Here is a 56,300-nt window from a genome sequence, read left to right on the forward strand (position 1 = left end):
TCGTAGGCGTCGTCGCCCCCGGGGGCGGCGGGCTCGTGGACGCTCGAGCCGCCGCCCGACTCGTCGCCCGAGCCGGCGCCGGAGCAGGCGGCGAGCACCGCGGCGGCCGCGAGGGTGGCTCCGGCCAGCGCCGAGCGCGTGCGGGTGCGCGTGCGGCTGCGAGCCGCGCGGCGTCCGGGCGGCGCAGGGGCGTGGGGATCGGTGTGCGGGGTGTCGGCCGGGGGTGCCGACGGCGTCGTGGTGTCCATGGCTGAACGGTCGCACCGCGGCGGTCGGCCCTCGAGGTCGGCAACCGTTTCGGGACCGCGCGGTGACCTCGTCGTCACCGAAGTTCTCCCCGGTCAGAACTCCCCGGCCGTGTGACCTGCACGTTCGCCGGCTGCGCGGAGTCAGCCGAAGCGGCGGGCGAAGGCGGCGAGGATGCCGTGCGCGTCGTCGACCCGGGCCCGGGAGATCACCTCGACGATCCGGTCGAACTCGTCGGCGGGGAAGTAGCCGGAGTGCAGGTAGTCGGTCATGCGCCGCACGAGTCCGGCGGTGTCGAGCTCGGGGTGGAACTGGGTGACGTACTGGCGCGTCCCGAACCGCAGCATCTGCACCGGGGTGGGCTCCGACGTCGCCAGCACGACCGACCCGGGCGGGGGAACGGTGACCGCCTCGTGGTGACCGACGTACGCCTCGAAGGCGGGCGGCACCTCGGCGAGCAGCGGGTCGGCGCGGCCCTCGGCGGTCAGCTCGATGCGCACCGCCGACGTTCCCCGGCCGTAGGTGTGGTCGACGACGGCGCCGCGGCGCCTGGCGAGCGTGCCCACCGCGTAGCAGAGCCCCATGAACGGGACGTCCCGCGCGAGGACCTCGTCCAGGATCTCGCCGAGCCGCTCCTCGGTGCGGCGCTGGAGGGCGGATTGCTCCGCGAGCGGAGTAGAACCGGTGAAGGGGGAACCGCCCTGCACGACGCCGGCGAAGGCGTCCAGGTCGGGGCGGACGTAGGCGTCGTCGGTCGTCTGCAGGCGGACGATGTGCTCGGGGGCGATCCCCATGTGCCGGGCGACGGCCGTGTGCTCGTCGTCCGAGGCGCGCTGCTCGGGGCGCGAGGAGAGCAGGAGGAACGGGGCGTGCACCGGACGATCCTGCCGCAGCGGGACGGCGCCCGCGCGCCGGCGGGCCGGGGTCCCACGGGTCGGACACGGGGGCGCGTGCGGATCCCCGTGCCGCGGCTCGGGCTGCGACCTGCGCCCAGGTGGACCGAACTCGCTCGAGGTGGACGCCGGCACGGTCGGTCTGGGACGGGTGCGGTCCATCTCGACGACGAGGTCGGGGGAGCGGAGCGCGCCCATGCGGTGCCCGCAGGACGACCCGGTGCGTTTCGCATGATGACGGTCCGGCCCCCGGGGGCTCCGGGCGGCCTACGGTGCACGTATGCGCACGAGGCGGCGTGCGCTCTGAACAGAAGGACGGACAATGGCGACGTACGTGTACCGGTTCACCGAGGGTGACAAGGACCAGAAGGACCTCCTGGGCGGCAAGGGGGCGAACCTCGCCGAGATGACCAGGCTCGGCCTGCCGGTGCCCCCGGGCTTCACCATCACCACCGAGGCCTGCCGGGCCTACCTGCGCGACGGCACGGTGCCGCCGGACCTGCGCGTCGAGGTCACCCTCGCCCTGCGCGAGATGGAGGACGCGGCGGGGCGCTCGCTGGGCGACTTCCACGACCCGCTGCTCGTCTCGGTGCGCTCGGGCGCGAAGTTCTCCATGCCCGGGATGATGGACACCGTCCTCAACATCGGGCTCAACGACGCCTCCGTCCAGGGGCTCACCGAGCTCGCCGGGGACGCCCGCTTCGCGTGGGACTCCTACCGGCGGCTCGTGCAGATGTTCGGCAAGACGGTCCTCGACGTCGACGGCGAGCTCTTCGCGGACGCCCTCGAGCGCAAGAAGGAGCAGCGCGGGGCGGCGGCCGACGTCGACCTCACCGAGGAGGACCTGCGCGAGCTGGTCGACGAGTACAAGCAGATCGTCCGCGAGCACTCCGGGCGCGAGTTCCCGCAGCACCCGCGCGAGCAGCTCGACCTCGCCGTCGAGGCCGTCTTCCGCTCCTGGAACACCGAGCGCGCGCGGCTCTACCGCCGTCGGGAGCGCATCCCGGACGATCTGGGCACCGCCGTCAACGTGGTGACCATGGTCTTCGGTAACCTCGGCGACACCTCCGGCACCGGCGTGTGCTTCACCCGGGACCCCTCCACCGGCCAGTCGGGAATGTACGGCGACTACCTGGTCAACGCCCAGGGCGAGGACGTCGTCGCCGGCATCCGCAACACCCTGCACCTCACCGACCTCGAGGAGCTCGACCCGCGTTCCTACGCCGAGCTCCGGCAGGCGATGCGCCGCCTCGAGACGCACTACCGCGACCTGTGCGACATCGAGTTCACCATCGAGCAGGGCAAGCTCTGGCTGCTGCAGACCCGCGTCGGCAAGCGCACGGCCGGATCGGCGTTCCGGGTGGCGACCCAGCTCGTCGACGAGAACCTCATCACGATGGACGAGGCCCTGGGCCGGGTGACCGGCGCCCAGCTCAGCCAGCTGATGTTCCCGCAGTTCGACCCGGCCGCCGACAAGGAGCTGCTGACAAGGGGCCTGTCCGCCTCGCCGGGCGCCGCCGTCGGGGAGATCGTGCTCGACAGCGCCCAGGCCGAGGAGCGCGCCGCCGCAGGTGCCGACGTCATCCTTGTGCGCCGCGAGACCAACCCCGACGACCTGGGCGGCATGATCGTCGCCAAGGGCGTGCTCACCTCCCGCGGCGGGAAGACCTCCCACGCGGCGGTCGTCGCCCGCGGCATGGGCACCTGCGCCGTGGTCGGCGCCGAGGAGATCGAGGTCGACGTCGAGGCCGGCACCGTGACGGTGGCCGGTCGGGTCCTCCGAGCCGGCGACGTCGTGGCCATCGACGGCACCACCGGCGAGGTCTACCTCGGTGACGTGCCGGTCGCCGACTCCCCGGTGATGGCCTACATCGCCGGCGGGCTCGAGGCCGGCCTGGCGGCCGCCGGGGACGACGTCGACACCCGCGAGCTCGTCGAGGCCGTGCACCGCCTCATCAGCCACGCCGACGCCCGACGCCGGATGGAGGTGCGCACCAACGCGGACAACGCCGCCGACGCGACGCGGGCCCGGGAGCGCGGCGCGCAGGGCATCGGCCTGTGCCGCACCGAGCACATGTTCCTCGGCGAGCGGCGCACGCTCGTCGAGCGGCTCATCCTCGCCGAGGACGCCGCCGGCCGTGACGCCGCCCTCGAGGCGCTCCTCGAGCCGCAGCGCTCCGACTTCGAGGCGTTGCTGGAGGCGATGGACGGGCTGCCGGCCACCATCCGGCTCATCGACCCGCCGCTGCACGAGTTCCTGCCCGACCGCACCGAGCTCGCCGTCGAGGTGGCGCTCGCCGAGGAGCGCGGGGAGAGCGGGCCCGAGGTCGACCGCCGTCGGGCCCTGCTGGCCGCCGTGTCGCGGATGCACGAGCAGAACCCCATGCTCGGTCTGCGCGGGGTACGGCTCGGCCTGAAGATCCCGGGGCTGTTCGCCCTGCAGATCCGGGCGGTCGCCGAGGCCGCGGCCAGGCGCCGCGGCGCCGGCGGGAGGCCGCTGCCGGAGATCATGGTGCCGCTGGTCGGCTCGCGCCGGGAGCTGCAGATCGTGCGCGACGAGGCCGAGCAGATCATCGCCGACGTCGCCGCCGAGCACGGGGTCACCCTCGACATCCCCATCGGCTGCATGGTCGAGCTGCCGCGGGCGGCGCTGACCGCCGAGCGCATCGCCGAGGAGGCCGACTTCTTCTCCTTCGGCACCAACGACCTCACGCAGACTGCCTGGGGCTTCTCCCGCGACGACGTCGAGGGCGCGTTCTTCGCCGACTACCTGGCCAACGGCGTGCTGACGATCTCCCCGTTCGAGACCCTCGACGCCGACGGCGTGGGCGCGCTCGTGCGCATCGGCGCCGAGAAGGGGCGTTCCACCAGGCCCGGCCTGAAGATCGGCGTGTGCGGGGAGCACGGCGGCGACCCGGAGTCGATCCACTTCTTCGAGCAGGTCGGCCTCGACTACGTCTCGTGCTCCCCGTTCCGCGTGCCGGTGGCGCGGCTCGAGGCGGGGCGCGCTGCCGTGAGGGGTGAGGACGCCACGCGCTGACCGGCGCTTCTCCTGATCCCATCGCCGAGACATCGGGTTGTGTCTCGAGACCATGTGCACGGGGCATCGTCTCGAGACACGACTCATCGTCTCGATGAAGGGACGGGCCGGGCGGCGCTGTCCCGGCGCACGGTCGGCGGGGGCGGCCACCCGCGGTCAGGGGAGAGACTGTCCCCATGACGACGACGGCTGAGCGCACCACCGGCCCGGCGGACCCGCGCACCGCGGACCTCGTCGCGGCCCTGCGCGCGGCGGTCGACGGCGAGGTCTCCGACTCCACGCGTCGCCGCGCCGAGTACTCCACCGACGCCTCGAACTACCGGGTGGTGCCGCAGGTCGTCGTCGTACCCCGCGACGTCGACGACACGCTCGCGGCGCTCGACGCCGCCCGCACCGCCGGCGCCCCGGTCACCCTGCGCGGCGGCGGCACCTCGACGGCGGGCAACTCCGTGGGCCCCGGCGTCGTCCTCGACGTCTCCCGCCACCTGACGACCATCGGCGAGATCGACCCGGAGGCGCGCACCGCCGTCGTGCAGCCGGGGGTGGTCCTCTCCGACCTCCAGCGCGCCGCCGCCTCCCACGGCCTGCGCTTCGGCCCCGACCCCTCGACCCAGAACCGCGCCACCATCGGCGGGATGATCGGCACCAACGCCTGCGGCCCGCACGCGCTGGCCTGGGGGCGGACGGCGGACAACGTCACGGCCCTCGACGTCGTCGACGGGCTCGGCCGCCGCTTCACCGCGGGGGCGGGCGCCGGGGCGCTGGCCGCCGTCGACGGGCTCGAGGCGCTCGTCGCCCGCTCGCTGGCCCCGATCCGCGCCGAGCTGGGGCGGTTCGGCCGGCAGGTCTCGGGCTACTCGCTCGAGCACCTGCTGCCCGAGAAGGGCCGCGACCTGGCCAAGATGCTCGTCGGCACCGAGGGCACGCTCGTGACGATGCTCGGCGGGACCGTCGATCTCGTGCCGGTCGCCGCCCGCCCGGTGCTCGTCGTGCTCGGCTACCCGGACATGATCGCCGCCGCCGACGCCGTGCCCGCCCTCCTCGAGCACTCCCCGCTGGCCGTCGAGGGGCTCGACGCCCGACTCGTCGACGTCGTGAGGCGGGCCAAGGGCCCCGGCGCGGTCCCCGAGCTGCCGGCCGGGCAGGGCTGGCTCATGGTCGAGGTCGGCGCCGAGGCGCACGAGAGCGAGGCCGACGTCCTGGCCCGTGCACGGGCGCTCGCCGCGGCCGGTGGGACCGACGCGGCCGTCGTCGTCCCCGCCGGTCCCGAGGCCGAGGCCCTGTGGCGGATCCGGGCCGACGGCGCCGGGCTCGGCGGCCGCACGCCCGCCGGGATGCCGGCCTGGCCCGGCTGGGAGGACGCCGCCGTCCCCCCGGAGAACCTGGGCGCCTACCTCCGCGACTTCATGGGCATGCTTGACCGCCGCGGGCTCGACGGTCTGCTCTACGGGCACTTCGGTGACGGCTGCGTGCACGTGCGGGTGGACTTCCCGCTCGACGACGGCGAGCGCGGCGCCCGGGACTTCGCCTCGACGGTGGCCGAGGCGGCGGACATCGCCGTCGCGCACGGCGGGTCGCTCTCCGGCGAGCACGGCGACGGCCGGGCACGCTCCGAGCTCCTCGACAGGATGTACGGCCCCGAGGTCATGGGGCTGTTCTCCCAGGTCAAGGGGTTGTTTGATCCGAAGGGGCTGCTCAATCCCGGCGTGCTGGTCGACCCCGACCCGGTCGGCGCCCACCTGCGCCGGCCGGCGGCGAAGCCCCTGCCGGTCGCTCCGGGCGGCGGCTTCGCCTTCAGCGAGGACGGCGGGGACGTCACGCGCGCCGCGCACCGCTGCACCGGCGTGGGCAAGTGCCGGGCGGACAGCTCGGCGTCGGGCGGTTTCATGTGCCCCAGCTATCTCGCCACCAAGGACGAGAAGGACGTCACCCGCGGCCGGGCCCGCGTCCTGCAGGAGGTGACCAACGGCGAACTGGTCGCGCGCTGGGACGACCCCGCGCTGCTGGAGTCCCTCGACCTGTGCCTGTCCTGCAAGGCCTGCTCGGCGGACTGCCCGGCGGGGATGGACGTGGCCCGGCTCAAGTCCGAGACCCTGCACCGCGCCTACCGAGGCAGGCTGCGGCCGCGCACGCACTACACGCTGGGCCGGCTGCCCGTGCTGGCGAACCTCGTCACCGCAGTTCCCGGACTCGCCCGCCTGGTCAACGCCGTGCTCACGGTGGGTCCGCTGCGGCGCCTGGCCTTCGCCGTCGCGGGGGTGGACACCTCCCGGGGGATGCCCGGGTTCGCCACCGAGCGCCTCTCGCGCTGGTGGCGGCGTCGCTCCGGCGGCCGCACCGCGGTGCGCGAGGCGGCCGGGGCCGCGCGCGCCGACGCCGGGGGCACGACGGCGAACCGCACCCCCGCCGAGCACGGACCGCACGCCGGGCGAGACGGCCGGGAATCCGGGGAGCGGCCGCGGTACGTCGTGCTGTTCGCCGACTCGTTCTCCGAGACCCTCGACGGCGCCGGCGCCCGCGCCACAGTCGAGCTGCTCGAGGACGCCGGCTACACCGTGGTCCTGCCCGAGGACAAGGTCTGCTGCGGCCTGACCTGGATCTCCACCGGCCAGCTCGACGGCGCCCGACGCCGCATGCGGGACCTGCTCGACGTCCTGGCGCCCTTCGCGGCCAACGGGATCCCGGTGGTCGGCGTCGAGCCGTCGTGCACCGCCGCGCTGCGCGACGACATGCCCGAGCTGCTGCCCGAGGACCCGCGCGCCCGCCTGCTCGCCGAGGGCACCTACACGCTCGCCGAGCTGCTCACCGCGCCGGCGCCGGTGGGCCCGGGGGAGCGCTGGGCGGCGCCCGACCTCACCGGTCGCGAGATCGTCGCCCAGCCGCACTGCCACCAGCACTCGGTGATGGGCTGGGAGGCCGACCGCGCACTGCTGGTGAGCACCGGGGCGACGATGATCACGCTGGCGGGCTGCTGCGGCCTGGCCGGCAACTTCGGCATGGAGAAGGGGCACGCGGAGGTCAGCGCGGCCGTCGCGGAGAACGCGCTGCTGCCGGCGCTGCGTGAGCACCCCGACGCCATGTTCCTCGCCGACGGGTTCTCCTGCCGCACCCAGGCCGACCAGCTCGCGTCCCGCGGCGGCGTGCACCTGGCCGAGCTGCTGCTGGGGCAGCGCGACCGCTGACCGGGCGGGTCGGCCGGCTCGTGCCCTGCGGGACCGGGTCCGTCCGGGGTGCGTCCGCCTGAGGTGCGTCCAGCTCGGGTTCGTCCATCGTCGTTCCGCGGCTGCGCTGCGCGGTTGACATGTAGGAAAAAGCCTACGTAGCGTGTGGGGCATGTCAGTGATCGCGCGACGTCCCGTGTCGGTGCCCGACCTCGACCGGGTGCGAAGTCAGGCGGACCCCCGCCCGGTACATGACGGTGCGCGGTAGTGCCACGCCGGCTGAGGTCCAGCCCTCTGGACGAGGTGTGCGGCGCGCTCGCGAACCCCACCCGACGCGACCTCCTCGACGCCCTGCTCGGCGGCGAGCTCAGCGCCGGTGAGCTCGCCGCGCGGTTCGACATGACACGCCCCAGCGTGTCCGAGCACCTGCGCGCACTGCGCACGTCCGGCCTCGTCGAGGAACGACGGGAGGGCCGCCACCGCCTGTACCGCCTCACCGGCGCACCGCTGGCCGAGCTGGTCGACTGGCTCACACCGTACGAACGATTCTGGCGCGAACGGATGGACGCACTCGGTGGCGTGCTCGACCGGATGGAGGAGCGATGAACGGCGATGAGGACCTCACGAGGATCGAGGTCGACCAGTACTTCCCGCACCCGCCCACCACGGTGTGGCGGGCACTGACCGATCCCGATCTGCTCGCGCAGTGGCTGATGCCGAACGACTTCGCACCCGTCGTCGGCCACCGGTTCACCTTCCAGGCCCGACCGGTGGCCGCCACGGACTTCTCCGGGTCGGTCGCCTGTCAGGTGCTCGATCTGGTGCCGCAGGAGCTCCTCCGCATCAGCTGGGCCGACTCCCAGCGGCCCGACGGTCCGACCACCACCGTGACCTGGACCCTGCGGAGCGAGGGGCACGGCACCCGGCTGTTCACCGACCACGCCGGCTTCGACCCGGACGACGCCGCGCAGCAGCTCGCCCGACGGATCATGAACGGTGGCTGGCGGAGCCACGTCATGCGCTCGCTGGAGAAGGCGCTGGATGGAACCCCTGCCTGACGGATCGAGAAGGAGAGCACGTGCATGGCACGCACGACCGCTGAGAAGCTCCAGATCAAGCCCGGATCGGAGCTGCTGCTCGGGGACGCCGATTCCGAGGTGAGGGCATTGCTGGACCCGCTGCCCGAGGGCGTGACCGTCGTCGACGGCGTCGACCGGGACACCGAGGGGGTGGCCGTCATGTTCGCGAGCAGCCGAGACGAGCTCGACGTCCTGCTGGCCCAGACCTTCCCACGGCTGGCGTCACCGCGGGCCGTCTGGATCGGCTACCCCAAGGGCAACAAGGCGGACATCAACCGCGACAGCATCTGGAGGCGGGCGGAGGAGTCGGGCTGGACGTTGAACGCCAACGTCTCGCTCTCGGACACGTGGTCCGCGGTCCGGCTCAAGCCCGTGAGCTGACCTGGGCGCACCGACCCCGCGGGTACACCCCCGGGGGCCGGGCGCACCGCGTGGACGGTCAGGGACGCACGGTGGGTGGCAGGCCGAACAGCTCGACGTGCGCGGCGCCGAGGAACGAGTGCATGGCTCGGATCCGCCCGCCCTCGACCTGCAGGACGTCGACGGAGAGAGCCGTGAACTCGTCGGCGTCCCGGCGGCACGTGTAGTTGGCGATCGCGGTGGCCCCGTTGGCCCGTACCTCGACCAGGTGCCACCGGCCGGGCCCGTCCGCCCCGAACATGTGGTCGAGGAACACGCGTGCCTCGCGCCTCCCAACGCTCGGTGCCTCGGGCGGCATGGTCAGTCGCACGTCCGCGGTGAGCAGGTCGAGGATCGCGTCGACGTCCCCGCGGTGGTAGGCGTCGAGGTAGCCGCGCACGGTCGTCCTCTCCTCGGCATCATCAGCCGATTCCGGGCGCCGGTCGGCGCTCGCGCCGAGGCGGCGCGCGTGTGCGCGTCCGCGCTGGAGCAGGCTGTTGACCGAGGCGACCGAGCACTCGAGGACGGTGGCCGTCTCCGCGGCGCTGAGCCCGGCCAGGTCGCGGGCCACGACCGCCGCCCGCTGCCGCGGGCTCAGGGCGAGCAGGGCTGCGGTGACCCGGAGGTCCGTGGCCGCGCGTCGGACGACGGTGTCGACCGGGTCGCCGCGGTCGGGGTGCGGCCCGATCCAGCCCTCGTGCTCGAGGATCTCGTCGACCGACGGATGCGCCCGGGTGCGTCGTTCGTGGTTCTTGAGGAAGTCGAGGCAGGCGTTCGTCGCGATGCGGTACAGCCAGGTGCGCTGCGAGGACCGACCGTCGAACCGGTCGCGCGAGCGCCAGGCACGCAGAAAGGTCTCCTGGGTGAGCTCCTCGGCATCGGTGAACGAGCCGGTCATGCGGTAGCAGTGCGCGACGAGCTCACGGCGGTGCCGCTCGAACGACGCGGCCCCCAGGCCGGCCCGGTCGGCGTCGGTGGGTGCACTCATGGCGTGAGGTCCGTCGCCGCGACCCCGGTCGTGGGATCGACCGGGAACGAGACGTGCTGGTGCACCATCCGCCATTCGTCGTCGATCCGCCGGAACACGCGCGTCCCGCGGCTCCAGGTCACCTCCTCGGACCCGTCCGGTCGACGCGACGCCATGCGGTTCAGCCCCCAGGCGACGGCGAGGTCACCGCGGACCGCCACCTCCAGGTCGGGGACGGTCCACGTGAAGCCCTCGCCCTGGTGCTCGAACCCTGCTCGGCACTCCTCGCGGATGGCGGCGACCTCGGTGTACCGGAGCGGCGGGGAGTGCTCGAAGGAGACGATGTCGGCCGCGATCGGCTCCATCGTCGCGTCGAGGTCCTTCCGGTGGCTCGCGTCGAACCACCGCGCATGGAGCTCGCGGATCTCGTCGACGGCCCAGGCGTCCTCGGTGTGCATGTCGTTCCTCGCTCTCGTGGAGGCGGACAGGGTCACCCATATGGACGATCGGGACGCGCGAACTCATCGGCCGGCGGCGGACGGCCGTGACGTCGGCCCGTCCGGGACCGCGCGGCGTCAGCGCAGCACGTACCCGCGCACCCAGCGGCCCAGCTCGTCGTAGACGTTGCGGCGCACCGTGGGCGCCGAGAGCGTGACGTCGTGGATCGCGCCGTCGAAGGAGGCCAGCGTGACGTGCGGGCCGAGCCTGAGGGACGTGGCGCGGATGGCGTCGGTGTCGAGCACGGTGTCGGTGAAGCGCAGGTCGGGGCTCCACCTGATCGCCTGCGTGGAGGTCGTCGAGGTCATCACGAGGACCGGGCAGGGGATCTCCAGGCCGGCGGCGACCTGCCGCTGGCCGGAGAGCACCGCCGACAGCCAGCCGAACCGCACGGGGCCGGCCGGGGCCATCCGCCAGCGCCGGTCCGGCTTCCAGCCGGTCCAGAACGGGTCGTCCTCCTCGCCCTCGGGCACCTGCTCGTCGTCGCCCTCGGCGAGGCCGTCCAGGGTGCGCTGGTAGACGTCGACCGGGGAGACGCGCACGACCGTGCGAGGTCCGGTACGGGCGAGCCGCTCGACGACCGGGGCGGTGACCGCGCCGAGGAACCCCGGCATCCCCGAGGTGATGAACGGGGAGTTGAGCCACACCCCGCGCAGGGCACCGGGGTGGCGGTGCGCCCACAGGGAGGCCGTCAGCCCGCCGGTGGAGTGCCCGGCCAGGACCAGGTCGGTGCCCAGGCCGAGCTCGTCGAAGATGACGTCGCGGGCGGCGTGGATGTCGTCGTCGTACACGGAGAAGGTCTCGGCGTACCCGCGGGACTGGTGCGCTCGCAGGCTGCGCCCGTACTTGCGCAGGTCGAGGCCGTAGAAGGCGCCGCCCAGGGCCGAGACCTGACGGCCGAGCTCGGCGTGGTGGATGTAGTCGTTCCAGCCGTGCAGGTACAGCATCGCCCAGGTGGGGCTCGACGGCGTCCCCGGCAGCGCATGGGGGTCCTCGGCGGGCCGGTGGGTGACCAGGGTGGCCACGACCTCGCCCTCGTCGTCGGGCGGCAGCGGCAGGGTGCGGGCGTAGAAGCCCGGGCCGAGCAGGTCCGGCGCCCAGTCCCGGGGCGGGAGCGCCTCGGGCAGGGCCGGCAGGTCCGCCTCGACGGCGTAGGTGCGCGCGTTCGGCTCCACCCCGGTCCGCACGCGGTGGCCGGTCGCGTCCGGCGTGGCGTCCTGCTCGACGGCGGAGTCCGCCTCCTCGGCGGGGAGCGGGGTGGAGCCGTGGTCGTCCGGGTCGGGGGTGCCGGAGCCCGGTTCGAGGTCGGCCTCGGACGGCGCGCCGTCACCGGGTGCGGGCTCGTCCGGTGCGCGGCGTCCGCGTCTGAAGAGGTCCACGGCCCCATCGTGGCACCTCGCGGCGCGTCGCCCGCGCCCGAGCGCCACCCGGTAGAGGGGAGCGGTCAGTGCAGCGAGTCGACCCGCTGCGACAGGAGGTCGGCAAGCGCGCTGCCGACCTGCTCGGACTCCACGAGGAACCCGTCGTGGCCGTGCGGCGTGTCGACCGTGACCAGGTCGGCGGGGCCGGTGACCCCGGCGGCGATGCGCTCGGACTCGGCGGGGGAGAAGAGCCGGTCGGAGCTGACGGCCACGGCGAGCGTGCGCGAGGTGACCCCCGCCAGCGCCTCGGCCACGCCCCCGCGGTCCCGGCCGATGTCGTGGGTGAGCATCGTCCGGCTCAGCGCGACGTAGCTGCCCGCGTCGAAGCGGGCGGCCAGCTTGCCGCCGTGGTGGTCGAGGTAGGACTGGACGGCGAAGCGACCGCCGTCGAGCGGCTCCTCGGCGCCCTGCGGCACCCGGCCGAAGCGGGTGTCGAGCTCGTGGGCCGAGCGGTAGGTCGTGTGCGCGATCTGCCGCGCGAGCCCCAGCCCGCGGTGCGGCCCCTCGCCGGGGGCGGCCCCGTAGTAGTCGCCGCCGCGCCAGGCGGGGTCGAGCTCGATGGCGCCGATCTGGGCGTGTGCCCAGGCGATCTGGTCGGCGCTGGTCTGGGCGTTGGAGGCGACCACGGCGACCCGGTCGACGCGCTCGGGAGCGGTGACGGCCCACTCGATGGCCCGCTGCCCGCCCACCGAGCCGCCCACGACCAGGGCGAAGGAGCTGATGCCGAGCAGGTCGGTGAGCCGCAGCTCCGCGGCGACCTGGTCGCGGACGGTGAGGATGGGGAACCGCGCACCCCACGGCGTGCCGTTGGGGGAGGTGCTCGACGGGCCGGTGCTGCCCTGGCAGCCGCCGAGGACGTTGGGCACCACCACGAAGTACTCGTCGGTGTCGATGGCGCGGCCGGGCCCGACGATGTCGTGCCACCAACCCGGGCCGGCCGCGTCGCCCGGCCGGTGGGAGGTGACGTGCGTGTCGCCGGTGAGGGCGTGCAGGACGAGGACGGCGTTCGAGCGGTCGGCGTTGAGCTCGCCGTACGTCTCGTAGGCCATCGTCACGTGCGGGAGCCGGCCGCCGACCTCGAGCCGCAGCGACCCGATCGGCATCTGGGTGCGGTCGCCGAGGTCCTGGCCGGGCAGCCACCCGCCGGAGGCGGGGGGCAGCGCGGGGACCGGGGTGCGTCCAGGTCGACAGCCGGCGCCCGTCACGTCAGGCGTCCTTCGCCGTGCCGGCGGCAGAGACGGCGGCGGCCAGGCCCTGCTCGATGTCGGCGAGGATGTCCTCGATGTCCTCCAGGCCCACCGCGAGGCGCACCAGGGTCGGCGAGGCGCCCGCGGCGGCGAGCTCCTCGTCGGTGAGCTGGGAGTGCGTGGTGGTCGCCGGGTGGATGACGAGCGAGCGCACGTCACCGATGTTGGCCACGTTGGAGTGCAGCTCGAGGGCGTCGACGAAGGCGGCACCGGCCTCGCGGCCACCCGCGGCGAGCTCGAAGGCGAGCACGGCGCCGGGGCCCTTGGGGGTGTACTTCTGCGCCTTCTCGTACCAGGGCGAGCTGGGCAGCCCGGCCCAGGCCACGCGGGCGACCTCCGGACGGGCCTCGAGGAACTCGGCGACGGCGCGGGCGTTGTCCACGTGGCGCTGCACGCGCAGCGAGAGGGTCTCGATGCCCTGGCCGATGAGGAAGGCGTTGAACGGGGACACCGCGGGACCCGTGTCGCGCAGCAGCTGCGTGCGGGCCTTGAGGGCGAGCGCCGGGGCGCCGAGGTCGGCGAACACGAGGCCGTTGTAGGACGGGTCGGGGGTGTTGAAGCCGGGGAAGCGCTCGGGGTACTTCGACCACGGGAAGGTGCCGGCGTCGACGAGGGCGCCCGCCACGGTCGTGCCGTGCCCTCCGAGGTACTTCGTGGCCGAGTGCACGACGACGTCGGCGCCGTGCTCGATCGGCCGCAGCAGGTAGGGCGTGGCGATGGTGTTGTCGACGATCAGCGGCACGCCGATCTCGTGCGCCACGGCGGCGATGCCCTCGATGTCGAGCACGTCGCCCTTGGGGTTGGGGATCGTCTCGCCGAAGAAGACCTTGGTGCGGTCGGTGACCGCGGCGCGCCAGGACTCCGGGTCGTCCGGGTCCTCGACGAAGGTGGTGGTCACGCCGAGCTTGGGCAGCGTGTGGCGCAGCAGGTTGTAGGTGCCGCCGTACAGCGACGGCGAGGCGACGACGTGGTCGCCGACCTCCGCGATCGACAGGATCGCCAGGGTCTCGGCCGCCTGGCCGGAGGCGAGCAGCAGGCCGGCGACGCCGCCCTCGAGGTCCGCGATGCGGTTCTCGACGACCTCCTGGGTCGGGTTGGTGATGCGCGTGTAGATCGGGCCCGGGTCGGCCAGCGAGAAGCGGGCGGCCGCGTGCTCGGCCGAGTCGAAGACGTAGCTCGTGGTCTGGTAGATCGGCAGCGCGCGGGCCCCGGTGGCCGGGTCGGGGACCTGGCCGGCGTGGATCTGACGCGTGGTGAAGCCGCGGGCGGGGGTGGGGGACTCGGTCATGATGCCTCGATCTCTGGTCGCGTGGTCTGCTGATCTGTACCGAACCTAGGACGGCGCCGCCCCTTCGCGACAGGAGGGGCGGCGCCGTCTCAGGACGTGGACCGGCCGATCGGTGCTGCCGGCCGCCGACGAGGCCGGTGGCCGGTCAGGACTGCGGGTCGACCGGGATCGGCCGCGCGTCGCCGGGGCCCAGGGGGCTGGCGTGGCCGCGGTCGCCGTCGAGGTCGGGGGAGCCGTCGGGGCCCGGCTCGCTGCCGGAGCCACCGACCCGGTGGTGGCCGCCGCCGCCGTGCTCGTAGTAGCCGGTCTCCGCGGCGCGCTCGTAGGATCGGCGGATCTCGGCCTCGGTCTCCTCGCGCCCCACCCAGTGGGCGCCCTCGACCGACTTGCCCGGCTCGAGGTCCTTGTAGACCTCGAAGAAGTGCTGGATCTCGAGGCGGTGGAACTCCGAGACGTCCTCGATCTCGGTGCGCCAGGAGGCGCGCTGGTCGCCCGCGGGGACGCACAGCACCTTGTCGTCGCCGCCGGCCTCGTCGCGCATGCGGAACATGCCCAGCGCGCGGCAGCGGATGAGGCAGCCCGGGAACGTGGGCTCCTCGAGGAGCACCAGCGCGTCCAGCGGGTCCCCGTCCTCACCGAGGGTGCCCTCGATGAAGCCGTAGTCGTCGGGGTAGCGCGTCGAGGTGAACAGCAGCCGGTCGAGCCGGATCCGGCCCGTCTCGTGGTCCACCTCGTACTTGTTGCGGTTCCCCTTGGGGATCTCGATGGTGACGTCGAACTCCACAGCAAGCACTTCCTCGGATGTCGGGCCGCCCGGGCGGCGATGTCCATGGCCGGGCCCCGCGGCAGGGGCCCTCGTAGCGCCTAGTGTGTCGTACGCGGCGCCCGGTGTGCGCCGCCGTGCCGCCTCGGCACGTGCGAGCGGCCCGACGGCGGAGGGATGGCATGGCAGGCAGCGGCACCGTACGCAGGGGCAGGGTCGGCTGGATCGCCGGCGGCCTGGGCCTGCTGCTCGTCGCCGGCTACGTCGTCGCCGACGCCAACGACGTCGTGCCCGGCGTCCTCACCACCGCTCCGGCGCACCCCGACGCCGAGCCCTACCCGGCCGTGCAGCTGCCCGGGGAGCGGCCCGTCGCCCCGGCCGTCGACCCGCTCGACCCCTCGGCACCGGCCGCGACCCCCGAGGCGGTCACCGCCGCCGTCGAGACGCTGCTCGCCGACCCCGACCGGCCCGGCGACCTCGCGGTGCGGGTGCTCGACGCCGAGACCGGTGAGCTGCTCGTCGAGCGCGAGCCGGTCACCGCCGTGCGCTCGGCGTCCTCGGCGAAGATCCTCACCGGCGCCGCGGCCCTGAGCGTCCTCGGCCCGCAGACCCGGTTCACCACCGAGGTGGTCCCCGCCGGGGACGGCCTGCTCGTGCTCGTCGGCGGCGGCGACGTCCTGCTCGGTGAGGGCGAGGGCGACCCGGAGGCCGTCCGCGGGCACGCCGGCATCGCCGACCTCGCCGACCAGGTCGCCGCCGAGCTGGAGACCTCGGGCACCACCGAGGTCCGCCTCGCCGTCGACGACTCCCAGTTCGCCGGTGAGCCCTATGCAGACGACGTCACCGGCTGGGACCGCACGTACACGATGGCCGCCACCACGGTGGCGGTGAACACCGGGGCCGTCGACGGCGCCTACACCGCCGACCCGGCGATGGGCGCCACCGAGATGCTCGCCGCCGCGCTGACCGAGCGGGGCCTGTCCGTGACCGTCGAGGGTCGGGCCACCGCGCCGGAGGAGGCCACCGCCATCGCCTCGGTGCAGTCGGCGCCGGTCGAGCAGATCGTGCGCACGATGCTGCGCGACTCGGACAACGCGATCGCCGACGTCCTGTCCCGCCTCGTCGCCCTCTCCTCGGACCTGCCGGGGGACGCGACCTCGGGCGGGCAGGCCGTGGTCGACGCCGTCGGCGCGCTCGGGGTGGACACCACCGGGACGGTGATGATCGACGGGGCCGGCCTCTCGGTCACCGACACGACGACGGTCACCACGCTCACCGAGCTGGTCCAGCTCGCCACGACCGACACCGACACGCTGGCCTCCCTGGCCACCGGGCTGCCCGCCTCGGGGCTGCACGGCACCCTCGACGACCGGCTGACCGGCGAGAGCGCGGGCCGGGTGCGGGCCAAGACCGGCACCCTCGCGCGCTCGGTGTCCCTGACCGGGACCGTGCTCACCGCCGACGAGCGACTGCTCACCTTCTCGGTGGTGCTGCACGACTTCGACGAGGGCGGGGCGTGGTCGGCCCGCGAGGCGATGGACGCCTTCGTCGCCGACCTGGCGGCCTGCGGCTGCTCCTGACTCAGCGCGCCCGGGGGTCGCTCGCGACTACCGTGGGGGTGTGACGGACTCCCTGGACCTCGGCCGCGCCGCGCGCCGCGCCGCACAGCTCGCGCCGCCCGGGCCGCGAGGGACGCCCGAGGAGCTGACGGCCCTGGTCGCCGGGCTGCGCGCGGCCGCGGCCTCGGCCCCCGAGCACGTCGGACGGATCACCGGGCTGACCGACGCCGCCGCGCAGGTGGCCGACCAGCGGGTCAGCGTCGTCGACCGCCCGGGCTGGGCACGCGTCAACGCCGAGATGATGGGCCACCTCTCGGCCGGGCTGCTGCCGCCCTCGGGACCGGTGACCGCCCGGCTGGCCGAGGAGGAGGCCGGCGCCCTGCTCGCCTACCTGGCCACCAAGGTGCTCGGCCAGTTCGACCCCTTCGGCCCGGGCGCGCCGCACCTGCTGCTCGTCGCCCCCAACGTCCTGCGCCTCGAGCGCGAGCTCGACCTCGACGCCCGGGACTTCCGCCGCTGGGTGGCCCTGCACGAGCAGACGCACGCGGTGCAGTTCGCCGCCGCGCCCTGGCTGGCCGGGCACCTGACCGACATGCTGCGCGGCGCCGTCGAGCCGGTGCTCGACCAGGAGACCGAGCGCGACCTGGGCCAGATCCTGTCCGCGGTGGTGGCCGCCCTGCGCCACCCCGAGGAGCAGACCCCCACCCTCGAGGTGGGCGGCCCGCTGGTCGACGCCTTCCTCAGCGAGGCCGAGCGCGCCCAGCTCTCCCGGGTCGTCGCCGTCATGTCCCTCCTGGAGGGGCACGCCGACGTCGTCATGGACGCGGTGGGACCGGCCGTGCTGCCCAGCGTGCGACGCATCCGACGCGCCTTTGACAAGCGGCGCGAGGGCCGCGGCGCGATGGACGTCCTGCTGCGCACGCTGCTCGGCATGCGCGCCAAGACCGCGCAGTACCGCAACGGCGCGAGGTTCGTGCGCTCCGTCGTCGAGCGGGTCGGGCACGCCGGGCTCAACGAGGTGTGGACCTCCGCCGAGCACCTCCCGGGCCCCGAGGAGATCCTCGAGCCCGGGCGCTGGGTCGAGCGCGTCCACCGGTGAGCGGGCCGCGCCCGCCGAAGGTCTCGGGCCCGGCCACCCTGGCCGCCCGCCGCGCCGTCGCCGACGCGCTGGCCGACCTCCCTGGCGGCACGGCGCTCGTGGTGGCCTGCTCGGGCGGCCCCGACTCCCTGGCCCTGGCCGTCACCCTCGCCCACCTGGCACCGGCGCGTGGGTGGCTCGTGCGCGCCGTCGTCGTCGACCACGGGCTGCGGCCGGGCTCGGCGGCGGAGGCGGACGGGGTGGTCGCCGGCCTGCGCGCGCTGGGCCTGGCCGGCGAGGTCGCCGCCGTCGACGCCGCCGCGGGCCCCGGGGGACCCGAGGGCCGCGCCCGGCAGGCCCGGTGGGCGGCGCTGCGCGAGCGCGCCCGCGGGGACCTCGTCCTCACCGGGCACACGATGGACGACCAGGCCGAGACCGTGCTCCTCGGCCTCGCCCGCGGCTCGGGGGCGCGCTCGGTGGCGGGGATGCGGGCCGCCGAGCCCGGGGTGCGCCGTCCCTTCCTCCCGCTGCGGCGCAGCGACACCGTGGCCGTGTGCGCCGAGCTCGACCTGCGGCCCGTCATCGACCCCACCAACAGCGCCGACGGGCCGTGGCGGGCCGCCGACGGCTCCGCCCTGCGCCGCGCGGCCGTGCGCGAGCGGGCGCTGCCCGCCCTCGCGCAGGCGCTCGGCGTCGACCCCGTCCCGGCCCTGGCCCGCACCGCCGCCCAGTCCCGCCGCGACGACGACGCCCTCACCGCCGCGGCCGAGGACCTCCTCGCGCGCGCCACCCTCGCGCCGTCGCCGTCGCCGTCGCCGTCGCCGTCGCCGTCGCCGTCGCCGTCGCCGTCGCCGTCGCCGTCGCCTGCGACCGGCATCCCGCACCCGCCGACGCCGGACCGGCCCGGCACCCTCGTCCTCGACGCCCGCCTGCTCGCGGCCGCCCACCCGGCCGTGCGCAGCCGCGCGCTCCGCTCCGCCGGCCGGCGCGCCGGGTGGCGCCCGGGCGACGTCAAGGCCGCCCACCTGGCCGCCCTCGACGCCCTGGTGTGCGACTACCACGGTCAGGGTCCGGCGGCGCTGCCCGGCGGGATCACCGCCCGCCGCACGTGTGGCAGGCTGACCATCGGTGCCGGCGACGACTGAGGAGTGACGTGGACGAGCGGGACATGGGCGAGGACCTCGCCGAGGTGATCGTCACCGAGGAGCAGATCCGCGAGCGGCTGACCGAGATGGCGGCCCGGATCGACGCCGACTATCAGGGCCGCAACCTCCTCCTGGTGGGCGTCCTGCGCGGTGCCGTCATGGTGATGGCCGACCTCTCCCGCGCCATGCACACCCCGCTGGAGATGGACTGGATGGCCGTCTCCTCCTACGGGTCGGGGACGAAGTCCTCCGGCGTCGTGCGCATCCTCAAGGACCTCGACACCGACCTCACGGGGCGCGACGTCCTCATCGTCGAGGACATCATCGACTCCGGCCTCACCCTGTCGTGGCTGCAGGGCAACCTGCGCTCGCGCGGCGCCGCCTCGGTCGAGATCGCCACGCTCCTGCGCAAGCCGGACGCCGCCAAGGTCGAGGTCGACGTGCGCTACGTCGGCTTCGACATCCCCTCGGCCTTCGTCGTCGGCTACGGCCTGGACTTCGCCGAGAGGTACCGCAACCTGCCCTTCGTCGGGCGGCTCGCGGAGCACGTCTACTCCCGCTGACCCGGGCCCCGCGCCCGCGCGCCCGGGACGAGGGCCGCCGGTCGGCGTTCGCCCTGCGCGCACCGGCCGCCGTGGGGGACCACGCCCCGTGCGGGCTCGGTTATCGTCGTCTGGTCGCCCGGGGTGGGCACCAAGTGGACGGAACGGCTGAGACTGGGCATGCAGAAGACCTGGAAGAAGATCGCGCGCAGTCCCTGGCCGTGGGTGATCGGCGCGCTGCTGGTGGTGTTCCTCGTCCTGCCCATGGTGGGCGGGGGCCGCGTCTCGGCCATCGACACCTCCCAGGGCATGGAGCTGCTCCGCGGTGACACGGTCGAGCAGGCGCGCGTCAACGACACGACGCAGCGGGTCGAGCTCACGCTGACCGAGGACTTCATCGCCAGCAACGGTGACGAGGGCTCGGACAACAACGAGAACCACGGCACCGAGGTCGAGTTCACCTACGGCACCGCGCAGGCCGGCGAGGTCACCGACCAGCTCGACCGCGGCGAGCTCGCCCAGGGCTACGACGTCGAGGTGCCGCAGTCCAACGCGTTCATGTCGCTGCTGGGCTTCATGCTGCCGATGATCATCATCCTCGGCCTGTTCTGGTGGCTGATCTCGCGCTCCCAGGGCGGCGGCGTCATGGGCTTCGGGAAGTCCACGGCGAAGAAGGTCAACAAGGAGACGCCCGACGTCACCTTCACCGACGTCGCCGGCGTCGACGAGGCCGTCGAGGAGCTCCAGGAGATCCGCGAGTTCCTCCAGGAGCCGAGCAAGTTCCAGGCCGTCGGCGCCAAGATCCCCAAGGGCGTGCTGCTCTACGGACCCCCGGGCACCGGCAAGACGCTGCTCGCCCGCGCCGTCGCCGGGGAGGCCGGCGGTTCGTTCTACTCCATCTCCGGCTCGGAGTTCGTCGAGATGTTCGTCGGCGTGGGCGCCTCGCGGGTGCGCAACCTGTTCGAGCAGGCCAAGCAGAACGCGCCGGCGATCATCTTCGTCGACGAGATCGACGCCGTGGGCCGCCAGCGCGGCGCCGGCATGGGCGGCGGGCACGACGAGCGCGAGCAGACCCTCAACCAGCTCCTGGTCGAGATGGACGGCTTCGACTCCACCACGAACGTCATCCTCATCGCCGCCACCAACCGGCCCGACGTCCTCGACCCCGCCCTGCTGCGGCCCGGTCGCTTCGACCGACAGATCTCGGTGGCCGCCCCCGACCTGACCGGCCGGCACCAGATCCTGCGCGTGCACGCGCGGGGCAAGCCGATGACGCCGGACGTCGACCTCGAGGCCGTGGCCCGCCGCACGCCGGGCTTCTCCGGTGCCGACCTGGCCAACGTCCTCAACGAGGCCGCGCTGCTCACCGCCCGCTCGGGCGCCCAGCTCATCGACAACCGGGCGCTGGACGAGGCCATCGACCGCGTCATCGCCGGCCCGCAGCGGCGCACCCGCGTGATGAACGACAACGACAAGAAGGTCACCGCCTACCACGAGGGCGGGCACGCCCTGACGGCGGCCGCGCTGCGCTACACCGACCCGGTGACGAAGGTGACGATCCTGCCGCGCGGGCAGGCCCTCGGCTACACGATGGTCATGCCCACCGAGGACCGCTACTCCAGCTCGCGCAACCAGCTCGTCGACCAGCTCGTCTACGCCCTCGGCGGGCGCGTGGCCGAGGAGGTCGTCTTCCACGAGCCCACCACGGGCGCAGGCAACGACATCGAGAAGGCGACGAAGACCGCCAAGCAGATGGTCACCGAGCTGGGCATGTCCGCCCGCATCGGCCCGGTCAAGCTGAGCGAGAACAGCTCCGAGCCCTTCCTCGGTCGCGACATGGGCAGCTCGCGGGACTACTCCGACGACGTCGCGCGGGTGGTCGACGAGGAGGTGCGCGCCCTGATGATGGACGCCCACCAGGAGGCCTGGGAGATCCTCACCGAGTACCGCGACGTCCTCGACGACCTCGTCGTCGAGCTGATGGACCGCGAGACGCTCAACGAGGCCGACCTGCGGCGCATCTTCGCCCCCGTGGTCAAGCGCGAGCCGCGCGAGCTGTGGTTCGCCTCGGGGAACCGGCCCGACCTGGGGCGCCGCCCCGTGCTCACCCGCGAGGAGCGGGCCCGCCGCGCCGCCGAGCCGGCCACCGGCGAGGATCGGTTCCGACCCGAGGACACCTCCGACATGTTCGGCACCCAGCCGCCGCCGGCCACCCCGGACTTCGGCTCCGGCGAGGGGGGCCCCGACGGCGGGGCGAGCGACGGCCCAGCGCAGGAGGGGCGGCCGTGACCGCTCCGCGGGAGAGCGGGAGGCACGACGGCGGGCCCACCGACGCCGGGCCGGACGTCGCCGTTCCAGCCGACGCCGGGTCGGACGTCGCCGGGGGGCCGGGCCCCGTCGTCGACGTCGACCGCGCGGTGGACGACGAGCGCGAGCCGCACCAGAGCGTCGACCTCGCAGCGGCCGAGGATGCCGTCCGCGCGCTGCTCGCCGCCGTCGGCGAGGACCCCGACCGCGACGGCCTGCGGGAGACGCCCGCCCGGGTGGCCCGCGCCTTCGGCGAGCTCCTCGGCGGCCTGGGGGAGGACCCGGCCGACCACCTCGACGCCGTCTTCGACCTCGGCCACCAGGAGATGGTCATCGTCGCCGACATCCCCCTGTACTCGCTGTGCGAGCACCACCTCCTGCCCTTCCACGGCAAGGCCCACGTCGGCTACATCCCCGGCACCGACGGCCGCGTGACCGGCCTGTCCAAGCTCGCCCGGCTCGTCGAGGGGTACGCCCGCCGCCCGCAGGTCCAGGAACGGCTCACCGGCCAGGTCGCCGACGCCCTCGTGGACCGGCTGCACGCCCGCGGGGCGCTCGTCGTCGTCGAGGCGGAGCACATGTGCATGTCGATGCGCGGCGCCCGGGCCACCGGCACCCGCACCGTCACCTCCGCCGTGCGCGGAGTCATGCGCAACCCGGCCACCCGCGCGGAGGCGATGAGCCTCCTGCGCTCGCGCTCCTAGGCCGCCCGTGCGCACCGGCGACCTCGACCGCGGCGCCCCCGCCGGCCTGCCCGCCTCCGTGCCGACCGGCCGCACGCTGGTCATGGGCGTCCTCAACGTCACCCCGGACTCCTTCTCCGACGGCGGCGCGCACCTCGACCCCGACGCCGCGATCGCGCACGGCCTGGCGATGGTCGACCGCGGTGCGGACCTCGTCGACGTCGGCGGGGAGTCCACCCGCCCGGGCGCCACCCCCGTCGACCCCGCCGAGGAGATCCGCCGGGTGCGCCCGGTCGTCGCCGCTCTCGCCGACGCCGGCGTGATCGTCAGCATCGACACCCTGCACGCCGCCACCGCCCGCGCGGCCCTCACGGCCGGGGCGCACATCGTCAACGACGTCTCCGCCGGCGTCCACGACCCCGCCATCCTCGGTGCCACCGCCGAGGCCGGCGCCGTGCTCGTCCTCCAGCACCGCCGCGGTGAGGCCGGCACGATGACCGGCCTCACCCGCTACGCGGACCTGCTGCCCGACGTCGTGCGCGAGGTCGCCGAGCGCCGCGACGCCGCCCTGGCCGCCGGCGTGCCCGGGGAGCGGATCGTCCTGGACCCCGGGCTCGGCTTCGCCAAGGAGCACGAGCAGTCCTGGGAGGTGCTCGCGCGCCTCGAGGAGCTCGCCGCGCTCGGCCACCCGCTGCTCGTGGGCACCAGCCGCAAGCGGTTCCTCGCCCCGGTCCTCGCCGACGGCCCGGACCGCACCGGTCATCCGCGCGACCGCGACGCCGCCACCGCCGCGACCACCGCGCTGCTGGCCGCCCGCGGGGTGTGGGCCGTGCGGGTGCACGACGTGCGGCCCTCGGCCGACGCCGTCGCCGTGGCCGCCGCCCTCGCCGGGACGGGCCCGCGATGAACGAGGCACCCGCGCGGATCACGGTGCGCGGCCTGCGCGCCCACGCCCACCACGGTGTCTACGACCACGAGCGCGCCGACGGCCAGCCCTTCGGCGCCGACGTCACCTTCGAGATCGCCACCGGGCGCGCCGCCACGAGCGACGACGTCGCGGACACGCTCTCCTACGGCGAGGTCGCCCGCACCGCGCAGGCGATCCTCGCCGGGGAACCGGTCGACCTGCTCGAGACCCTCGCCGAGCGGATCGCCCGCGCCGTCCTCGACCTGGGCGCCGCCGCCGTCGAGGTCACCGTCCACAAGCCGCAGGCCCCGGTCGGCGTCGACGTCGACGACGTCACCCTGACGATCCGCCGCGAGCGCTCCGCGGTCGACGACGTCGCCGACCCGGCCCTGCACACCCGGCCCGACGCGCCCACCCCGGTCGTCCTCGCGCTCGGCTCCAACCTCGCCGGCCCGGGCGGCGGGCCGGTGGACCAGCTGCGCCGCGCCGTGACCGCCCTCGCCCACGCCGGCGGGCTGCACGTCACCGCGGTCTCCCCGCTGGTGACCACCCTCGCCGCGCTCGCCCCCGGGCAGGGGCCGCAACCGGACTACCGCAACGCCGTCGTCCTGGCGACGACGACCCTGGCCCCCGCCGGCGTCCTCGCACTGGCCCGGTCCCTCGAGGCCGAGGCCGGCCGCGTGCGTACCGGCACGTGGTCGCCGCGCACCCTCGACGTCGACGTCGTCGCCTACGGCGAGCTCACCAGCGACGACGCCGCGCTCACGCTGCCGCACCCGCGCGCCGCCCAGCGGGCGTTCGTCCTGCTGCCCTGGTCGCTGGCCGACAGCCGCGCCCACCTCCCCGGGTCCGGAGCGGTGGCCGATCTCGCGGAGCGCGCGCCCGACCGCGACGGCGTCCTCGCCACCGAGACGGGCTGGTGGTCGCCGTGAGGCGGACGTCGATCGGCTGGCTCGTCGGGGTCGGCCTCCTCGCGCTCGCGGGCACGTGGGTCGTCATCGGGATCGCCGACGTCTTCCTGTCCGTGTCCTGGCTGACCGCGCCGGTGCTCCTCCTGCTCGCGCTCGCCCTGTGGCTGGGCGGCCGCGCGGTCAAGCGCCTGGTCGAGGGGGAGCGCACATCGATGACCCCGATCGGTGCCTCCCGGGTGGCGGCGCTCGCGCAGGCCTCGGCCTGGGGCGGGTCCCTCGTCGCCGGCTACCTCGCCGCCCAGGCCCTGTTCGCCGTGCGCAACTGGCACGCCTCCTTCGCCTCCGCCCACCTGTGGGAGTCGGTGGTCGCCGGTGCGGCGGCGGTGGCGCTCGTCGTCGTCGGGCTCGTCGTGGAGCACTGGTGCTCCATCCCGCCCGAGGACGAGGGCACGAGCCGCTCGTCCGCCCGCGACCCCGAACCCGCCTGACCCGCCTGCCCCCTCCGCCGCCCACCGCCCACCGCCCACCGCCCGCCGCGTGGCGAGTGAGCACCTTTCTGCCGGACGAGTGAGCGCTCGACCTCCACCGCGGGCCCCGACGTCGGCCGCACCGCCGCGGGTGGGGCGCACCGGTTTGGCATGATGCGCGCTGGGGGCGGCGCGTCCTCGAGGTGCAGTCGATCGGAGCACGCATGAGCCAGCAGGTACCCGGCCACGACGGGCGACCCGACGGCGTCCCGGCCGGTCCCGGAGGCGCCGGGTACCAGGAACAGGGGTACCTGGCGCCCGGACACCAGCCCCCCGAGCAGTCGTCCCCCGAGCGGCGCTCGCCGTTCGACCCCGACGGCGTGGACTTCCAGCCGGTGGACCCCGCGCTGACCAAGGTCCGCCTCATCTCCACCGTCCTCTGGCTCGGTCCGCTCCTCATCATCGGCGTCGTCCTGGCCCTGTTGGTCGGTGGCTGGGGCTGGTGGATCGGCAACGGCGCGCTGGCCGTCACGCTGCTCGTCGTCGTGCTGATCGTGCCGCGCCAGGTGCGCGCCATGGGCTACTCGGAGGCCGAGGAGGACCTGCTCTTCCGCAAGGGCATCATCTGGCGCTCGCTGGTCATCGTCCCCTACGGCCGCATGCAGCAGATCGACGTCGAGGCCGGTCCGCTCGACCGCCGCTTCGGCGTCGCCTCGGTCAAGCTGAGCACCGCCTCCGCCCAGACCGACGCGAAGATCCCCGGCCTGCCCGCCGCGGAGGCCGCGCGACTGCGCGAGGCGCTGACCACCCGCGGCGAGGCGCGGCTGGCCGGCCTGTGAACGCCCAGCAGCCCGGCGAGCAGCGGCCCGACCACCACCAGGTCGGCCACCACCAGGCCGCCGACCAGCAGCCCGTCCAGGAGCAGCCCACCGCGCTGCCCGTCGACGCCGGCGACGGCTGGCGGCGCGTCCACCCGGTCACGCCCGTGCTGCTCGTGTGGCAGGTCCTGGCCGCGGTCGTCGCGATCCTCGTCTTCCAGGTCGGCCAGGAGCTCATCGGCACCGGCGGCTGGGAGTTCGTGCTCGACCACCTCGGCACGGTGCTGCTCTGGCTCGGCGCGGGGATCCTCGCCCTCATCGTCGTCACTGGCATCTACTCGGCGCTGTCCTGGCGCAAGATGCGCTACCGGGTCGACGCCGACGGGGTCGAGCTCAACCAGGGCATCCTCTTCCGCCAGGAGCGGCGCGCCCCGCTCAACCGGGTCCAGGCCGTCGACGTCCAGCAGCCGCTGCTGGGCCGCATCTTCGGGCTCGCCCGCGTGCGCGTGGAGACCGCAGGGGCCGCCGACTCCCGGGTCGACGTCGCCTTCCTCAAGCTGGCCGACGCCGAGGCCCTGCGCGCCGAGATCCTCGCCCGCGCCGCCGGGGTCGACCTCGACCAGGTGCGGATCGTCGCCGAGCGTGCCGCGGCCGGCGACCCGGTCGACGACGCGGCCCTCGTCGACGCCGCCCGCCACGGCGGCGCCCCCGACGCGACCGACGGGGACAACGGCGACGACGGCGAGCACCGCCGCGGGCGCAGCCCCCGCGACCCGTTGCTCGCTGCGCGCACCGGTTACCGGGAGGCGCCCGAGCGGGTCGTGTTCGAGGTCGACAACAGCCGGCTCGTGGCCTCCTCGCTGCTCTCCCCGGGCTTCATCGTCATCGCGCTCATGCTCGTCGGTGCCCTGGTGTTCCTCATCGTCGGGCTGCCGCTGCGTGCGATGGTCTCCTTCATCCCGGGCGTCCTCGGCGCCGGCGCGTTCGTCTGGGGCCGGTTCAGCGGCGCGTTCAGCTTCACCTCCGCGACGTCGCCGGACGGCATCCGGGTGCGCCGCGGGCTCCTGGAGACCACCTCGCAGACCATCCCGCCGCGTCGCGTCCAGGCCGTCCGCCTCACCCAGCCGTGGCTGTGGCGGTGGCGCGGCTGGTGGCGCGTCCAGGGCTACATCGCCGGGTACGGCGTGACCGAGGGCAGCTTCGCCAACGAGTCGAGCACGCTCATGCCCGTGGGCACGCGCGCCGACGCCCTGACCGCCCTGTGGCTCGTCGTTCCCGACATCGGGGTCGACGACGTGCCCGCCGTCCTCGACGCCGGCCTCGACGGCGCGGGGGAGGACGCCGGGTTCGTCACCTCGCCGCGGCGCGCCCGCTGGTTCGACCCCTTCGCGTGGCGCCGCCAGGGCGTGCTCGTCACGCGCGAGGCGATCCTGCTGCGCACCGGATGGCTCGCCCGCCGCCTGGAGGTCGTCCCGCACGGCCGCACGCAGTCCGTCGGCCTCGTCCAGGGACCGATCGAGCGGCGCCTGCGCCTGGCCAACCTCGCCATGCACACCGTCGCCGGTCCCGGCCAGCCCGGCGTGCCGCACCTCGACGAGCAGGTCGCCCTCGACCTCCTGCGCGGCCAGGCCGAGCGGGCACGCCAGGCCCGGCACCACGAGGGACCCGAGGAGTGGGCGCGGCGCGTGTCCGTCCTCGGCGACGGCCCCCAGGACGAGGGCACCGGTCCCGCCCCGACGGCGGCCGGCGCCCCTCCCGACGCCGTCGCCCAGCCCGGTGCGGTCGCGCACCCCGGCGGGGCTGCTCGCCCCGACGCCGCTACGCACCCCGCCACGGGCGCGCCCCCCGGCGCCGCCGCCCACCCGGGCCGGCGTGGCCCCGACGGCGGCGGCTGGGCGCCCGACCACACCCCCGACCCCGACGGGGGACCCGCGTGACCGAGACCCGTCCCGGCCGCCTCGACGTCGGGATCATCTCCGCCGGCCGGGCCGGGGCCGTGCTCGGCGCGGCGCTCGCGGCGTCGGGGCACCGGCCCGTCGGCGTCGTCGCCCGCAGCGAGGCCAGCCGGGAGCGGGCCGAGCTCCTGCTGCCCGGCGTCCCGGTCCGTCCCGCCGCCGACGTCGCGGCCGAGGCCCAGCTGCTCCTGCTCGCCGTCCCCGACGACGTGCTCGGGGACGTGGTCGCGGAGCTCGCCGACACGGGCGCGACCAGCCCCGGGCAGGTCGTCGTCCACGTGTGCGGGCGGCACGGCACCGACGTCCTCGAGCCGGCCGCCGCGCGCGGCGCCCTCACGCTCGCCGTCCACCCCGCGATGACCTTTACCGGCACCACGCTCGACCTCTCCCGCCTGCCCGGCTGCCCCATGGCCGTCACCGCCGCTCCCGCCCTCCTGCCGCTCGCGCAGGCCGTGGCCGTGGACCTCGGCGGCGAGCCGGTCGTCGTCGCGGCCGCCGACCGGGCCCTGTACCACGCGGGCCTCGCGCACGGCGCGAACCACCTCGTCACGCTCGTGACGCAGTCGGCGCGGATGCTCGAGCAGGCCGGCATCGCCGAGCCCGGCGCGTACCTCCGCCCGCTCCTCGAGGCCGCGCTGGGCAACGCCCTGGCGAGCGGCGAGAGCGCCCTGACCGGCCCGGTGGCCCGGGGCGACGCCACCACCGTCCGCGCCCACACCCAGGCCCTGGGCGAGCTCGACCAGCCCTCCCAGACCGACCTCGCCACCACCTACGCCCACCTCGCGCGGGCGACCGTGGCCCGCGCCGTGCGCACCGGCCGCCTCGAGCCGGACGCGGGGGCGGCCGTGCTCGACGCGCTGCCGCAGCCGCCCGGCTGAGCGGCGCCGGCGTGGCCGGGCCCACGGCGTCGGCCCGGACGGCCCGCGTACCCTGGAGCGGTGGACACCACCGGCCCGACCGTCGTGCGCACCCTCGCCGAGGCGCGCGCGGCCCGGGCTGCCCTCGACGGCACCGTCGCGCTCGTCATGACGATGGGCGCCCTGCACGACGGCCACCTCTCGCTCGTGCGTGAGGCACGGGAACGCGCCGAGCACGTCGTCGTCTCCATCTACGTCAACCCCCTCCAGTTCGGCCCCGACGAGGACCTCGCGAGCTACCCGCGCGACCTCGACGCCGACCTGAAGCTCCTGGCCGACCAGGGGGTCAGCCGCGTGCTCGCCCCCGACGACGCCGAGATGTACCCGCGCGAGCCCCTCGTGCGCATCGACCCCGGCCCCGTCGCCGCCGTCCTCGAGGGCCTCACGCGGCCCGGCCACTTCGCCGGGGTCCTCCAGGTCGTCACCAAGGTGCTGGTCACGCTCCGGCCCGACGTCGCGGTGTTCGGGCAGAAGGACGCCCAGCAGCTCGCGCTCGTGCGCACCCTCGTCGACGACCTCAGCCTGCCCGTCACCGTCGTCGGGGCACCGATCCGACGCGAGGCCGACGGCCTGGCCATGTCCTCGCGCAACGTCTACCTCGACGCCGAGCAGCGCGGGCAGGCCCGCGCCCTGCCGGCCGCCCTGGCCGCCGCCCGCGCCGCCGCAGAGGGCGGCGCCGCCGCCCCCGAGGTTCTCGCCGCCGCCGGCGACCTCCTCGACGGCGCCGACGGCGTCGACCCCGACTACGTCGTCCTCGTCGACCCCGCCACCTTCCTCGACGTCCCCGCACACCACCGCGGCGAGGCCCTGCTGGCGCTCGCCGTCCGGCTGGGCACCACCCGGCTCATCGACAACGACACCCTCCGCATCGACCCCGGAAAGACGACCACGTGACCTACGCACCCGCCTCCCTGCTGCGCCCGATGATGGTGGGCAAGATCCACCGGGCGACGATCACGGGGGCCGACCTGCACTACGTCGGCTCGCTCACCGTCGACGCCGACCTGCTCGACGCCGCCGACCTCCCGCCCGGCCATCAGGTCGACGTCGTCGACATCACCAACGGCGCGCGCCTGACCACCTACGTCATCCCCGGCGAGCGCGGCAGCGGTGTGCTGACCATCAACGGCGCCGCGGCGCACCACATCCGCACCGGCGACCTCGTCATCGTCATCGCCTACGGCCAGATGTCCGACCAGGACGCCCGCAGCTACGAGCCGGCCGTGGTGTTCGTCGACGAGCACAACCAGATCGTCGAGTGCTCCCACGAGCCCGGCCAGGTCCCCGACACCGACCGCGGCAGCGCGCCGGACATGGAGGCCTCGGGGGAGACCTTCGCGTCCTACCGCGCGGCGCGGACGAACGCCGGGGCGGCGAAGGACTGACCGGCGGCCGTCGAGGCCTCCCCGGCGCCCCACGGCCGTCGTCGGGCCGTCGCGCCGGTTGACTACCCTGGGGCGGTGACCGAGAACCCCGTGACCAGCGCGCCCCACGACGACACCCCCGAGCAGTTCCGGGTGCGTGCCGACAAGCGCGCCCGGCTGCTGGCGGCCGGCACCGACCCCTACCCGGTGACGCTGCCGATCACCACCACCATTGGTGAGGTCCGCGCCGCCCACCCCGAGCTCGAGGCCGGCACCGAGCTGACCGAGGAGCTCGTCGGCGTCGCGGGGCGGGTCATGCACCTGCGCAACACCGGCAAGCTCTGCTTCGTGGGCCTCCAGGCCGGCGACGGCACCCGCATCCAGGTCATGCTCTCGCTGGCCAACGTCGGCGAGGAGTCCCTGGCGGCCTTCAAGTCCGACATCGACCTCGGCGACCACCTCTACGTGCACGGCCACGTGGGGGCCTCCCGCCGCGGGGAGCTGAGCATCTTCGCCGCCCCCGGCGAGGTCGACGGTCAGCCCGCGCCGGCCTGGGCCCTGGCGGCCAAGGCGCTGCGGCCCCTGCCCAAGACCTACGAGGGCGCCGACGGCGAGGAGTCCTCCCTCTCCGAGGAGGGGCGGGTCCGCCACCGCCACCTCGACCTCGTCATGCGCTCCGCCGCCCGCGACATGGTGCGGCTGCGCGCCGCCGTCACCCGCTCGCTGCGGCGCACCTTCGACGAGCGCGGCTTCCTCGAGATCGAGACGCCGATGCTGCAGAACCTGCACGGCGGGGCCGCGGCGAGGCCCTTTGTCACGCACATGAACGCGTACGACACCGACCTCTACCTGCGCATCGCCCCGGAGCTGTACCTCAAGCGCGCCGTCGTCGGCGGCATCGAGAAGGTCTTCGAGATCAACCGCAACTTCCGCAACGAGGGCGCGGACTCCACGCACTCCCCGGAGTTCACGATGCTCGAGGCGTACGAGGCCTACGGCTCCTACGACACGATGGCCACGCTCACCCGCACCCTCGTCCAGACCGCCGCCCTGGAGGCCACCGGTTCGACCCTGGTCACGCTGTCCGACGGCAGCGCCTACGACCTGGGCGGCGAGTGGGCGAGCCTGAGCCTGTACGGCTCGCTGAGCGAGTCCCTCGGCGAGGAGATCACCCCCTCGACGTCGGAGGAGCACCTGCGGGCCCTGGCCGAGCGCCTCGAGGTCCCGCTGGCCCCGCACCACACCCCGGGCAAGATCGTCGAGGAGCTGTGGGAGGCGCGGGTCGGCGACGACCTGTGGGCGCCGACCTTCGTGCGCGACTTCCCGGTCGACACCTCGCCGCTGACCCGCGCCCACCGCACCGAGGCCGGCAAGGTGGAGAAGTGGGACCTGTACGTGCGCGGCATGGAGCTGGCCACCGCCTACTCCGAGCTCGTCGACCCGGTCGTCCAGCGCGAACGGTTCGAGGCGCAGGCGCTCGTGGCGGCCGCCGGCGACCCCGAGGCCATGGTCCTCGACGAGGACTTCCTCGCGGCCATGGAGCAGGGCATGCCCCCGGCCGGCGGCATGGGCATGGGCATCGACCGGCTCCTGGCCGCGATCACCGGCGCCGGCATCCGCGAGACCATCACCTTCCCGCTGGTCAAGAGGATCTGACGGGCGCGGAGCGCCCTTCGTAGGCTGGGCCGCATGGAACACGCACGCCTCGGCGCCTCCGGACTGTCCGTCTCCCGCGTCGGGCTGGGGTGCAACAACCTCGGCCGCCGCGGGACCGTCACCGAGCACCAGGAGGGGGCGACCGCCCTCGTGCACGCCGCGCTCGACGCCGGCATCACCCTCTTCGACACCGCCAACTCCTACGGCCCCGGCACCTCGGAGACCCTCCTCGGCGAGGCCCTGCGCGGCCGCCGCGACGAGGTGGTGCTGGCGACGAAGTTCGGGATGAAGGCGCCCGACGACGACGGGCCCGACTTCGGTGCGCGCGGCTCACGGCGCCACATCAAGCAGTCCGTCGAGCACTCCCTGCGGCGCCTGCAGACCGACCGGATCGACCTGTACCAGTACCACACGCCCGACGCCGGGACGCCGATCGAGGAGACCGTCGCCGCCCTGGACGACCTCGTGCGCGAGGGCAAGGTCCTCTACATCGGGCACTCCAACCTCGCCGGGTGGCAGATCGCCGACGCCGCGCACGTCGCCGACTCCCTCGGCGGCGCCCAGTTCGTCTCGGCCCAGAACCACTACAACCTGCTCGACCGCCGCGCCGAGCTCGAGGTCGTGCCCGCGGCCGAGCACTTCGGGCTCGGCGTGCTGCCCTACTTCCCGCTCGCCAACGGCCTGCTCACCGGCAAGTACTCCGACGGCGTGGCCCCCGAGGGCTCCCGCCTCACCCTCACCCGCCAGCACCTGCTCAAGGACGAGGACACCCTGTCCCGGTTGCGCCGCTTCGGCGAGTTCGCCCGGGCGCGGGACCTCACCGAGCTGCAGGTCGCCTTCTCCTGGCTGGCCTCGCGGGGGCCGGTGACCTCCGTCATCGCCGGCGCCACGAAGCCGGAGCAGATCCGGCAGAACGCCGAGGCGATCACGTGGGTGCCGACCGAGGAGGACGAGGCCGAGCTCGACGAGCTCTTCCCGCCGGTCCCCAAGGTCGCCCTCTTCTGACGACACCTTCCCGGCGAGTGAGCAGTTATCCGTCTGGCGAGTGAGCACCATTCTGCTCCTCCCGCGACGCCGGGTGCTCAGTCCTCCGGCGGCTGCGGCGGCAGGCCGGCGGCGATGCGCAGGATCGTGCGCTCGGCGTCGTCGACGGTGACCTTGCGCGCCCCCTTGCCGACAAGGTCGCGGTACATCGCCGGCTCGGCGAGCGAGAGGGCGAGCCCACGCCGCAGCAGGTTGAGCGGCGGCTTGCGGCCCTCGTCCAGGTCGCGGGCCAGCCGGAAGACGAAGGTCTTCAGCCGCGGGCGGGTGAGGGTGAGCGCGTCGGCGAGGATCCCCTCGGCCCGGCACCGCTCGACGATCTCGGCGGCGAAGATGCCCTCGGCCACCACGGCCCTGGCCTCGCCCAGCTCGACGACGCGGCTGCCGACCCGCGCGTTGGCCGGGATGTCGTAGACGGGCACCTCGGCGCGGCCGGTCGTCACCAGCTCGACGAGCGAGGCGACCGCGGCATCGCCGTCCCAGGAGGCCGGGTCGTCCCAGTCGACCATCCCGTGCCGGCGCGGCAGGCCGGGGTGGTCGCCGTCGCGGTAGAAGTCGTCCAGCGCGACGACGGGCAGGCCGAGACGGCGGGTCAGCCGCGTCTTGCCGGAGCCCGAGGGCCCGGTCACCAGCACGACCTTCGCCAGCGGGGTGCGGGCGCTGGCGGGGATGTCGAACAGCGGCTCCTGGCCGGCGCCGACGGGCTGCGGGTCGAGGGCCTCGTCGGTGGGTCGGACGGCGTCGTCGTCGTGCACCGCCACCTCCGTCGTCCGCGCCGGGCACCCGCCCGCTCGCCACCAGCGTAGGCGTTGGCGCGGTGCGCCTGACCTGGCACGATCGTGGCGTGAGCGACTTCGAGGTGGAGATCGGGCAGCTCGGCACCGCGGCGTCCAACGCGCGCGACGCGTCCGAGGAGGTGAGCGGGGTGGACCTGGCCGGCGCGCTGGACGGGATCGGTTCGGCGATGCCGGGATCGACGTCGGCGAGCACCGCACCCGACCTGGGCACCAGCTGGACCGAGGAGCGCGACGCCCTGGTCCGGGGGCTCGGCGACTACGCCGAGGGCCTGGAGAACGCCGCGACGACCTACGAGAGCACCGACGGCGCGGCGGCCGCCGACTTCGGCACCTGACGCTGCCCGCGCCGGCCCGACGGCCGGCGTCCGACGCCCGTCGTCGTGACGGCCCCGGGCTCAGCCCCGGAAGGGGCGCACGGGTCGGCCCGGCACCTCGACGCGGATGCGGAACACCGCGCCCGCCTCGGGCTCGGGGTCCTCGAGCTTTTCCCGCGAGGTGGTCACGTACAGGTCCTTGCCGTCGGTGCCGCCGAGGGTGCAGGCGGTGACGAGGCGGACGGGCAGGTCGACGGTGGCCAGGACCGTCCCGTCGGGGGCGTGGAGGCGCACCTTGCCCACCCGGTTGAGCGCCACCCACACGTTGCCCGCGGAGTCCACGGTCAGGCCGTCGGGGCGCTCGTCGGAGGCGACGTCGGCGAACCGGCGCCGGTTGCGCAGGCCCGTGGCGGTGACGTCGAAGACGTCGGTGCTGCCGGCGGAGGTGTCGTTGTAGTACGCGAGCGACCCGTCGGGGGAGACGTCGAATCCGTTCGACGTCGTCACCCGCTCGACGGCGGTGGTCACGTCCCCGCCGGGCGTGATGCGGTACAGGCTCGCCGCGCCGGGGGAGCGGTCGTAGGCCATGTTCCCCGCGTACAGGTTGCCCGAGGCGTCGCACCCGCCCTCGTTCATCCGCAGGCCCTCGTGCTGCCACAGCCGCAGCCACTCGGAGGCCTCGCCGTGCGGCTCGTCGGCCAGGGAGAGCCCGCGCTCGGTGCCCACCACGTAACCACCGTCGGAGCGGGGCCGGACGAAGGCCGCGACCGGGGAGCCGACGGGCAGTCGCTCGACCTCGCCGTCGTCGCGGACGGTGAGCAGGTCGCCGGCGAGCATGTCGACGAGGCGCAGCCCGCCCCACGACTCGGACCAGACCGGTCCTTCCCCGTGGTAGGCGACGGCGTCGGTGATCTGCTCGGGCGCGGATCGCACGTGAGTCATGCCGTCATTGTCTCCCAGGTCCGCCGACCACGTCCCCGCCCCGACGTCGATGGGGAGTTCTCCCCTCCCACCTGCGCGGACGGATTCGGCCGATGGGCGCGTGCCTGGCAGATTGGTGCCGTCGGCCGGGGCGGACGGAGGGTCGACGCACTCGCGAGGAGGACTCATGGACGCCGTCGCGGCCACCGTGCCCGACCCGGACGTGCTCGAGCTCGCCGAGGCGGTGAAGAACGACCTCGACGCCGTGCTCGATGGCCTGACCTGGACTCAGAACCGACCGCTGCTGGCCACCGCGCAGGGCTCAGGCGGCGGTCCGACCGAACGGCACTACACGTTCGGCGTCGCGCGCGCCCTCGACGAGGACGAGTGGGACCGCTCGGTGGCCGTCGTCGCCGCGCACGCCCGCACGGCCGGGTTCACCGGGGCATCGCTGGTGGTCGACCGGCTGGCCGACCACGAGGTCGTGTTCCTCGCCGACGACGGCCGCTCGCTGACCTTCGGCACGGCCGCGGCGACGATCCTGCGCGCCTCGGTCAGGCCGGGCCGGACGGCGCCGGGCGCCACCGCGGCCGGGAGCGACACCCCGGCCGGGAGTTCCGACGTGGCCGGCGCCGACGCGGCCGACGCCGGTGCGGACGCCACCGACCCGGACGCCACCGATCCGGCCGGCGCCGACGCAGGTGCCGCCGGCACGACGACGATCCCCGACACGACGCTCGACGGCCCGGACCACGCCTTCGTGCCCGAGGCCGAGCCCGACATCATCGACGAGGTGCCGAAGTGGTGAGCTGGAGCCAGGTCAAGAACTGGAAGGCCTCGAGCCTCGGGAGCGCGGTGACGGCCATCGGCTCGGCGCGCGACACCCTCGAGGGGATGAGCGACGAGCTCGAGGCGATGGTCACGCCCGAGGGGTGGACCGGTGACGCCGCCGAGTCCGCCGGGGGGCGGCGCCGGACGATCGGCTTCGCCGCGCAGTCGATCGTCTACGAGGTCTCGCTCGTGCGGTCGGCCGTCGACGAGGCCGAGGACTCGGTGGGGACCATCGAGTCGAAGGTGGCCGAGATCGAGTCGCTGTGCAGCAGCCGGGAGGTCGCCGTCGGCGGGAACGGGTCGGTGACCGACGTCAAGGTCCCACCGGCCTCCTTCGAGTCCCCCGAGGAGCGCGAGGCCTACTACCGCGAGCGGCAGGAGGCGGTCGACACCGTCGCCCAGGCTGTGGCCGAGGTGCTCCGGCTGGCGGACTCGACGGACTCCACCCTCGACGCGGTGCTGTCCTCCGCCCACGGCGACCAGCTCGACTCGGGGCACGCCGACCTCGGTGCGGCCGCGGACGCCGGCGAGAGCGACGGCCAGATCACCTGGCCCGACCCGCCCGACGGCGACCAGCAGGCCCAGGCCGACTGGTGGGAGTCCCTCAGCCCCGTCCAGCAGCAGGAGATCCTCGACGACCACCCCGAGCTCGTCGGCAACCGGGACGGCATCCCCGCCTGGGCCCGCGACGAGGCCAACACCAACCGGCTCGAGACCGAGGCCGCCACCGCGCAGGACGAGCTCGAGGCGGCCGAGGAGGCGCTGGCCGAGGCCGAGGAGAACATGGGCTACCCCGGCGCGTCGCAGATCTACCTCGACGCCCTGGAACGGGTGGAGGACGCCCAGGCGAAGGTCGACTCCATCGCCGCCGTCGAGGAGACCGTCGCCCAGGACGACCGCTACCTCCTGCTCCTGGACACCGAGTCCGGGGAGCGGGTGAAGGCGGCGGTGGCCAACGGCAACGTCGACACCGCCGACCACGTCTCGGTCCTCACGCCCGGGTTCACCACCACCGTCGACGGCAGCCTGGCGAGCTACGACCAGCGGATGGCCGATCTCAAGGGCGCCACCGAGGCCGAGCTCGACCGCTGGGGCAGCACGGACGAGACCGTGGCGACCGTGTCCTGGCTGGGCTACGACGCGCCCCAGTGGGACGAGACCCTCAGCGGGAACTCCGTGGCGCTCTCGGGCGCGGCCAAGGAGGGCGGGGAGGACCTGGCCGGCTTCTACACCGGCCTCAACGCCTCCCGCGCGGACGACCCCAATCTCACCGCGCTGGGCCACTCGTACGGCTCGACCACGCAGGGCTACGCGCTGCGCGCGGAGGGCACCGGCGTCGACAACGCGGTGTTCATGTCCTCCCCGGGGATCACGACGACGAACCTCGACGACTTCCACGTCCCGACCGAGTCGATCTACTACCTGGAGAACGACGACGACCTCGTCGCCGACCTGGGGCGGTTCGGTGGGGACCCCACGGGGATCGACGACATCACGCACCTGTCCACCTACGACGGCACCACGGCCCACGGCGTGCACAAGCCCGGCACCACCGGGCACACGTCGGTCTTCGACGACGGCACCATGGCGCAGCACAACACCGCCCTGGTCGTCGGTGGCCTCGAGGAGCACATCGTCTCCGAGCGGGCGCACGAGTTCTGGACCGACCCTGTCGAGTGGCCCTGGTAGCCGCGGTGGCATGATTCTCCGATGACCTCAGGACCGGACGCGCCCGCCGCACCTGCCCACGGGCCCGGTCCGGGACGTGGGCCGGTCACGGTGCGCCCCGCGCTGGTCTCGGACGTGCGCACGATCGCGGGCCTGGTCCACCCCTACGCGCAGACCAACACCCTCATCACCAAGGACCTGGTCGCCTACTTCGAGTCCGTCCAGGAGTTCGTCGTCGCCGAGACCGCGGACGACGGTCCGGCCGGGCGGGGGCGGGTCGTCGGCTGCGGCGCCCTGCACGTGATGTGGGACGACATCGGCGAGATCCGCACCCTCGCCGTCGACGCTGCCCACCTGCGCCGCGGGATCGGCGGGCTGCTCCTGGAGAACCTGCTCGACCGGGCCCGCGCGCTGGGGCTGCGGCGCCTGTTCTGCCTCACCTTCGAGGTCGACTTCTTCGCCCGGCACGGCTTCGTCGAGATCGAGGGGACGCCGGTCGGCGTCGACGTCCAGGAGGAGCTCATGCGCTCCCACGACGACGGCGTCGCGGAGTTCCTCGACCTCGCCCGGGTCAAGCCCAACACCCTGGGCAACACGCGGATGCTCCTCGAGCTCTGACCCCCGCCGGGGGTATCCGCCCAGGTCAGAGGTGGTGAGTTCTGTCCCCGATCCGGTCTGCGTGCCGGATGGCGGATCCGTAGCGTCGTCGGTGCACGTTGATCGACAGCGAGCCGGCGGCGAGGCCGTCGGCACGAAGGGGGACCATGATGATGCCCACGATCAATCGTACGAGCAGCGCTGCGGCAGCGACCCTCCTGCTGGTGGGTGGACTGGCGGCCTGCGGCTCTGATCCTGCCCCGACGCAGGCCGGTCCGCCGGCCCCGGCCGAGGAGGCGCCCGAGGAGGACCCCGCGCCCGAGGAGGACCCCGCGCCCGACGAGAACCCCTCGGCGGAGGGGGCCCCGCCGGAGCAGGACGACGCCGGTGCGGGCGCCGAGCCCGCGCCCGAGGAGGACGTCGACGCCGGTGCCCCGGCGCCGGCCCCCGAGGAGGGTGCCCCGGAGGAGGGCGCTCCTGAGGACGGGGCGCCGGAGGATGGTGCCCCGGAGGACCAGGCTCCCGAGGCCGGTGGCGTCAACGCGGCCACCTACGACGGCTGGCTCTCCGTCCCGCTGCCCGAGGGCTGGAGCGAGTTCGAGGACGGCGTCTGGGCCGGCGAGGACGGCGCCGCGCTGCACCTGGGCCCGTGCTACGCGCCGGACTCCGGCACCCTGGACTACGACGCCTGCGTCGAGTTCGCCCCGGTCGCCACGGAGCCCAGCGCCTCCGACCCGACGACCGAGGTGGAGATCACCCAGCTGCCGGTCGAGGACGAGGACCTGCGCGCCAGCCAGATCCACGTGAGCGACGGTCAGCAGGAGGTCGTGCACTACGTGGTCGAGGACCCGGCGACGGGTGAGGTCGCCCACCTGCGCTACGTGAGCGAGGGCGTGGACCAGGAGGTGCTCGACAGCATCGCCGAGATGAGCCTCGCCGGCTGACAGCACGGCCGAGGCCCGGACCCGCGGGCCCGGTCCTTGGCCCCTCCCGGGCCGGGGCCGGGCCCGACCCGTGTCCGGGCGCGGGATCCGTCCGGTGCCGGTTCGTGCGACCGGGCTCAGGTTCGGTCGACGGCCGCCACGACGACGGCGGCGAGGTCCTGGGGGCGCGTGTACTGCGGCCAGTGCCCGGTGGGCAGGTCGACGATCTCCAGGTCGTCGGCGGCGGCCAGCTCGGTGGTGAACGGGATCCCGGCGTCGACCATCTCGCGGATCTGCTCGCCGCTGATCGACGTGGCGATCACCGACTGCGGGACGGTGCGGCGCCTCTCGTCGGTCAGGCGCAGCGGCTCGGTCGCCACCCCCACCGGCACCGGCGTCGCGCCCCGGGAGACCGACTCCCGCAGCTCGGGGGTCATGTCCGTCAGGGAGCCCTCGTCGAACACCGACCAGTCCAGGGGGATCTCCGCGCCGTCGGCCGGCAGCTCGGGGTTGACGGGGGTGCCGTCGGGCACCGGGAAGCCGTCGACGTAGACGATGCGGGCCACCCGGTCGGGGCGCGCGTCGGCGGCGCCCCACACCACGTGTGCGCCGCCCGAGTGACCGACGAGGACCACCTGCTCGGGCCCCGCGGCATCGATCTCCGCCACGAGGGCGGCCACCTGGTCCGCGAGGGTGACGCCGGCGCGCTCCGCGGCGTCGGGGGACGTGCCCGGCAGGGCGACCGAGCGCGGCCGGTGCCCCGCCTCGGTGAGCGCCGGGAGGACGGGGCCCCACGAGGAGGCGTCGAGCCAGAAGCCGGGAACCATGAGGATCTCCATGACCGCGACGCTAGCGGTCGTCGCCGACAGCGAGACCGGTGCCTCCGACGGTGAGCCCGGTGCCGACGTCGCGCAGTCGCCGGGCGCACGGTCGTCCGCGCGGACCCGCGCGGGCCTGCGGGACCGGCCCCTCAGCGCGACAGCAGGCGGGCGAGCAGGCCGACCTGGGCCGCGACGAGTGCGCAGCCCAGCGTCGGCAGCCACAGGTCCGGCTCCCACCACGCCCACAGGCCGAAGGCCACGACGAGCGCGAGCCCCAGCGGCAGCGGCGTGCGACGCAGCACCGTGCGTACCCCGGCGGCGCCCGGGTCCCGCCCGGTGCGTGCGCGGTGCAGGCCGAGCGCGGCGGCGCCGAGCGACGGAAACGCGGCGACCTGCCCGACGAGCATCATCGTCAGCCCCGGCCACGGGCTCAGCGTGTCGCCGGACATCGCCGTCAGGGCGAGGCCCAGGACGCCCAGGCCGAGGACCGCGCAGGCCATGACGACGAGCGTGACCCGCACCGCGCGCGCCCCCGGGATCCGCGGGGCCTCGCCCAGCAGCGGCTCGACCGGGTCCGGGCGCTGGTCGTCGCGCCGGTCGGCGGGGTCGGTCTCGGTCACCGCGACAGGGTAGCCGCGGCGCGTCACGGGAGCATGAGCCGACCGGCGCGCTCGACGACGAGACCGTCGGCGAGCAGCGAGCGCACCGACCGCTCGGCCTGGGCGGGGTCCTCCGACGCCGCCGCGACGAGCTCGGCCCAGCTCCGCGAGGTCCCGTCGTCGTCGGCGCGCAGGACGGCCATCACCCGGCCGCGCGCCTGGCGGTCGGTGCCCTCCCAGGCCTGGGTCCGGCGTCGGGCGGCGTGCTCGTCGGCGGGGTAACCGGCGGCGCGCCAGGCGCAGCGCCCGGCGAGCGGGCAGCTCTCGCAGCGCGGGGACCGGGCGGTGCACACCAGGGCGCCGAGCTCCATGATCCCGGCGTTCCAGGTGGTGCAGGCGGCGTCGTCGGCCGGGAGGAGGCGTGAGCCTCGCGCCCGTTCGGCCGTGGTGGGGGACCCGGGCGGGGGAGCGGACCGGCCCTCGACCACCCGGGTGATGACGCGCCGGACGTTGGTGTCGAGGACCAGGGCGCGGCGGCCGAAGGCGAAGGAGGCCACGGCCGCCGCCGTGTACGCGCCGACGCCGGGCAGGGCGAGCAGCTCCTCCTCGCGCGCGGGCACCTCGCCGCCGTGCCGCTCGACGATCGCTAGCGCGCACTCCTTGAGCCGTAGCGCGCGGCGCGGGTAGCCCAGGCGACCCCAGGCGCGCAGGACGTCGGCGCCCGAGGCGCCGGCCAACGCGGCGGCGTCGGGCCAGCGCTCCATCCATGCCTGCCAGGCCGGGGCGACGCGGGCCACCGGCGTCTGCTGGCTCATCGCCTCGGAGACGAGGACGCCCCACGGGGTCGTCCCGGGCCGGCGCCAGGGCAGGTCGCGGGCGTGGGTCTCCCAGAACCGGGCGACGGCGTCGTGCAACTCGGCGATCGCCTCGCCGTCCGCCGGCCGCACGCCGTCGTCCGTCGGCCGCTGGTCGTCGGCCGCACGGCCGGCACCGGCCGCGGCACCGGTCGCGGCACCGGTCGCGGCACCGGTCGCGGGATCGGCAGGAGGGGGCGGTTCGGGCACCCGCCCAGTGTGCCCCGGCGAGCCATCGCGGACCGCGCGCGCCCGACGCCTACCGTGGGCGGGTGCCGAGCGACGACCGAGGAACGGACCGCAGCGGGCGCCCCGGTGGCAGCCCCCGAGCCCCGCGCCGGCGGCCCAGCCGCGCGACGATCTGGCGCCGCCGGATCACCGTCCTCGTGGCGCTGCTCGTGGTCCTCGCGCTCATCGGCTGGGGCGTGTGGGCGCTCGCCCAGGCGCTGTTCGGCGGCGACGACGCACCCGACGCGCCGGCCACCGAGAGCGCCTCGGAGTCGACCTCGGAGTCCGCCTCGGAGTCCGCGAGCGGCCCGGCCCCCGGCGGCGACCCGGTCCCGTGCGCCGCGGACGCGCTCGAGCTGTCGATGTCGCACGACGCGCGCTATGCGGGCGTGCCGTCGACGTTCGTCGTCGACCTGGCCAACACCGGCGGGACGGACTGCCTGGTCGACGCCGGCGGGGCCAACCTCGTCGTCGAGGTCACCTCCGGCAACGACCCCGTGTGGACGTCGGCGCACTGCCCCGCCGAGGAGGAGCGGATGCTGCTGCTGGGGCCCGACGGCGATGCCCAGGCCGAGGTCCCGTGGCCGGGCACCCGCTCCGCCGCGGACTGCCCCGAGGAGGCGCCCGCCGTGCAGCCGGGCACCTACCGGGCGCGGCTGCTGCTCGACGGCGTGGAGATCGCCGGCGCCTCCTCGACCTTCACGCTCGAGGAGGCCCCGCCCGAGGAGACGCCCTCCGACGGCGAGACGCCCACCGACGGGGAGGCCGGCTCCGCGGAGCCCGAGCAGGGCTGAGCTGGGCGGGGCCGGACCCCTCAGACGAGGCTGGTCTCCGCGACCCGGGCGAGCCCCTCGCGGACGGCGAACGCCCGCGCGCGGCCCACGCCCTCGATCCGCTGGAGGTCGTCGGTCGTCGCGGCGAGCAGGGCCTGCAGCGAGTCGTAGTGGCTGACGATCGCGGTGGCCACCGACTGGGGCAGGCGCGGGATCTTGGCGATGAGCCGGTGCCCGCGCGGGGAGGCGGCCGTGTCGAGGTCGGCGCCGCCCGGGCCGCCCAGGTGCATCGCCCGCGCGATCCCCGACAGGTCCACGAGGTCGAAGGAGGACAGCGTCCCCAGCGTGGCCCGCACGTCGGCCGAGGCGCCGGTAGCGACGTAGTCGCGCACCAGCGTGCGCCGCTCGAGCGCGAGGCCGACCATGAGGTCGTCGTGCTGCAGGCGCAGCAGGTGGCCGTCGGTGCCGGCCTGGACGGCGGCGGACTCGACGTCGGAGGAGATCCGCCGGATCATCTCCATGCGCTGGACGACGGTGACGACGTCGCGGACCGTGACCACGTCCTCGACCTCGAGGGCGGTGAAGGTGGCGAGCAGCTGGTCCAGGCGCGCCCGGTACCGCTCGAGGGCCGACAGCGCGAGCTCACCCTTGGCCAGCACGTCGGCGGACTCGTCGACCTGGTGGCGCAGGTCGCCGACGTAGAGGGCGACCGTGCCCATCGACTGGCTCACCGAGATCACCGGGTGCCCGGTCTGGCGGGCCGTGCGCTGGGCCGTGCGGTGGCGCATGCCGGACTCGACGGTGTCGATGTGGGCGCCGGGCATGAGCTGGACGTTCGCGCGGCGGATCCGCCCCGCCAGCCGGTCCACGACGACGGCGCCGTCCATCTTCGACAGCTCGCGCAGCCGCGTGGCGGACAGCTCGACGTCGAGGTCGAACCCGCCCGAGGACAGGGCCTCGACCGACTCGTCGAAGCCGAGGACGATGATCGCGCCTGTGCGCCCGCGCAGGATCCGGTCCACGCCCTCGCGCAGCTCGGTGCCCGGCGCGATCTCGTGGAGCATGGTGCGCATCGTCGCGGCATCGTCGGAGCCCACGTGTCCCTACTTCCCGGCGGGTCGGTCCGCGCCGAGCCCCATCGTAGTGGCGGGGGACCGGGGGAGACGGGGCTACGCCCCGAGGCCGCACGTCAGTGCGGCCTCGGCCAGGTGGTCGACGGGAGCGACGTGCAGGCCCGAGACGTGGGTCGGCTCGTGGCCGGCGGCGGGCACGACGGCGGTCGTGAACCCCAGGCGGGCCGCCTCGGCGAGGCGTCGGCCGACCCCCGTCGTCGCGCGCAGCTCACCGGTGAGCCCCACCTCGCCCATGACGACCATCCCCGGCGGCAGCGGTCGGTCCCGGACGGCGGAGAGCATGGCCAGTGCGAGGGCGAGGTCCGCAGCTGGCTCGGCGGCGCGCGCCCCGCCGACGGTCGACACGTAGACGTCCATGCCGCTCGCCTGCACGCGCAGCCGGGCGGTGAGCACGGCCAGCGTCATCGACACCCGCGCGGAGTCCACGCCCGAGACGGTGCGCCGCGGCGGGGTCCCCGGCGTCGGGGTGAGCAGCGCCTGCACCTCGACCGGCATGGGGCGCCGACCCTCGAGGGTGACGGTCACGCAGGTACCGGGCACGGGGTCCTTCGCGGCGGAGAGGAACAGGCCCGAGGGGTCGGGCAGGCCGACGATGCCGTCCTCGCGCAGGTCGAAGCACCCGACCTCGTCGGTGGCGCCGTACCGGTTCTTCACCGCCCGCACGAGCCGCAGCCGGGAGTGGCGCTCGCCCTCGACCTGGCACACGACGTCGACGAGGTGCTCGAGGACGCGGGGACCGGCGATCGAGCCGTCCTTGGTGACGTGACCGACGAGGATCGCCGGCATCGCGCGGGTCTTCGCCGCCCGGATGAGCGCCGCGGAGACGGCGCGGACCTGGGAGACGCCGCCGGCGGAGCCCTCGACGGTGGCGTCGGCGACGGTCTGCACCGAGTCGACCACCAGCAGCGCGGGGTCGGCGGCCTCGATGTGCCCCAGGACGGTAGCCAGGTCGGTCTCCGAGGCCAGCAGGAGGTTGGGGTGCAGCGCGCCGATGCGCTCGGCCCGCAGGCGGACCTGGCTCGCCGACTCCTCCCCGGTGACGTAGAGGACGGGGCCGGTGGCGTTCGCGGCGGCGCGGGCGGCGACGTCGAGCAGGAGGGTGGACTTGCCGACGCCGGGCTCGCCCGCGAGGAGCACGACGGCGCCGGGCACGAGACCGCCGCCGAGGATCCGGTCGAGCTCGCCGACGCCGGTGGGCACGGAGCGGGCCTGCTCGACGTCGACGTCGAGGATCGAGGTGGCCGCGGTGGTGGGCGCGAGCGCGGTGATGGCGGCGCGGGCCGGTGCGGCGCCGGCCTCCTCGACGCTGCCCCACGTCTGGCACTCGCCGCAGCGCCCGACCCACTTCGCGGTGGTCCACCCGCACTCGGTGCAGCGGAACTCGGTGCGGGCGCGCTTGGTGGAGGAGGGCACGGGACCACGGTAGGCGTGCGCGCCGACACCGGCAGCGCGCCTCCACCGGGAGCGCGCCGACACCGGCTGCCCGCCCGCGCCGGTTGCCTGCCTCCGCCGCCTCCTTGCCCGCGCCGCCTCCCGCCCCCTCCCTGCCTCCCCGCCCGCACCTCCGACGTGTCAACGGGAGAAGTGACCGTTCAACCGACACTGTCGGTTGAATGGTCGATCTACCCGTTGACAGGTGGCGTGCGGCGGCGCGGAAAGGCCCGGCGGCAGGGGGCGCCCCGGCCCGGGCGGACGGGTCCCGGTACCCCGGCCCGTCTCGCCTGGACACCGCGGGGAGAATGGGCCCATGACCGTGACCTCACCCGACCCCGTCCACGAGATCCTCACCGACGAGCTCCTCGAGCGCATCCGCTCCCGTGCCGCCGGGCACGACCGGGACAACACCTTCCCCCACGACGACCTCGCCGACCTGCGCGCGGCCGGCTACCTCACCGCCTTCGTCCCCACCGAGCTCGGCGGCGGCGGTCTCAGCCTCGAGGACATGACCCGCGCCCAGGCCCGCCTCGCCGGTGCCTCGCCCGCGACGGCGCTCGCGGTCAACATGCACCAGATCTGGGTCGGCGTCGGCCGTACCGTCCGCGCGGCCGGCCAGGACGACATGGACGAGATCCTCGCCCGCGTCATCGACGGCGCGATCATAGCCTTCGGCGTCTCCGAGGCCGGCAACGACCTCGTGCTCTTCGGCTCCGCCTCGGACGCCGTGCCCGACGGCGAGGGCGGCTACTCCTTCAACGGCACCAAGATCTTCACCACCCTCGGGCCGGTGTGGACGTTGCTCGGCACGTTCGGCACCGACCGCACCGACCCGGAGAACCCGCGCAACGTCTGGGGCTTCGTCGAGCGCGACGGCGGCGGGATCACCATCAAGGAGGACTGGGACACCCTCGGGATGCGGGCGACGCAGTCCTTCACCACCGTCCTCGACGGCGCGCACGCCCCCGCGCACCGGATCGTGCGCATCGTGCCGCCCGGGCCGACCATGGACCCCTTCGTGTTCGGCATCTTCGCCAACTTCGAGATCCTGCTGGCCGCCGTCTACCAGGGGGTGGCCCGCCGGGCGCTCGACGTCGCTGTGGAGACCGCGCACCGGCGTCGGAGCCTGAAGAACGACGCCCCCTACGCCCACGACCCGGACATCCGTTGGCGCCTGGCCGACGCCGCCATCGAGCTCGACGCCATCGAGCCGCAGATCGCGACCCTGGCCCGCGACGTCGATGCGGGGGCGGACCGGCCGCTGTGGCTGCCCCAGCTCTCCGCGGTGAAGTCGCGCGCCACCGAGACGGCGCTGCGCGTGGTGGAGAAGGCGGTGCGGGCCTCGGGCGGCTCGTCGTTCTACACGCGCGCCGAGCTCTCGCGCCTCTACCGCGACGTCGTGGCGGGCCTGTTCCACCCCTCCGACGACGAGTCGGTGCACGCCGCCTGGGCCAACGCCCTCCTGGGGCCGGTCCCGCCGAAGGAGTAGCCCGGCCCGGCGCGGGGCCGGCACTCCTGCCCGCACCGGTCGGTGGCAGAGCGAACCTGTCGGTGCGCAGTGCCCACCGACCGGCGCGTCCGACCGCCGACCGGTCGAAGGCCGGCGCCGGGAGGCGCGGGTTGGCGGCCGCCCTCGAGCGGCCTGCTACTCCTCGCCGAAGCGCTTCATCGTCGAGGGGTGCATGCCTGTGCGCCCGGCCTCGCCGCGGTCGAGGGCGTCGATCCGCGCGGCCTGCTCCGCGGTCAGCTCGACCTCCAGCGCGCCGAAGTTCTCCGCCATCCGCTCGCGGCGCGAGGCCTTGGGGATGACGACGATGTCCTGGCGCAGGTGCCAGGCGAGGACGACCTGCGAGGCGGTGGCGCCGAGCTCCTCGGCGATCGCGGTGACCACGGGGTCCTCGAGGATCGTGCCGCGGGCCAGCGGCGACCAGGCCTGGACGGTGATGCCCTCGGACCGGCAGAAGTCGATGACCTCGTGGTTGGGCAGGTAGGGGTGAATCTCGACCTGGTCGATCGCGGGCGCGGGCAGGCCGGCGTCCTGGATCTCGCGCAGGTGCTCGGGCTGGCCGTTCGACATCCCGATCGAGGTCACGAGGCCGGCGGCCCGGGCGTCGACGAGCACCTGCCAGGTCTCCGCCAGCGGCACGGTCTCACCCGTGGGGTAGGGCCAGTGCACGAGGAACAGGTCGAGGTGGTCGGTGCGCAGGTCCTCGAGCGTCTGCTCGATGCTGGCGCGCGCGGTGCCCGGCGCGTGGTGGGGGTTGTCGAGCTTGCTCGTGAGGAAGAGGTCCTCACGGGCGATGCCCGAGTCGGCGATGCCCTGCCCGACGCCCTTCTCGTTGCCGTACATCTGCGCGCCGTCGATGTGGCGATAACCGACCTCGAGGGCGGTCGCGACGATCGAGGCGGTCTCCGCCTCCGGGACCTTGTACGTGCCGAAGCCGACCTGCGGGATCGCGTGGCCGTCGCCCATGACGACGATTCCTGAGGAGATCATGACCGCCATCCTTCCAGGTGGGCCGGCGATCGTGTCGAGCCGAAAGCGGTGGACCCGTCCGGGAGCCGCCGCTAGCGTCGCGTCGCATGAGCGCACCCGTGACCCTCACGCGCCTCGACCCCGTCGGGGACGACCGCGAGGAGCTGATCGCCTTCATGACCGGCCACACCTTCCCCTTCCACGTGGTGCCGCGCCCCGACCGCGCACAGGTCGAGCGACAGGTCGCGGAGGGTGCCTTCCGGGACGACGAGAACGACTCGTTCTGGGTCAACCACGCCGAGCTCGGGCGCATCGGCTTCCTCCGGCTGGAGGATCTCGAGGACGACGCGCCGCTGTTCGACCTCCGCCTCGCCGAGGAGTTCCGCGGGCGCGGCCTCGCCGCCGACGTCGTGCGTGCCGCGACCGCGCTGGTGTTCGAGCGGTTCCCGGAGGTCAGGCGCTTCGAGGGGCAGACCCGCGAGGACAACGTGGCGATGCGCCGCACCTTCCTGCGCTGCGGCTTCCTCAAGGAGGCCCACTACCGGGAGGGCTGGCCCGTCGACGGGTCAGAGCCCGTCGCGTCGGTCGCCTACGCGATCCTGCGCCGCGACTGGGAGAGCGGGACGACGACGCCGTTCGTCTGGGAGGACCTGGCCTGAGCGTCGCGCACCGCGCTCACGGCCGGTGGGCGAAGGTCTCCAGCAGCTCCGTGTCCCCGGAGACGATGAGGGTGTCGTCGGCGTCGATGCGGGTCTCGAGCGTCGTGTACTCGAAGGGCTCGCCCGGGGACTTCCTGCCGATGACAGTGATGCCGTACCGCGAGCGCAGGGACAGCTCGCCGATGGTGAAGCCGTGCGTCTCGCGCGGCGGGCGCATCTTCACCACGGCGAAGCCGTCCTCCATCTCGATGTAGTCGAGCATCCGCCCGGAGACCATGTGCGCGACGCGCTGGCCGGCGTCGTACTCCGGGTAGACGACGTGGTGGGCGCCGATGCGCTTGAGGATCCGCCCGTGCTCGCCGGAGACGGCCTTGGCCCAGATCTGCGGCATGCCGAGGTCGACGAGGTTGCCGGTGATGAGCACCGAGGCCTCGAGGTAGGAGCCCACGCCGACCACCGCCACCGGGAAGTCGGCCGCACCGAGCTGCTCGAGCGCGTCGGCGGAGGTGGCGTCGGCCTCGACCAGCGGCAGGCGGCTCGACCAGGTCTGCACCAGCTCGGGGTCCTTCTCGACGGCGAGGACCTCGCGGTCGAGCGACTCGAGGGTGGCGGCGAGCGCCGCGCCGAACCGGCCCAGGCCGATGACGAGGACGGCGGAGTCCCGGGCCGAGGTCGCCATGTGGGTCCTTCCTGACGTGTTGACGGTGCGGGTCGAAGCATGTCACCCGATGATGGGCCGCTCTTCGGGCATACGGATCACGCGGCGCCTCGAGCGCATGGCCAGGGCCGCCGCCAGGGTGATCGTGCCGATGCGTCCGGCGAACATCAGGGCGCTGAGCACGTAGGTCGCCGGGTCGGGCAGCAGCGGCGTGATGCCCGTGGACAGGCCGCAGGTGGCGAAGGCCGAGATCACCTCGAAGAGGATCTGGTCGAGGGTGAAGTCGGTGGTCGAAAGCAGCACGAGCGTCGAGGCGCCCACGAGCGAGGCGCCGAGGAAGGCCACCGCGACGGCGAGCCGCACGGTGTCGGTGGGGATACGGCGCCCGAAGGTCTCGATGTCCCGGTCGCCGCGGGCCTCGGCGACGATCGCGAGCACGAGCACGGCGAAGGTGGTCACCTTGATGCCGCCCGCCGTCGACGCCGAGCCGCCGCCGACGAACATCATCGCGTCGGTGGCGAACAGGGTGGACTGCTGCATCTCGCCGACGTCGAGCGTGGCCAGGCCCGATGACCGCGGGGTGACCGAGTGCAGGAGCGTGGCCAGCACGCGGTCCCCGGCGTCGAGCCCCCCCAGGGTGGCGGGGTTGGTCCACTCGAACAGCGCGAAGGCGGCGACCATGAGCACGGTCAGCGCGCCGAAGGTCGTCAGGGTCAGCCGCGAGTGCAGCGAGAGGCGCCGCCGGCGACGCCGGTTGCGCCACAGGTCCAGGAGCACCGGGAAGCCGACGGCGCCGAGGAAGGTGCCCACGACGATCGGCAGCCCCACCCACCAGTCGCCCACGTAGGGGGCCAGCCCCTCATCGAGCACGACGAACCCGGCGTTGTTGAAGATCGACAGCGCCATGAAGACCCCGTGCCACAGGGCGGCCGGCACGCTCTCGCCCAGGTCGAGGAAGCGGGGCACGAGCACGAGGGTGAGGGCGAGCTCGATGACCAGGGAGGCGACGACGACGGCGCGCACCAGGGAGCCCACCTCGCCCAGTCGGGTTCCGCCCGTCTCCGAGGCGGCGAGCATGCGCTGGGTCAGGCCGATGCGCCGGGAGACGGCCAGGCCGAGGATCGAGGCGAGCGTCATCACGCCGAGCCCGCCGACCTTGATGCTCATGAGGATGACGCCCTGCCCGAACCCCGACCAGTAGGTGGCGGTGTCGACCGTGGTCAGGCCGGTCACGCACACCGCGGAGACCGCGGTGAACAGGGAGTCGGCGAACGGGGCGCGCTCGCCGGATGTGGTCGCCACCGGCAGGGAGAGCAACCCTGTCACCACCACCACGATCCCGGTGAACACCAGCAGCGCTAGCCGCGCGGGGGAGTGGCTGGCCAGGTCGTCGAGCCGGTCGCGGCCGACGGCCAGGGCGCGGCCGATCGCCGAGCCTCCCACCAGACCTCCCCGTGGACGAGCCGGCCGGGGCGGTGCCGCTCCGGGTCGCGCCCGGGCGGTGGGCGCAGCAGGGTCGAGCCTGCCACAGCGCCGGGGTAGGTTGAGGTATGACCGACGGAGCTCTGGTGTGGTCCCCGGACCTCGTGGCGTACAACTTCGGGGCCGGTCACCCGATGTCCCCGCTGCGGCTGCACCTGGCGCACGAGCTCGCCGCCGGGCTGGGCCTGCTCGATCCGGGCCTGGTCACCGTCGTCGAGCCCGAGGCCTGCACCGACGAACTCCTCACCACGGTCCACGACCCGGCCTACCTCGCGGCCGTGCGCGCCGCCGAGGCCGAGGGCAGGCCCAACCCCGCACGGGGGCTCGGCGACGACGACAACCCCGTCTTCGGCGCGATGCACGAGGCCTCGGCCCGTCTGGTCGGCTCCACCGTCGCCGCGGCGCGCGCGGTCTGGTCCGGGCGCGTGCGCCGGGCCTTCTCCATGGCCGGTGGCATGCACCACGCCATGCCCGAGCGCGCCTCCGGCTTCTGCGTCTACAACGACGTCGCCGTGGCGATCCGCGACCTGCGCGCCGCGGGCGCCGCCCGGGTGGTCTACGTCGACCTCGACGCCCACCACGGCGACGGCGTCGAGCGCGCCTTCTGGGACGACCCGGACGTGGTGACGATCTCCGTCCACGAGCACCCCTCGACGTTGTTCCCGGGGACGGGCTACCCCCAGGACGTCGGGGGGCCGGACGCCCGCGGCTCCGCGGTCAACGTCGCCCTGCCCGCCGGCACGACGGACGGGCGGTGGCTGCGCGCCGTCGAGGCCGTCGTCGCCCCGCTCGTGGCCGCCGTGCAGCCCGACGTCCTCGTCACCCAGCACGGCTGCGACTCCCACGGCCGCGACCCGCTGACCAACCTGCGGGTCTCGGTCGACGCCCAGCGCGCGGCCGCCCTGCTCCTGGCCGACCTGGCCGACCGGCACGCCCAGGGCCGCTGGGTGGCCACCGGGGGCGGCGGCTACGAGGTCGTCAACGTCGTGCCCCGCGCCTGGAGCCACGTCCTCGGTGTCGTCGCCGGCGCCCCCGTCCCGCCGGGTACCCCGCTGCCCGAGGAGTGGCGGGAGATGGTCCACGAGCTCGCCGAGGGGGCGATCGCCACGACCATGTCCGACGCCGACCCGGCGGCCGTGCCCGGCGCGCAGGCCGTGGCCGGGGGCGAGGGGATCGGGGGCGAGGGGATCGGCGGCGGTGACGTCGCCGCCGAGCCCGACGGACGGTTCGCGGAGGGGTACGACCCGGAGGACGCCGTCGACCGCGCGATCCTGGCCACCCGCCGGGCGGTCTTCCCCGAGCACGGTCTCGACCCGCTCACCGCCTGACGTTCAGCCGCGCCGTGGCGCCGACGCGCGGGGCGTACGCCACGCCCGAGGATTGGCCCAGACAGGGCAGTTCCCACTATGTTCGTCCCCAGGAGCCCCACGAGTCACGTGTGCGGCCGGGGGAGCATGAGAGCTGGGGAGCAATGGTCGAGAGTCAGGGGAGCAGCCCGTTCCTCACCGTCGCGGAGGTGGCGGAGTCGCTTCGGGTCTCCAAGATGACCGTCTACCGCATGGTGCACTCCGGCGAGCTGCCCGCGGTGCGCGTCGGCCGCTCCTTCCGGGTTCCCGAGGCCGCGGTGGACCAGCTCATCGCCGAGGGCCTGCAGGGCTGGGACACCGCCGAGGGCACCGGTTCCTGACCACGGGGACCTCGCCCGCCAGAGTGTGAGGACCCCGACGGTAGGCGCGGGCGCGCGCTCCCGTCACCCGGTAGACTTCTCGAGTTTCCTCGGGCGCACGCGCGTCCGGCACCGATGAGACTGAGGTACACGTATGGGATCCGTGGTCAAGAAGCGCCGCAAGCGCATGTCGAAGAAGAAGCACCGCAAGCTGCTGCGCAAGACGCGCCACCAGCGTCGCAACAAGAAGTGATCCACTTCTTCCGACGTCGATCGAACCCGGGGCCCGATGGGGTACCGGGTTCGTCGCGTTCCAGGGGTCGGCGCGGGGGCGAGGAGGCCGGTCGCACGGCCACGCCCCTGGCCGCCTCGCCCGGCGCCTGGCTCGGCGAAGCCGACGACGCCGCGGCAACGACCGACGCCGCGGCGCCCGCCCGGCTCGAGGTCGTCTCACGCGCGGGCTGCCACCTGTGCGAGCAGACCGCGACGCGGCTGGCTCCGGTGGCCGAGCGCCACGGCGCGCACCTGGTCCTGCTCGACATCGACGCCGACGAGTCGCTGGCCGCCTACTCCGAGCACGTCCCGGTGGTGCTGCTCGACGGCGTGGAGGTCGACCGGCTGCTCGTCGACGTCGCGCGGGTCGAGCAGGCGCTGGCCGCCCGCTGAGCCCCACCTCTCAGCAGCTCGAGGCACCGTTCAGCGGCTGATCGCCGCGCGGGTGGCCGCCGTCGCCTCACCTGCTCCCACCCGTCAACGCCTTGAGGCACCGTTCAACCGACACTGCCGGTTGATCGGTGACTTTCCCTGTTGAACGGTCAGGGGGGCGCGCAGTTCGAGGCTGCGCGGACCTCGAGGGGCGTCGGCGGAGGCATTGCCCGGCCGCCGTCGCTCAGTGGCCCCCCAACTACGCACGACGACGGCCGGCCACCCGTGGGGTGACCGGCCGTCGTGGGTGCGGCTGGTGCCGCGTGGTGCGGGGCGTCAGGCTCAGGCAGCGGCCTCGGCGGGGACGGCCTCGACCTCGATGGTGATGTTGACCTTGTCCGAGACGAGGACGCCACCGGTCTCCAGGGCGGCGTTCCAGGTCAGGTCGAACTCCTTGCGGGAAATCGTCGTGGTGGCGGAGAAGCCGACGCGGTCCTGGCCGAAGGGGTCGGTCGCGGCGCCGTTGAACTCCACGGTCAGCGCGACGGGGCGGGTGACGCCGTTGAGGGTGAGGTCACCGTTGAGGGTGAACTCCGGGGCGTCGCCGTCGACGGAGGTCGAGACGAAGGTCCACTCCGGGTTGTTCTCCGCGTCCCAGAAGTCGGCCGAGCGCAGATGGTTGTCGCGGTTGGCGTCCTTGGTGTCGACCGAGGCGGACTTGATGGTGACGTTCGCGGTGGACTGCGCGAGGTCCTCGGCCACGACGAGCTGGCCCTCGAACTCGGTGAACTGGCCGCGGACCTTCGAGATGCCGGCGTGGCGGACGGTGAAGCCGACCTCGGAGTGCGAGGGCTCGATGGTGTAGGAACCGGCGGGGATGGTCGACAAGGTGTGCCTCCGTGAGTTGCGGGCCAGCGGTCCCAGCCCGGTAGTTGAATCATGAACGATTGAACTGTAAAGTATCGAACGGTGGGTGCGCAACCCCCACGATCGGTGCAGGTCGGCATCGAGCGGCTGCGACCAGGGTGGAGGACGAGGATGACGACGCGATGGCTGAATCTTGAACAGCAGCGGTCCTGGCGGCTGTTCCTCCGAGCCTCCGCCCAGGTGCTCGAGGACGTCAACCACGACCTCACCGCCACCTCGCACCTCTCGCTCTCGGAGTACGAGGTGCTCGTGCGACTGTCCGAGGCCCCCGACCGTACCCGGCGGATGTCCTCGCTCGCCGAGGACCTCGTCCACTCGCGCTCCCGGCTCACGCACACCGTGCGTCGGCTCGAGGAGGCGGGCTACGTCGAGCGTCGCAACAACTGCGAGGACCGGCGCGGGGTCAACGCGCGCCTCACGGACGCCGGCTTTGAGCGCCTGGCGCAGGCCGCGCCCGGGCACGTCGACGCGGTGCGCACCCGGCTCGTCGACCGGCTCGACCAGGAGCAGATGCGCGCGCTGGGGGAGATCATGGCCGCGCTGCTCGACGACGAGCAGGTCGCCCTCGAGGTCGACCCCGCCCGCACCGCCGACGACCGGCGCTGAGGCGGCCGCCGGCCCCGCGCCCGCCGGCGTCGCACCCGCCCCGCGCCCGCACCACGGGCCCGCTGCCCGCCACCTCCGCACAGTTTGCGACACTGGTCCCATGCCCCACACAGTCGTCCACCTCATGCGTCACGGCGAGGTCCACAACCCGGCCGGCGTGCTCTACGGACGCCTGCCGGGCTACCACCTCTCCGAGCGCGGCCGGGCCATGGCCCGCACCGTCGCCACGCACCTGGTCGAGACCGGCCACGACGTGCGCCGCGTGGTGGCCTCCCCGCTGGAGCGCGCGCAGGAGACGGCTCGTCCCGTCGCCGAGGCCTTCGGCGTCGAGGTCGAGAGCGACGACCGGCTCATCGAGGGCGGCAACGCCCTGGAAGGTCTCCGCATCCGCGCCGACCCGCTGGCCCTGGCCCACCCGCGTCACTGGCCGCTGTACGTCGACCCCCTGCGGCCGAGCTGGGGCGAGTCCTACCGCTCGATCGCCGACCGGATGACCGACGCCGTACGGGCGGTCCTCGGCCACCCCGACGGCGGCGAGGTCGTCCTCGTCTCCCACCAGCTGCCGATCTGGACGGTCCGGCTCGTCGTCGAGCGCCGCCCGCTGCCGCACGACCCCCGCTCGCGCGAGTGCTCCCTGGCCTCGCTGACCTCCCTGCACTTCGAGGGCCGCCGCCTGGTCGGCCTCACCTACGACGAGCCGGCCGCCGCCCTGGTCGCCGACGCGCTCGACGTCACCCCCGGCACCTCCCGGGCCGGCGTCAACACCGGGCGCCGCAGCCCGGTGCGCTCCGGCACCCGCACCGCCCCGCCGCTGCCGCGCACCAGCCCCACCCCGGCGACCGCCGCCTCCGCCGACGACGCCCCTGACCACCTCCGCACGGCGGGCGCATGGGCGGGCGCATGAGGGGCGCACCAGGCCGCGGCACCCCCTCGCACGCCCGGCGCGCCGCGGGCCGGTTGGCCGTCCTCGCGCTGGCCGCGGCCGGCGCGCTCGCGGGCTGCGCCCCGGCCGGCACGAGCGCCGAGGGCGCCGACGTCGGGGCGGGCTACGAGGCCGGCGACGGCTCCTTCACCACCTGGTCGGACAGCGAGCGCGGGGACGCCGTCGAGCTGACCGGCACGAGCTACGACGAGGAGGAGATCGACCTCGCCGACGCGCGCGGCGAGGTCGTCGTCGTCAACTTCTGGTACGCGGCCTGCCCGCCGTGCCGCGTCGAGGCTCCGGACCTCGCGGCCATGGCGAACGAGCTCGAGGACGAGATCGTCATGCTCGGGGTCAACCCCCGCGACGACGCGCCCACGGCCCAGGCCTTCGAGAACACCTTCGGCATCCCCTACCCGTCGCTGCACGACAGCTCCGCGCGCGCGGTCGCCGCCTTCGAGGGCGTCGTCCCGCTCTCGGCGATGCCCACGACCGTCGTGCTCGACCGGGAGGGCCGCGTCGCCGCCCGCATCCTCGGCCAGGCCGACCCGACCATCCTGCGCGGCCTGGTCGACGACGTCCTCGCCGAGGCGTGATGCCGGCGCTCGCCTCCGTGGGGGAGGTCGTCACCTCGGGCTCGCTGCTGCTGGCGGTGCCGCTCGCGCTGCTCGCGGGCCTCGTCTCCTTCTTCTCCCCGTGCGTGCTGCCGCTCCTGCCCGGCTACGCCGGCCTGCTCGGCGGCATGGTCGGCTCCGGGCCCGCCGCGAGCGGGTCACCCGCCGCGGGTACCGGCACCACGGGCGGCCCGACGGCGAACCCCACCACCTCGAGCCCGACGGCGAACCCCACCACCGGCGGCGTCGAGGGGGTGGGCGCCGGCGCGGCCCTCGCGCAGAGCCGGGCGCGCGCCGCCACGGCCGCGAGCGTCACCGACGAGCGGTCCGCCCGCCGCCGCGTCGCCCTCGGGGCCACCCTGTTCGTCCTCGGCTTCTCCGCGGTCTGGGTCGTCGCCGGCGTCGCGGTCTCCTCCCTCGGCCTGGCCCTGGCCCCCGTCCTGCCGACCGTGCTGCGCGTGGCGGGCGTCGTCGTCGTGCTGCTCGGCCTGGTCTTCATCGGCGGGCTGCCGTTCCTCCAGGTCGAGCGTCGCCTCGACGTCGCCCCCCGTGCCGGACTGGCCGGCGCCCCCGTGCTCGGCGCGGTGTTCGGCCTGGGCTGGGCGCCGTGCATCGGCCCGACGCTGGCCGCCGTCCTCACCTTGGCGCTGTCCGAGCAGTCCGTGTCGCGCGGGCTCCTGCTCACCGTCGTGTACTGCCTCGGCCTGGGGGTGCCGTTCGTCGTCGCCGCGGTCGCGGTGGCCCGGTCCACCCGCGCGCTCTCGGCCCTGCGCCGGCACTCCCGCACCATCCAGATCGCCGGCGGCGTCGTGCTCGTCGTCCTCGGGGTGCTGCTGCTCACCGGCGGCTGGGAGTGGATCTCCGCCCGCCTCCAGGGCCTCGTGGCCGGGTGGGTGACGCCGCTGTGAGCACCGACCCCACCAACCTCTCCAGCAAGCCCGGCCAGGGCCGGGGACCCGCCGAGGAGGGCGGCGCGGCCGCGACCGGCACCGTGACCGGGACCGCGAGCACCCCCACGGGTGGCCGCGGCGGCCGCGCCGGCGCGTCCGGGCTGTCCCTCGTGGGCTGGCTGCGCTGGGCCTGGCGTCAGCTGACCTCGATGCGCACGGCGATCATGCTGCTCCTGCTGCTCGCCCTGGCCGCCCTGCCGGGGGCCTTCATCCCGCAGCGCGTCTCCGACCCGACGGCCGTGGCCGAGTTCCGCGCCGACCGCCCCGAGCTGTCCGAGTGGCTCGACCGCGCCGACCTGTTCGACCTGTACGGATCGATCTGGTTCCAGACGGTCTACGTGCTGCTGTTCGTCTCCCTCGTGGGCTGCATCGTGCCCCGCATCGGCGTGCACGTGCGCTCCCTGCGGGCCGCCCCGCCCAAGGCGCCCAGCCGGCTCACCCGCTTCGTCG

General features: G+C 74.6%; 56 protein-coding genes and 1 pseudogene (2 of these 57 running past the window's edge). 38 read left to right on the forward strand and 19 right to left on the reverse strand.

The features are described from left to right. Both AC3D3D_RS11540 and AC3D3D_RS11545 read right to left on the reverse strand, forming a co-directional pair. A protein-coding gene (locus AC3D3D_RS11540; protein WP_463661840.1) for a DUF4349 domain-containing protein crosses the window boundary here: on the reverse strand, window positions 1-248 show its beginning. 973 nt of this gene lie to the left of the window's left edge; 248 of the gene's 1,221 nt are visible here — the first part of the coding sequence; the start codon lies at window positions 246-248; its stop codon lies off the left edge, out of view. 141 nt (window positions 249-389) lie between these two features. Further along, entirely contained in the window at window positions 390-1,121 is a 732-nt protein-coding gene (locus AC3D3D_RS11545; RefSeq protein ID WP_463661839.1) for a glutamine amidotransferase, read from the reverse strand. A gap of 340 nt (window positions 1,122-1,461) precedes the next feature. On the opposite strand from AC3D3D_RS11545, the gene ppdK reads away from it, so the two are divergent. From ppdK to AC3D3D_RS11570, 5 genes are all read left to right on the forward strand, one after another. Continuing rightward, complete coding sequence (gene ppdK, locus AC3D3D_RS11550) at window positions 1,462-4,179, forward strand: pyruvate, phosphate dikinase (protein WP_463661838.1); 2,718 nt, start codon at window positions 1,462-1,464, stop codon at window positions 4,177-4,179. A gap of 176 nt (window positions 4,180-4,355) precedes the next feature. Next, window positions 4,356-7,361, forward strand: a complete 3,006-nt coding sequence (locus tag AC3D3D_RS11555; RefSeq protein WP_463661837.1) for an FAD-binding and (Fe-S)-binding domain-containing protein — start codon at window positions 4,356-4,358, stop codon at window positions 7,359-7,361. Window positions 7,362-7,607: 246 nt separating this feature from the next. After that, complete coding sequence (locus tag AC3D3D_RS11560; RefSeq protein ID WP_463661836.1) at window positions 7,608-7,946, forward strand: ArsR/SmtB family transcription factor; 339 nt, start codon at window positions 7,608-7,610, stop codon at window positions 7,944-7,946. After that, complete coding sequence (locus AC3D3D_RS11565; RefSeq protein WP_463661835.1) at window positions 7,943-8,398, forward strand: SRPBCC family protein; 456 nt, start codon at window positions 7,943-7,945, stop codon at window positions 8,396-8,398. Before AC3D3D_RS11560 ends, AC3D3D_RS11565 begins: the two co-directional genes overlap by 4 nt. Window positions 8,399-8,422: 24 nt before the next feature. Beyond that, window positions 8,423-8,800 (forward strand): DUF3052 family protein, encoded by a 378-nt coding sequence (locus tag AC3D3D_RS11570; RefSeq protein WP_463661834.1) that lies wholly within the window; start codon window positions 8,423-8,425, stop codon window positions 8,798-8,800. A 58-nt stretch (window positions 8,801-8,858) separates the two neighbouring features. Here AC3D3D_RS11570 and AC3D3D_RS11575 read toward each other — a convergent pair whose 3' ends face one another. The 6 genes and pseudogenes from AC3D3D_RS11575 to AC3D3D_RS11600 form a co-directional block, all read right to left on the reverse strand. Next, window positions 8,859-9,806, reverse strand: coding sequence for an RNA polymerase subunit sigma-70 (locus tag AC3D3D_RS11575; protein ID WP_463661833.1), 948 nt, complete (start codon window positions 9,804-9,806; stop codon window positions 8,859-8,861). Then, on the reverse strand, window positions 9,803-10,243 hold the full coding sequence (locus tag AC3D3D_RS11580) for a YybH family protein (protein WP_463661832.1): 441 nt from the start codon (window positions 10,241-10,243) through the stop codon (window positions 9,803-9,805). The genes AC3D3D_RS11575 and AC3D3D_RS11580 overlap by 4 nt, the downstream gene beginning before the upstream one ends. A gap of 117 nt (window positions 10,244-10,360) precedes the next feature. Next, a complete protein-coding gene (locus tag AC3D3D_RS11585; protein WP_463661831.1) occupies window positions 10,361-11,662 on the reverse strand; it encodes an alpha/beta hydrolase in 1,302 nt (433 codons plus the stop codon). 65 nt (window positions 11,663-11,727) lie between these two features. After that, window positions 11,728-12,909, reverse strand: coding sequence for a homoserine O-acetyltransferase MetX (metX, locus tag AC3D3D_RS11590; protein WP_463661830.1), 1,182 nt, complete (start codon window positions 12,907-12,909; stop codon window positions 11,728-11,730). Between the two features lies 1 nt (window position 12,910). Next, entirely contained in the window at window positions 12,911-14,239 is a 1,329-nt protein-coding gene (locus AC3D3D_RS11595) for a bifunctional o-acetylhomoserine/o-acetylserine sulfhydrylase (RefSeq protein WP_463661829.1), read from the reverse strand. 289 nt (window positions 14,240-14,528) lie between these two features. Continuing rightward, window positions 14,529-15,023, reverse strand: a pseudogene (locus AC3D3D_RS11600) (inorganic diphosphatase); the annotation flags it as partial. 161 nt (window positions 15,024-15,184) lie between these two features. Here AC3D3D_RS11600 and dacB point away from each other — a divergent pair. The 16 genes from dacB (at window position 15,185) to AC3D3D_RS11680 (ending at window position 32,316) form a co-directional block, all read left to right on the forward strand. Continuing rightward, on the forward strand, window positions 15,185-16,582 hold the full coding sequence (gene dacB, locus AC3D3D_RS11605; protein ID WP_463661828.1) for a D-alanyl-D-alanine carboxypeptidase/D-alanyl-D-alanine endopeptidase: 1,398 nt from the start codon (window positions 15,185-15,187) through the stop codon (window positions 16,580-16,582). 40 nt (window positions 16,583-16,622) lie between these two features. Next, on the forward strand, window positions 16,623-17,660 hold the full coding sequence (locus AC3D3D_RS11610) for a zinc-dependent metalloprotease (protein ID WP_463661827.1): 1,038 nt from the start codon (window positions 16,623-16,625) through the stop codon (window positions 17,658-17,660). Beyond that, a complete protein-coding gene (tilS, locus tag AC3D3D_RS11615) occupies window positions 17,657-18,784 on the forward strand; it encodes a tRNA lysidine(34) synthetase TilS (RefSeq protein ID WP_463661826.1) in 1,128 nt (375 codons plus the stop codon). Before AC3D3D_RS11610 ends, tilS begins: the two co-directional genes overlap by 4 nt. 8 nt (window positions 18,785-18,792) lie before the next feature. Next, window positions 18,793-19,347 carry a hypoxanthine phosphoribosyltransferase gene (gene hpt, locus AC3D3D_RS11620; protein ID WP_463661825.1) on the forward strand — a complete coding sequence of 185 codons (555 nt, stop codon included), beginning with the start codon at window positions 18,793-18,795 and terminating at the stop codon, window positions 19,345-19,347. Window positions 19,348-19,506: 159 nt separating this feature from the next. After that, the gene (gene ftsH / locus AC3D3D_RS11625) at window positions 19,507-21,615 is read left to right on the forward strand and encodes an ATP-dependent zinc metalloprotease FtsH (RefSeq protein WP_463661824.1); all 2,109 of its coding nucleotides are present in this window, start codon (window positions 19,507-19,509) and stop codon (window positions 21,613-21,615) included. Between the two features lie 128 nt (window positions 21,616-21,743). Next, window positions 21,744-22,337 carry a GTP cyclohydrolase I FolE gene (gene folE, locus AC3D3D_RS11630; protein ID WP_463661867.1) on the forward strand — a complete coding sequence of 198 codons (594 nt, stop codon included), beginning with the start codon at window positions 21,744-21,746 and terminating at the stop codon, window positions 22,335-22,337. A 7-nt stretch (window positions 22,338-22,344) separates the two neighbouring features. Beyond that, window positions 22,345-23,223, forward strand: a complete 879-nt coding sequence (folP, locus tag AC3D3D_RS11635; protein ID WP_463661823.1) for a dihydropteroate synthase — start codon at window positions 22,345-22,347, stop codon at window positions 23,221-23,223. Next, window positions 23,220-24,155, forward strand: a complete 936-nt coding sequence (gene folB / locus AC3D3D_RS11640) for a dihydroneopterin aldolase (protein ID WP_463661822.1) — start codon at window positions 23,220-23,222, stop codon at window positions 24,153-24,155. The genes folP and folB overlap by 4 nt, the downstream gene beginning before the upstream one ends. Beyond that, entirely contained in the window at window positions 24,152-24,622 is a 471-nt protein-coding gene (locus tag AC3D3D_RS11645; protein WP_463661821.1) for a DUF3180 domain-containing protein, read from the forward strand. The genes folB and AC3D3D_RS11645 overlap by 4 nt, the downstream gene beginning before the upstream one ends. A 203-nt stretch (window positions 24,623-24,825) precedes the next feature. Then, window positions 24,826-25,440 (forward strand): PH domain-containing protein, encoded by a 615-nt coding sequence (locus tag AC3D3D_RS11650; RefSeq protein ID WP_463661820.1) that lies wholly within the window; start codon window positions 24,826-24,828, stop codon window positions 25,438-25,440. Next, window positions 25,437-27,356, forward strand: a complete 1,920-nt coding sequence (locus AC3D3D_RS11655) for a PH domain-containing protein (RefSeq protein WP_463661819.1) — start codon at window positions 25,437-25,439, stop codon at window positions 27,354-27,356. The genes AC3D3D_RS11650 and AC3D3D_RS11655 overlap by 4 nt, the downstream gene beginning before the upstream one ends. Then, on the forward strand, window positions 27,353-28,252 hold the full coding sequence (locus AC3D3D_RS11660; RefSeq protein ID WP_463661818.1) for a Rossmann-like and DUF2520 domain-containing protein: 900 nt from the start codon (window positions 27,353-27,355) through the stop codon (window positions 28,250-28,252). The genes AC3D3D_RS11655 and AC3D3D_RS11660 overlap by 4 nt, the downstream gene beginning before the upstream one ends. 60 nt (window positions 28,253-28,312) lie before the next feature. After that, window positions 28,313-29,185, forward strand: coding sequence for a pantoate--beta-alanine ligase (gene panC, locus AC3D3D_RS11665; protein WP_463661817.1), 873 nt, complete (start codon window positions 28,313-28,315; stop codon window positions 29,183-29,185). Window positions 29,186-29,214: 29 nt separating this feature from the next. Next, window positions 29,215-29,676, forward strand: a complete 462-nt coding sequence (panD, locus tag AC3D3D_RS11670; RefSeq protein WP_463661866.1) for an aspartate 1-decarboxylase — start codon at window positions 29,215-29,217, stop codon at window positions 29,674-29,676. A gap of 75 nt (window positions 29,677-29,751) precedes the next feature. After that, window positions 29,752-31,311 carry a lysine--tRNA ligase gene (gene lysS / locus AC3D3D_RS11675; protein ID WP_463661816.1) on the forward strand — a complete coding sequence of 520 codons (1,560 nt, stop codon included), beginning with the start codon at window positions 29,752-29,754 and terminating at the stop codon, window positions 31,309-31,311. A gap of 33 nt (window positions 31,312-31,344) precedes the next feature. After that, window positions 31,345-32,316 (forward strand): aldo/keto reductase, encoded by a 972-nt coding sequence (locus tag AC3D3D_RS11680; protein WP_463661815.1) that lies wholly within the window; start codon window positions 31,345-31,347, stop codon window positions 32,314-32,316. 77 nt (window positions 32,317-32,393) lie between these two features. On the opposite strand, the gene AC3D3D_RS11685 is transcribed toward AC3D3D_RS11680, so the two are convergent. Next, the gene (locus AC3D3D_RS11685) at window positions 32,394-33,107 is read right to left on the reverse strand and encodes a uridine kinase family protein (protein WP_463661814.1); all 714 of its coding nucleotides are present in this window, start codon (window positions 33,105-33,107) and stop codon (window positions 32,394-32,396) included. A gap of 89 nt (window positions 33,108-33,196) precedes the next feature. Here AC3D3D_RS11685 and AC3D3D_RS11690 point away from each other — a divergent pair, with 89 nt between their 5' ends. After that, on the forward strand, window positions 33,197-33,484 hold the full coding sequence (locus tag AC3D3D_RS11690) for a hypothetical protein (protein WP_463661813.1): 288 nt from the start codon (window positions 33,197-33,199) through the stop codon (window positions 33,482-33,484). A 60-nt stretch (window positions 33,485-33,544) separates the two neighbouring features. Here the strand turns inward: AC3D3D_RS11690 and AC3D3D_RS11695 are convergent, their stop codons facing one another. Then, window positions 33,545-34,405: an SMP-30/gluconolactonase/LRE family protein gene (locus tag AC3D3D_RS11695; RefSeq protein WP_463661812.1), complete on the reverse strand. Its 861-nt coding sequence runs from the start codon at window positions 34,403-34,405 to the stop codon at window positions 33,545-33,547. Window positions 34,406-34,571: 166 nt separating this feature from the next. Here AC3D3D_RS11695 and AC3D3D_RS11700 point away from each other — a divergent pair, with 166 nt between their 5' ends. The 4 genes from AC3D3D_RS11700 to AC3D3D_RS11715 all read left to right on the forward strand — a co-directional run bounded on the left by AC3D3D_RS11700 (window position 34,572) and on the right by AC3D3D_RS11715 (window position 38,424). Further along, window positions 34,572-35,192, forward strand: coding sequence for an LppA family lipoprotein (locus AC3D3D_RS11700; protein WP_463661811.1), 621 nt, complete (start codon window positions 34,572-34,574; stop codon window positions 35,190-35,192). Continuing rightward, window positions 35,189-36,904: an alpha/beta hydrolase gene (locus AC3D3D_RS11705; RefSeq protein ID WP_463661810.1), complete on the forward strand. Its 1,716-nt coding sequence runs from the start codon at window positions 35,189-35,191 to the stop codon at window positions 36,902-36,904. Before AC3D3D_RS11700 ends, AC3D3D_RS11705 begins: the two co-directional genes overlap by 4 nt. Before the next feature lie 21 nt (window positions 36,905-36,925). Then, complete coding sequence (locus AC3D3D_RS11710) at window positions 36,926-37,501, forward strand: amino-acid N-acetyltransferase (protein ID WP_463661809.1); 576 nt, start codon at window positions 36,926-36,928, stop codon at window positions 37,499-37,501. 146 nt (window positions 37,502-37,647) lie between these two features. Then, entirely contained in the window at window positions 37,648-38,424 is a 777-nt protein-coding gene (locus AC3D3D_RS11715; protein ID WP_463661808.1) for a hypothetical protein, read from the forward strand. Window positions 38,425-38,540: 116 nt separating this feature from the next. On the opposite strand, the gene AC3D3D_RS11720 is transcribed toward AC3D3D_RS11715, so the two are convergent. The 3 genes from AC3D3D_RS11720 to AC3D3D_RS11730 all read right to left on the reverse strand — a co-directional run bounded on the left by AC3D3D_RS11720 (window position 38,541) and on the right by AC3D3D_RS11730 (window position 40,887). Further along, a complete protein-coding gene (locus tag AC3D3D_RS11720; protein WP_463661807.1) occupies window positions 38,541-39,242 on the reverse strand; it encodes an alpha/beta hydrolase in 702 nt (233 codons plus the stop codon). A gap of 131 nt (window positions 39,243-39,373) precedes the next feature. Then, complete coding sequence (locus AC3D3D_RS11725) at window positions 39,374-39,844, reverse strand: hypothetical protein (protein ID WP_463661806.1); 471 nt, start codon at window positions 39,842-39,844, stop codon at window positions 39,374-39,376. A 23-nt stretch (window positions 39,845-39,867) separates the two neighbouring features. Continuing rightward, entirely contained in the window at window positions 39,868-40,887 is a 1,020-nt protein-coding gene (locus AC3D3D_RS11730) for an HhH-GPD family protein (RefSeq protein ID WP_463661805.1), read from the reverse strand. A gap of 62 nt (window positions 40,888-40,949) precedes the next feature. Between AC3D3D_RS11730 and AC3D3D_RS11735 the strand changes: the two genes are divergently transcribed. Then, the gene (locus tag AC3D3D_RS11735; RefSeq protein WP_463661804.1) at window positions 40,950-41,699 is read left to right on the forward strand and encodes a hypothetical protein; all 750 of its coding nucleotides are present in this window, start codon (window positions 40,950-40,952) and stop codon (window positions 41,697-41,699) included. A gap of 20 nt (window positions 41,700-41,719) precedes the next feature. Here AC3D3D_RS11735 and disA read toward each other — a convergent pair whose 3' ends face one another. Beyond that, the gene (gene disA / locus AC3D3D_RS11740; RefSeq protein WP_488512042.1) at window positions 41,720-42,742 is read right to left on the reverse strand and encodes a DNA integrity scanning diadenylate cyclase DisA; all 1,023 of its coding nucleotides are present in this window, start codon (window positions 42,740-42,742) and stop codon (window positions 41,720-41,722) included. Between the two features lie 105 nt (window positions 42,743-42,847). After that, window positions 42,848-44,224 (reverse strand): DNA repair protein RadA, encoded by a 1,377-nt coding sequence (radA, locus tag AC3D3D_RS11745; RefSeq protein WP_463661803.1) that lies wholly within the window; start codon window positions 44,222-44,224, stop codon window positions 42,848-42,850. A gap of 334 nt (window positions 44,225-44,558) precedes the next feature. Here radA and AC3D3D_RS11750 point away from each other — a divergent pair, with 334 nt between their 5' ends. Then, window positions 44,559-45,734, forward strand: a complete 1,176-nt coding sequence (locus AC3D3D_RS11750; RefSeq protein WP_463661802.1) for an acyl-CoA dehydrogenase family protein — start codon at window positions 44,559-44,561, stop codon at window positions 45,732-45,734. 156 nt (window positions 45,735-45,890) lie between these two features. Here AC3D3D_RS11750 and AC3D3D_RS11755 read toward each other — a convergent pair whose 3' ends face one another. After that, window positions 45,891-46,742 (reverse strand): aldo/keto reductase, encoded by an 852-nt coding sequence (locus tag AC3D3D_RS11755; protein ID WP_463661801.1) that lies wholly within the window; start codon window positions 46,740-46,742, stop codon window positions 45,891-45,893. An 86-nt stretch (window positions 46,743-46,828) separates the two neighbouring features. Between AC3D3D_RS11755 and AC3D3D_RS11760 the strand changes: the two genes are divergently transcribed. Further along, window positions 46,829-47,380, forward strand: a complete 552-nt coding sequence (locus tag AC3D3D_RS11760) for a GNAT family N-acetyltransferase (protein WP_463661800.1) — start codon at window positions 46,829-46,831, stop codon at window positions 47,378-47,380. 16 nt (window positions 47,381-47,396) lie between these two features. Here AC3D3D_RS11760 and AC3D3D_RS11765 read toward each other — a convergent pair whose 3' ends face one another. Beyond that, window positions 47,397-48,059 (reverse strand): potassium channel family protein, encoded by a 663-nt coding sequence (locus AC3D3D_RS11765; RefSeq protein WP_463661799.1) that lies wholly within the window; start codon window positions 48,057-48,059, stop codon window positions 47,397-47,399. A gap of 42 nt (window positions 48,060-48,101) precedes the next feature. Next, entirely contained in the window at window positions 48,102-49,484 is a 1,383-nt protein-coding gene (locus tag AC3D3D_RS11770; protein ID WP_463661864.1) for a TrkH family potassium uptake protein, read from the reverse strand. A 104-nt stretch (window positions 49,485-49,588) separates the two neighbouring features. Between AC3D3D_RS11770 and AC3D3D_RS11775 the strand changes: the two genes are divergently transcribed. The 4 genes from AC3D3D_RS11775 (at window position 49,589) to AC3D3D_RS11790 (ending at window position 51,852) form a co-directional block, all read left to right on the forward strand. Then, window positions 49,589-50,848: an acetoin utilization protein AcuC gene (locus tag AC3D3D_RS11775; RefSeq protein WP_463661798.1), complete on the forward strand. Its 1,260-nt coding sequence runs from the start codon at window positions 49,589-49,591 to the stop codon at window positions 50,846-50,848. 143 nt (window positions 50,849-50,991) lie between these two features. Then, window positions 50,992-51,207 (forward strand): helix-turn-helix domain-containing protein, encoded by a 216-nt coding sequence (locus tag AC3D3D_RS11780; protein WP_463661797.1) that lies wholly within the window; start codon window positions 50,992-50,994, stop codon window positions 51,205-51,207. A 133-nt stretch (window positions 51,208-51,340) separates the two neighbouring features. Then, window positions 51,341-51,439 carry a 30S ribosomal protein bS22 gene (locus AC3D3D_RS11785; RefSeq protein ID WP_019174583.1) on the forward strand — a complete coding sequence of 33 codons (99 nt, stop codon included), beginning with the start codon at window positions 51,341-51,343 and terminating at the stop codon, window positions 51,437-51,439. Beyond that, entirely contained in the window at window positions 51,436-51,852 is a 417-nt protein-coding gene (locus tag AC3D3D_RS11790; RefSeq protein ID WP_463661796.1) for a glutaredoxin family protein, read from the forward strand. The genes AC3D3D_RS11785 and AC3D3D_RS11790 overlap by 4 nt, the downstream gene beginning before the upstream one ends. Window positions 51,853-52,173: 321 nt before the next feature. On the opposite strand, the gene AC3D3D_RS11795 is transcribed toward AC3D3D_RS11790, so the two are convergent. After that, window positions 52,174-52,719 carry a YceI family protein gene (locus tag AC3D3D_RS11795; RefSeq protein ID WP_463661795.1) on the reverse strand — a complete coding sequence of 182 codons (546 nt, stop codon included), beginning with the start codon at window positions 52,717-52,719 and terminating at the stop codon, window positions 52,174-52,176. Window positions 52,720-52,869: 150 nt separating this feature from the next. Here AC3D3D_RS11795 and AC3D3D_RS11800 point away from each other — a divergent pair, with 150 nt between their 5' ends. The 5 genes from AC3D3D_RS11800 to resB form a co-directional block, all read left to right on the forward strand. Then, window positions 52,870-53,364 carry a MarR family winged helix-turn-helix transcriptional regulator gene (locus AC3D3D_RS11800; RefSeq protein ID WP_463661794.1) on the forward strand — a complete coding sequence of 165 codons (495 nt, stop codon included), beginning with the start codon at window positions 52,870-52,872 and terminating at the stop codon, window positions 53,362-53,364. A 100-nt stretch (window positions 53,365-53,464) separates the two neighbouring features. Continuing rightward, window positions 53,465-54,268 carry a histidine phosphatase family protein gene (locus tag AC3D3D_RS11805; protein WP_463661793.1) on the forward strand — a complete coding sequence of 268 codons (804 nt, stop codon included), beginning with the start codon at window positions 53,465-53,467 and terminating at the stop codon, window positions 54,266-54,268. Next, window positions 54,265-54,882, forward strand: a complete 618-nt coding sequence (locus AC3D3D_RS11810; protein ID WP_463661792.1) for a TlpA family protein disulfide reductase — start codon at window positions 54,265-54,267, stop codon at window positions 54,880-54,882. The genes AC3D3D_RS11805 and AC3D3D_RS11810 overlap by 4 nt, the downstream gene beginning before the upstream one ends. Continuing rightward, a complete protein-coding gene (locus tag AC3D3D_RS11815) occupies window positions 54,882-55,808 on the forward strand; it encodes a cytochrome c biogenesis CcdA family protein (RefSeq protein WP_463661791.1) in 927 nt (308 codons plus the stop codon). Before AC3D3D_RS11810 ends, AC3D3D_RS11815 begins: the two co-directional genes overlap by 1 nt. Next, window positions 55,805-56,300, forward strand: partial view of a cytochrome c biogenesis protein ResB gene (gene resB / locus AC3D3D_RS11820; protein ID WP_463661790.1) — the beginning only. Its footprint extends 1,319 nt past the window's final position; the window shows 496 of its 1,815 coding nt (coding positions 1-496); its start codon is at window positions 55,805-55,807; the stop codon falls past the right edge of the window. Before AC3D3D_RS11815 ends, resB begins: the two co-directional genes overlap by 4 nt.

The organism is Georgenia sp. X1117 (assembly GCF_057784635.1).

Bases quoted from the DNA above. Each gene is read 5' to 3' on its own strand.
- ppdK (WP_463661838.1), top strand. From the start codon at position 1,462: ATGGCGACGTACGTGTACCGGTTCACCGAGGGTGACAAGGACCAGAAG.
- AC3D3D_RS11555 (WP_463661837.1), top strand. From the start codon at position 4,356: ATGACGACGACGGCTGAGCGCACCACCGGCCCGGCGGACCCGCGCACC.
- AC3D3D_RS11565 (WP_463661835.1), top strand. From the start codon at position 7,943: ATGAACGGCGATGAGGACCTCACGAGGATCGAGGTCGACCAGTACTTC.
- AC3D3D_RS11570 (WP_463661834.1), top strand. From the start codon at position 8,423: ATGGCACGCACGACCGCTGAGAAGCTCCAGATCAAGCCCGGATCGGAG.
- AC3D3D_RS11575 (WP_463661833.1), bottom strand. From the start codon at position 9,806: ATGAGTGCACCCACCGACGCCGACCGGGCCGGCCTGGGGGCCGCGTCG.
- AC3D3D_RS11580 (WP_463661832.1), bottom strand. From the start codon at position 10,243: ATGCACACCGAGGACGCCTGGGCCGTCGACGAGATCCGCGAGCTCCAT.
- AC3D3D_RS11595 (WP_463661829.1), bottom strand. From the start codon at position 14,239: ATGACCGAGTCCCCCACCCCCGCCCGCGGCTTCACCACGCGTCAGATC.
- dacB (WP_463661828.1), top strand. From the start codon at position 15,185: ATGGCAGGCAGCGGCACCGTACGCAGGGGCAGGGTCGGCTGGATCGCC.
- ftsH (WP_463661824.1), top strand. From the start codon at position 19,507: ATGCAGAAGACCTGGAAGAAGATCGCGCGCAGTCCCTGGCCGTGGGTG.
- folB (WP_463661822.1), top strand. From the start codon at position 23,220: ATGAACGAGGCACCCGCGCGGATCACGGTGCGCGGCCTGCGCGCCCAC.
- AC3D3D_RS11650 (WP_463661820.1), top strand. From the start codon at position 24,826: ATGAGCCAGCAGGTACCCGGCCACGACGGGCGACCCGACGGCGTCCCG.
- panD (WP_463661866.1), top strand. From the start codon at position 29,215: ATGATGGTGGGCAAGATCCACCGGGCGACGATCACGGGGGCCGACCTG.
- AC3D3D_RS11680 (WP_463661815.1), top strand. From the start codon at position 31,345: ATGGAACACGCACGCCTCGGCGCCTCCGGACTGTCCGTCTCCCGCGTC.
- AC3D3D_RS11695 (WP_463661812.1), bottom strand. From the start codon at position 34,405: ATGACTCACGTGCGATCCGCGCCCGAGCAGATCACCGACGCCGTCGCC.
- AC3D3D_RS11700 (WP_463661811.1), top strand. From the start codon at position 34,572: ATGGACGCCGTCGCGGCCACCGTGCCCGACCCGGACGTGCTCGAGCTC.
- AC3D3D_RS11710 (WP_463661809.1), top strand. From the start codon at position 36,926: ATGACCTCAGGACCGGACGCGCCCGCCGCACCTGCCCACGGGCCCGGT.
- AC3D3D_RS11715 (WP_463661808.1), top strand. From the start codon at position 37,648: ATGATGATGCCCACGATCAATCGTACGAGCAGCGCTGCGGCAGCGACC.
- AC3D3D_RS11720 (WP_463661807.1), bottom strand. From the start codon at position 39,242: ATGGAGATCCTCATGGTTCCCGGCTTCTGGCTCGACGCCTCCTCGTGG.
- disA (WP_488512042.1), bottom strand. From the start codon at position 42,742: ATGCTCCACGAGATCGCGCCGGGCACCGAGCTGCGCGAGGGCGTGGAC.
- AC3D3D_RS11750 (WP_463661802.1), top strand. From the start codon at position 44,559: ATGACCGTGACCTCACCCGACCCCGTCCACGAGATCCTCACCGACGAG.
- AC3D3D_RS11755 (WP_463661801.1), bottom strand. From the start codon at position 46,742: ATGATCTCCTCAGGAATCGTCGTCATGGGCGACGGCCACGCGATCCCG.
- AC3D3D_RS11760 (WP_463661800.1), top strand. From the start codon at position 46,829: ATGAGCGCACCCGTGACCCTCACGCGCCTCGACCCCGTCGGGGACGAC.
- AC3D3D_RS11765 (WP_463661799.1), bottom strand. From the start codon at position 48,059: ATGGCGACCTCGGCCCGGGACTCCGCCGTCCTCGTCATCGGCCTGGGC.
- AC3D3D_RS11775 (WP_463661798.1), top strand. From the start codon at position 49,589: ATGACCGACGGAGCTCTGGTGTGGTCCCCGGACCTCGTGGCGTACAAC.
- AC3D3D_RS11780 (WP_463661797.1), top strand. From the start codon at position 50,992: ATGGTCGAGAGTCAGGGGAGCAGCCCGTTCCTCACCGTCGCGGAGGTG.
- AC3D3D_RS11785 (WP_019174583.1), top strand. From the start codon at position 51,341: ATGGGATCCGTGGTCAAGAAGCGCCGCAAGCGCATGTCGAAGAAGAAG.
- AC3D3D_RS11800 (WP_463661794.1), top strand. From the start codon at position 52,870: ATGACGACGCGATGGCTGAATCTTGAACAGCAGCGGTCCTGGCGGCTG.
- AC3D3D_RS11805 (WP_463661793.1), top strand. From the start codon at position 53,465: ATGCCCCACACAGTCGTCCACCTCATGCGTCACGGCGAGGTCCACAAC.
- AC3D3D_RS11810 (WP_463661792.1), top strand. From the start codon at position 54,265: ATGAGGGGCGCACCAGGCCGCGGCACCCCCTCGCACGCCCGGCGCGCC.
- AC3D3D_RS11815 (WP_463661791.1), top strand. From the start codon at position 54,882: ATGCCGGCGCTCGCCTCCGTGGGGGAGGTCGTCACCTCGGGCTCGCTG.